54 protein-coding genes and 6 tRNA genes (1 of these 60 running past the window's edge) are annotated in these 57671 nt (G+C 33.5%); 19 read left to right on the forward strand and 41 right to left on the reverse strand.

Annotation, left to right across the window (positions count from 1 at the left end):
- Positions 1–503: 503 nt before the first annotated feature.
- The 8 genes from HM984_RS13035 (at position 504) to HM984_RS13070 (ending at position 5829) form a co-directional block, all read left to right on the forward strand.
- Positions 504–1430, forward strand: coding sequence for an alpha/beta hydrolase family protein (locus tag HM984_RS13035; protein ID WP_179349471.1), 927 nt, complete (start codon positions 504–506; stop codon positions 1428–1430).
- Between the two features lie 363 nt (positions 1431–1793).
- On the forward strand, positions 1794–2654 hold the full coding sequence (locus tag HM984_RS13040; protein WP_115810353.1) for an SPFH domain-containing protein: 861 nt from the start codon (positions 1794–1796) through the stop codon (positions 2652–2654).
- 1 nt (position 2655) lies between these two features.
- Entirely contained in the window at positions 2656–2844 is a 189-nt protein-coding gene (locus HM984_RS13045) for a glycine zipper domain-containing protein (RefSeq protein WP_115809919.1), read from the forward strand.
- Positions 2841–2999, forward strand: a complete 159-nt coding sequence (locus HM984_RS13050; RefSeq protein ID WP_115809917.1) for a DUF4177 domain-containing protein — start codon at positions 2841–2843, stop codon at positions 2997–2999. The genes HM984_RS13045 and HM984_RS13050 overlap by 4 nt, the downstream gene beginning before the upstream one ends.
- Entirely contained in the window at positions 2999–3505 is a 507-nt protein-coding gene (locus HM984_RS13055) for a hypothetical protein (RefSeq protein ID WP_179349472.1), read from the forward strand. The genes HM984_RS13050 and HM984_RS13055 overlap by 1 nt, the downstream gene beginning before the upstream one ends.
- Before the next feature lie 7 nt (positions 3506–3512).
- On the forward strand, positions 3513–3692 hold the full coding sequence (locus tag HM984_RS13060; protein ID WP_092469092.1) for a type II toxin-antitoxin system antitoxin: 180 nt from the start codon (positions 3513–3515) through the stop codon (positions 3690–3692).
- Between the two features lie 64 nt (positions 3693–3756).
- Positions 3757–5067, forward strand: coding sequence for a DUF819 family protein (locus tag HM984_RS13065; protein ID WP_179349473.1), 1311 nt, complete (start codon positions 3757–3759; stop codon positions 5065–5067).
- A gap of 51 nt (positions 5068–5118) precedes the next feature.
- A complete protein-coding gene (locus HM984_RS13070; protein ID WP_179349474.1) occupies positions 5119–5829 on the forward strand; it encodes a DUF4369 domain-containing protein in 711 nt (236 codons plus the stop codon).
- A gap of 202 nt (positions 5830–6031) precedes the next feature.
- On the opposite strand, the gene HM984_RS13075 is transcribed toward HM984_RS13070, so the two are convergent.
- The 5 genes from HM984_RS13075 to idi form a co-directional block, all read right to left on the reverse strand.
- Positions 6032–6105, reverse strand: a tRNA-Thr gene (locus tag HM984_RS13075).
- Positions 6106–6174: 69 nt separating this feature from the next.
- Positions 6175–6444: a hypothetical protein gene (locus HM984_RS13080; RefSeq protein WP_020896681.1), complete on the reverse strand. Its 270-nt coding sequence runs from the start codon at positions 6442–6444 to the stop codon at positions 6175–6177.
- Positions 6445–6526: 82 nt separating this feature from the next.
- Positions 6527–7489, reverse strand: a complete 963-nt coding sequence (locus tag HM984_RS13085; RefSeq protein WP_179349475.1) for a type I phosphomannose isomerase catalytic subunit — start codon at positions 7487–7489, stop codon at positions 6527–6529.
- 9 nt (positions 7490–7498) lie between these two features.
- Positions 7499–7909 (reverse strand): 6-pyruvoyl trahydropterin synthase family protein, encoded by a 411-nt coding sequence (locus HM984_RS13090; protein ID WP_179349476.1) that lies wholly within the window; start codon positions 7907–7909, stop codon positions 7499–7501.
- Positions 7909–8433, reverse strand: coding sequence for an isopentenyl-diphosphate Delta-isomerase (gene idi, locus HM984_RS13095; RefSeq protein ID WP_179349477.1), 525 nt, complete (start codon positions 8431–8433; stop codon positions 7909–7911). The genes HM984_RS13090 and idi overlap by 1 nt, the downstream gene beginning before the upstream one ends.
- Positions 8434–8574: 141 nt before the next feature.
- Here idi and HM984_RS13100 point away from each other — a divergent pair, with 141 nt between their 5' ends.
- Positions 8575–10164 (forward strand): peptide chain release factor 3, encoded by a 1590-nt coding sequence (locus tag HM984_RS13100; protein WP_179349478.1) that lies wholly within the window; start codon positions 8575–8577, stop codon positions 10162–10164.
- Between the two features lie 140 nt (positions 10165–10304).
- A complete protein-coding gene (locus tag HM984_RS13105) occupies positions 10305–10535 on the forward strand; it encodes a (4Fe-4S)-binding protein (RefSeq protein WP_115809895.1) in 231 nt (76 codons plus the stop codon).
- Positions 10536–10725: 190 nt separating this feature from the next.
- Here the strand turns inward: HM984_RS13105 and HM984_RS13110 are convergent, their stop codons facing one another.
- The 29 genes from HM984_RS13110 to HM984_RS13250 all read right to left on the reverse strand — a co-directional run bounded on the left by HM984_RS13110 (position 10726) and on the right by HM984_RS13250 (position 41204).
- Positions 10726–11049: a DUF3467 domain-containing protein gene (locus tag HM984_RS13110; protein WP_020896672.1), complete on the reverse strand. Its 324-nt coding sequence runs from the start codon at positions 11047–11049 to the stop codon at positions 10726–10728.
- A 181-nt stretch (positions 11050–11230) separates the two neighbouring features.
- Positions 11231–15532 carry a DNA-directed RNA polymerase subunit beta' gene (rpoC, locus tag HM984_RS13115; protein ID WP_115809893.1) on the reverse strand — a complete coding sequence of 1434 codons (4302 nt, stop codon included), beginning with the start codon at positions 15530–15532 and terminating at the stop codon, positions 11231–11233.
- A gap of 44 nt (positions 15533–15576) precedes the next feature.
- Positions 15577–19389 (reverse strand): DNA-directed RNA polymerase subunit beta, encoded by a 3813-nt coding sequence (gene rpoB, locus HM984_RS13120; RefSeq protein WP_115809891.1) that lies wholly within the window; start codon positions 19387–19389, stop codon positions 15577–15579.
- Positions 19390–19510: 121 nt separating this feature from the next.
- Entirely contained in the window at positions 19511–19882 is a 372-nt protein-coding gene (gene rplL, locus HM984_RS13125; RefSeq protein WP_115809889.1) for a 50S ribosomal protein L7/L12, read from the reverse strand.
- A 59-nt stretch (positions 19883–19941) separates the two neighbouring features.
- On the reverse strand, positions 19942–20463 hold the full coding sequence (gene rplJ, locus HM984_RS13130) for a 50S ribosomal protein L10 (RefSeq protein WP_179349479.1): 522 nt from the start codon (positions 20461–20463) through the stop codon (positions 19942–19944).
- 19 nt (positions 20464–20482) lie between these two features.
- Positions 20483–21172: a 50S ribosomal protein L1 gene (rplA, locus tag HM984_RS13135; protein WP_115809887.1), complete on the reverse strand. Its 690-nt coding sequence runs from the start codon at positions 21170–21172 to the stop codon at positions 20483–20485.
- Between the two features lie 10 nt (positions 21173–21182).
- The gene (gene rplK, locus HM984_RS13140) at positions 21183–21623 is read right to left on the reverse strand and encodes a 50S ribosomal protein L11 (RefSeq protein ID WP_020896666.1); all 441 of its coding nucleotides are present in this window, start codon (positions 21621–21623) and stop codon (positions 21183–21185) included.
- 65 nt (positions 21624–21688) lie between these two features.
- Positions 21689–22234 (reverse strand): transcription termination/antitermination protein NusG, encoded by a 546-nt coding sequence (gene nusG, locus HM984_RS13145; RefSeq protein WP_092469059.1) that lies wholly within the window; start codon positions 22232–22234, stop codon positions 21689–21691.
- A 20-nt stretch (positions 22235–22254) separates the two neighbouring features.
- The gene (gene secE / locus HM984_RS13150) at positions 22255–22449 is read right to left on the reverse strand and encodes a preprotein translocase subunit SecE (RefSeq protein ID WP_020896663.1); all 195 of its coding nucleotides are present in this window, start codon (positions 22447–22449) and stop codon (positions 22255–22257) included.
- 52 nt (positions 22450–22501) lie between these two features.
- A tRNA-Trp gene (locus HM984_RS13155) sits at positions 22502–22574 on the reverse strand.
- Between the two features lie 63 nt (positions 22575–22637).
- Positions 22638–23825: an elongation factor Tu gene (gene tuf, locus HM984_RS13160; RefSeq protein WP_179349480.1), complete on the reverse strand. Its 1188-nt coding sequence runs from the start codon at positions 23823–23825 to the stop codon at positions 22638–22640.
- A gap of 70 nt (positions 23826–23895) precedes the next feature.
- A tRNA-Thr gene (locus HM984_RS13165) sits at positions 23896–23967 on the reverse strand.
- Positions 23968–24037: 70 nt separating this feature from the next.
- Positions 24038–24110 (reverse strand) — tRNA-Gly (locus HM984_RS13170).
- 148 nt (positions 24111–24258) lie between these two features.
- A tRNA-Tyr gene (locus HM984_RS13175) sits at positions 24259–24340 on the reverse strand.
- A 65-nt stretch (positions 24341–24405) separates the two neighbouring features.
- Positions 24406–24479 (reverse strand) — tRNA-Thr (locus tag HM984_RS13180).
- A 111-nt stretch (positions 24480–24590) separates the two neighbouring features.
- Positions 24591–24893, reverse strand: a complete 303-nt coding sequence (hpf, locus tag HM984_RS13185; RefSeq protein WP_092469053.1) for a ribosome hibernation-promoting factor, HPF/YfiA family — start codon at positions 24891–24893, stop codon at positions 24591–24593.
- A gap of 72 nt (positions 24894–24965) precedes the next feature.
- Entirely contained in the window at positions 24966–25856 is an 891-nt protein-coding gene (locus HM984_RS13190; protein ID WP_179349481.1) for a tyrosine-type recombinase/integrase, read from the reverse strand.
- Positions 25857–25965: 109 nt separating this feature from the next.
- Entirely contained in the window at positions 25966–27345 is a 1380-nt protein-coding gene (locus HM984_RS13195) for an alpha-amylase (protein WP_179349482.1), read from the reverse strand.
- A gap of 204 nt (positions 27346–27549) precedes the next feature.
- A complete protein-coding gene (locus tag HM984_RS13200) occupies positions 27550–28716 on the reverse strand; it encodes an acyl-CoA dehydrogenase family protein (RefSeq protein ID WP_115809879.1) in 1167 nt (388 codons plus the stop codon).
- Between the two features lie 13 nt (positions 28717–28729).
- The gene (locus HM984_RS13205; RefSeq protein ID WP_179349483.1) at positions 28730–29617 is read right to left on the reverse strand and encodes a ComEA family DNA-binding protein; all 888 of its coding nucleotides are present in this window, start codon (positions 29615–29617) and stop codon (positions 28730–28732) included.
- Positions 29618–29634: 17 nt separating this feature from the next.
- Positions 29635–31335 (reverse strand): alanine/glycine:cation symporter family protein, encoded by a 1701-nt coding sequence (locus HM984_RS13210; RefSeq protein WP_115809875.1) that lies wholly within the window; start codon positions 31333–31335, stop codon positions 29635–29637.
- A 110-nt stretch (positions 31336–31445) separates the two neighbouring features.
- Positions 31446–32468: a potassium channel family protein gene (locus HM984_RS13215; protein ID WP_179349484.1), complete on the reverse strand. Its 1023-nt coding sequence runs from the start codon at positions 32466–32468 to the stop codon at positions 31446–31448.
- A 15-nt stretch (positions 32469–32483) separates the two neighbouring features.
- Complete coding sequence (locus HM984_RS13220) at positions 32484–32711, reverse strand: PspC domain-containing protein (RefSeq protein ID WP_020896655.1); 228 nt, start codon at positions 32709–32711, stop codon at positions 32484–32486.
- A gap of 40 nt (positions 32712–32751) precedes the next feature.
- Positions 32752–34029 carry a DUF2851 family protein gene (locus tag HM984_RS13225; protein WP_179349485.1) on the reverse strand — a complete coding sequence of 426 codons (1278 nt, stop codon included), beginning with the start codon at positions 34027–34029 and terminating at the stop codon, positions 32752–32754.
- Between the two features lie 33 nt (positions 34030–34062).
- Complete coding sequence (locus HM984_RS13230; protein ID WP_115809869.1) at positions 34063–35793, reverse strand: PAS domain-containing hybrid sensor histidine kinase/response regulator; 1731 nt, start codon at positions 35791–35793, stop codon at positions 34063–34065.
- Positions 35787–36914, reverse strand: a complete 1128-nt coding sequence (locus tag HM984_RS13235) for an FIST signal transduction protein (RefSeq protein WP_179349486.1) — start codon at positions 36912–36914, stop codon at positions 35787–35789. The genes HM984_RS13230 and HM984_RS13235 overlap by 7 nt, the downstream gene beginning before the upstream one ends.
- A 310-nt stretch (positions 36915–37224) precedes the next feature.
- On the reverse strand, positions 37225–38337 hold the full coding sequence (locus tag HM984_RS13240; protein WP_306455294.1) for a methyltransferase: 1113 nt from the start codon (positions 38335–38337) through the stop codon (positions 37225–37227).
- A gap of 169 nt (positions 38338–38506) precedes the next feature.
- Positions 38507–39487 (reverse strand): PLP-dependent cysteine synthase family protein, encoded by a 981-nt coding sequence (locus tag HM984_RS13245; protein WP_020896488.1) that lies wholly within the window; start codon positions 39485–39487, stop codon positions 38507–38509.
- Positions 39488–39971: 484 nt separating this feature from the next.
- Positions 39972–41204: an ABC transporter permease gene (locus HM984_RS13250; protein ID WP_115809863.1), complete on the reverse strand. Its 1233-nt coding sequence runs from the start codon at positions 41202–41204 to the stop codon at positions 39972–39974.
- 8 nt (positions 41205–41212) lie between these two features.
- On the opposite strand from HM984_RS13250, the gene HM984_RS13255 reads away from it, so the two are divergent.
- Positions 41213–42490, forward strand: a complete 1278-nt coding sequence (locus tag HM984_RS13255) for an exo-beta-N-acetylmuramidase NamZ family protein (protein ID WP_179349487.1) — start codon at positions 41213–41215, stop codon at positions 42488–42490.
- A 2-nt stretch (positions 42491–42492) separates the two neighbouring features.
- Here HM984_RS13255 and HM984_RS13260 read toward each other — a convergent pair whose 3' ends face one another.
- The 4 genes from HM984_RS13260 to HM984_RS13275 are packed head-to-tail and all read right to left on the reverse strand — an operon-like array spanning position 42493 to position 45642.
- The gene (locus tag HM984_RS13260; RefSeq protein WP_257018499.1) at positions 42493–43359 is read right to left on the reverse strand and encodes a glycerophosphodiester phosphodiesterase; all 867 of its coding nucleotides are present in this window, start codon (positions 43357–43359) and stop codon (positions 42493–42495) included.
- On the reverse strand, positions 43349–44188 hold the full coding sequence (locus HM984_RS13265; protein WP_179349488.1) for a sterol desaturase family protein: 840 nt from the start codon (positions 44186–44188) through the stop codon (positions 43349–43351). The genes HM984_RS13260 and HM984_RS13265 overlap by 11 nt, the downstream gene beginning before the upstream one ends.
- 5 nt (positions 44189–44193) lie before the next feature.
- Complete coding sequence (locus HM984_RS13270; protein ID WP_179349489.1) at positions 44194–45093, reverse strand: hypothetical protein; 900 nt, start codon at positions 45091–45093, stop codon at positions 44194–44196.
- 57 nt (positions 45094–45150) lie between these two features.
- Positions 45151–45642 carry a YkgJ family cysteine cluster protein gene (locus tag HM984_RS13275; RefSeq protein ID WP_092469023.1) on the reverse strand — a complete coding sequence of 164 codons (492 nt, stop codon included), beginning with the start codon at positions 45640–45642 and terminating at the stop codon, positions 45151–45153.
- A gap of 71 nt (positions 45643–45713) precedes the next feature.
- Between HM984_RS13275 and HM984_RS13280 the strand changes: the two genes are divergently transcribed.
- Entirely contained in the window at positions 45714–46412 is a 699-nt protein-coding gene (locus HM984_RS13280) for a class I SAM-dependent methyltransferase (RefSeq protein ID WP_179349490.1), read from the forward strand.
- 315 nt (positions 46413–46727) lie between these two features.
- On the forward strand, positions 46728–47099 hold the full coding sequence (locus HM984_RS13285; protein ID WP_179349491.1) for a GxxExxY protein: 372 nt from the start codon (positions 46728–46730) through the stop codon (positions 47097–47099).
- Positions 47100–47174: 75 nt separating this feature from the next.
- On the opposite strand, the gene HM984_RS13290 is transcribed toward HM984_RS13285, so the two are convergent.
- The 3 genes from HM984_RS13290 to HM984_RS13300 form a co-directional block, all read right to left on the reverse strand.
- Positions 47175–48839, reverse strand: coding sequence for an amidohydrolase (locus tag HM984_RS13290; protein WP_179349492.1), 1665 nt, complete (start codon positions 48837–48839; stop codon positions 47175–47177).
- Positions 48840–48956: 117 nt separating this feature from the next.
- Positions 48957–50687: a TonB-dependent receptor gene (locus HM984_RS13295; protein ID WP_179349493.1), complete on the reverse strand. Its 1731-nt coding sequence runs from the start codon at positions 50685–50687 to the stop codon at positions 48957–48959.
- A gap of 57 nt (positions 50688–50744) precedes the next feature.
- Entirely contained in the window at positions 50745–53768 is a 3024-nt protein-coding gene (locus tag HM984_RS13300) for a tetratricopeptide repeat protein (RefSeq protein WP_179349494.1), read from the reverse strand.
- Positions 53769–54102: 334 nt separating this feature from the next.
- On the opposite strand from HM984_RS13300, the gene trpA reads away from it, so the two are divergent.
- The 6 genes from trpA to HM984_RS13330 all read left to right on the forward strand — a co-directional run.
- The gene (trpA, locus tag HM984_RS13305; RefSeq protein ID WP_115809847.1) at positions 54103–54873 is read left to right on the forward strand and encodes a tryptophan synthase subunit alpha; all 771 of its coding nucleotides are present in this window, start codon (positions 54103–54105) and stop codon (positions 54871–54873) included.
- A gap of 97 nt (positions 54874–54970) precedes the next feature.
- Positions 54971–55114 carry a hypothetical protein gene (locus tag HM984_RS13310; RefSeq protein ID WP_179349495.1) on the forward strand — a complete coding sequence of 48 codons (144 nt, stop codon included), beginning with the start codon at positions 54971–54973 and terminating at the stop codon, positions 55112–55114.
- 61 nt (positions 55115–55175) lie between these two features.
- Positions 55176–55400 (forward strand): hypothetical protein, encoded by a 225-nt coding sequence (locus HM984_RS13315; RefSeq protein WP_179349496.1) that lies wholly within the window; start codon positions 55176–55178, stop codon positions 55398–55400.
- Positions 55390–55842, forward strand: a complete 453-nt coding sequence (locus HM984_RS13320; protein ID WP_179349497.1) for a tRNA (cytidine(34)-2'-O)-methyltransferase — start codon at positions 55390–55392, stop codon at positions 55840–55842. Before HM984_RS13315 ends, HM984_RS13320 begins: the two co-directional genes overlap by 11 nt.
- A 196-nt stretch (positions 55843–56038) precedes the next feature.
- Positions 56039–56929 carry a YitT family protein gene (locus HM984_RS13325; protein WP_245940342.1) on the forward strand — a complete coding sequence of 297 codons (891 nt, stop codon included), beginning with the start codon at positions 56039–56041 and terminating at the stop codon, positions 56927–56929.
- A 351-nt stretch (positions 56930–57280) separates the two neighbouring features.
- Positions 57281–57671, forward strand: partial view of a hypothetical protein gene (locus HM984_RS13330; RefSeq protein ID WP_179349498.1) — the 5' portion only. It continues 269 nt past the right edge of the window; only the first 391 of its 660 coding nucleotides appear in the window; its start codon is at positions 57281–57283; its stop codon lies off the right edge, out of view.

Genomic DNA, 57671 nt, shown 5'->3' on the forward strand with positions numbered 1-57671 from the left:
GCACAGTTTAGAGGTGTTAAAAATATAGAATTTTTCCTTTTTAGATTAACAACCATTTTTGCTTAAACACAACTTTTAGTCTTGATCCCTTAAAATTATCTAAAATTGAAGTTGGACACTGACGAACTTGAAGTTATAAAAAACAAAAAACCGAGATCCCTCAATCTCGGTTTTCGTTTATTTGCTTTTTTTTATGCTAGTAGATTTAGGGTTTCTAAGTCAACAAAACACAAGGCAAATATTAATTAATTAATCCATTGAACTAAAAACTAAATTTTAGTACGAGTCAAATATATAATTCATTTTCAATTACAACGCTTAAAAACACATTTAATCGCTTAAATACATATAATTTTAACATTTCAAGACGAAACGATGCGTTTCAACGATGAAATACGTTTTAAAATTCATCCGACTAGAATAAATTGACACTATAAAATTTGAAACAAATGTAGAATTCAATTCAATATGAATTAACTTTATACCTCTTAAAAAACTTAAAAATGAAACACTATTTAATTCTCTTTCTATGTTCAATTAGCATTATTGGATTTAGTCAAGACAAAACGTATAATGAAGAAGAAGTATCAATCTCAAAATGGATAGATGGCACATTACTTACTCCTAAAACCATAGACAAGCCAAATTTGGCAATTATCATAGCTGGTTCTGGTCCTACTAATAGAAATGGTAACCAAAACTTCCTTCAAAATAACTCCTTAAAAAAATTAGCAGAAGGCCTTACAGAAAATGGTATTGCAACATTTAGATACGATAAGCGCATCGTTAAACAAATTCTTCAAAACAAAGTCGCTAAGGACATTATGTTCGATGATTTTGTGAATGATGCTTCAGATGTATTAAATTATTTTAAAGAAAAAGGCACTTATAATAAAATCTATATTGTTGGACATAGCCAAGGAAGTTTGGTTGGCATGTTGTCTGCCAAAGAAAAAGCTGATGGTTTTATCTCATTGGCAGGTGCTGGTAATAATATAGGAGATGTACTAATAGAACAAGTGACTAAAATGGCTCCAAAATTGGGCGAAGAAACACAACGCGTTGTCGCTTTATTAAAAACAGGAAAAACAACAACGGATTATCCTGATGCATTAGGATCTCTATTTGGTCCGGACATACAAGAGTTTATGATGAATTGGATGTCTTACAATCCTACTGACATTATTAAGGAATTAAAAATGCCCATCCTTATTGTTAATGGCACAAAAGACCTTCAAGTTTCTGTTAGTGAAGCTGAAGTCCTAAAAGAAGCGAATAGTGACGCCGAACTATTGATTATAGAAAACATGAACCATGTACTGTTTGAAATCGCAGGTGATGATTTAGAAAATTCAAAGTCGTACAACGAATCTTTTAGAGCTATCTCTCCGCAACTTTTAAATCGTATTACTGCATTTATGAAGTCTTAACAGCTTTCACATATCCTAAATCACAAAAAGCATCTCTACTGATAAATATCAGAAATGAGATGCTTTTTTAACTTAACTAACCTAATAAAATGAAAAGCATCCCAACCACGAGATGCTTTTTCTAACTAACCAACCAATGTAATGTTACAACTTTGTAGTTCTGTTATCAATTGATAACAGCTGTAATAATCATTACAATTAATAGTAAGCAAACCTTGTGCCAAACTTTATTTTCTATTTCTTTTTTTAAAACTGTAACAAAATAAAATATTTGCATACTTATAAATTATAGTCTATCTTTATGATATCATTTTAATATCACTTTAACTTATCAAAATGATTAACCAACTAAATTCTAAACTTATGAAAGAAGAAAAAATCATCGTCCCAGCCAATGGCTACCTAATGCTATTTTTATTTATACTACTCTTTTTTGGAAGCATAGCATTAATACCAATTACAGAAACAGGCTGGTCTGTATTTGGTATCGTGTTCGCATTAGTATTAGCCTTCGGGTTTTTAATGGTACAACCCAACGGTTCTAGAGTTTTACTTTTATTTGGAAAATACGTTGGTACCGTAAAAAAGAATGGTTTCTATTGGGTAAACCCTTTTTATACAAAAAAGAAAATTTCACTTAGGGCTAGCAATTTTGATAGCGAACGTTTAAAAGTGAATGATAAATTAGGTAACCCTATTATGATTAGCACCATCTTAGTCTGGCGCGTTCACAACACGTATAAAGCCGCTTTTGATGTTGATAATTATGAAAATTTTGTTCGTGTACAAACCGATGCCGCCGTTCGTAAACTAGCAAGCATGTATCCTTATGATAATTTTGCAGATGAAGGTGTAGACGAAGATATTACCTTACGCTCTAGTGTTAATGAAGTGAGCAACGCCTTAGAAAAAGAGATAGACGAGCGTTTATCCATTGCAGGCATCGAAGTTTTAGAAGCACGAATTGGTTACTTGGCCTACGCACAAGAAATTGCCAATGCCATGCTTAAGCGTCAACAAGCCACAGCGATTGTTGCGGCCAGACATAAAATTGTTGAAGGTGCGGTTAGTATGGTAGAAATGGCCATAGAGCAACTTAGCAAAAAAAATGTTGTGGATTTAGATGAAGAACGAAAAGCAGCTATGGTGAGTAATCTTATGGTGGTGCTTTGTGGAGACAAAGATGCATCACCAGTATTAAATACAGGAACTTTAAATCATTAAAATGAATCAAAAACAGATTTCTAGTATTGGCATAGGGTCAGCTATAGGAAGTAGCATAGGCACCACAATTGGTGCCATAACTGACAATATCGCAACGTGTTTAATATTTGGTTCAATTATCGGAACACTAATAGGTATTATATTTGCCTTCGCGATTTTTAAGACAGACGGTAAAAATGATACATTATGAAAGAATATAAAGTAGTAACTCCTAAATTAGGCTTTAGAAATCGTATTCAAAATTTTGAAGATCTTCTTAATCAACATGCTCGTGAAGGTTGGGTCGTTAAGGATATTGGTGTGAATTGGTCTTCAGTAGTTTTTGAACGAGATAAAAACAGATAATGAAAATCTTTAAAGAAGAACAACGTTTTAATCAACCATGGTTAATTATACTGATACTAATGAGTTTATTAGTTCCTATTGGCATTATTATAAAAACATACATAGAAGATCCTAACAGCTTTTCTACTTCAGAATTATTATCTATCATTGGCGCCATTATTTTAGCTTCTTCAATACTATTTTTGTTTAAGCTAAGTACCAGAATAGATGAAGAAGGCATTCATTATCAATTCTTTCCGTTCCATTGGAGTTATAAAACCATTAAGTGGAATGCTATAGATAACGCTTATGTAAGAACCTACAGTCCTTTAAGTGAATATGGTGGTTGGGGCATAAGAGGTACAGCCATTTGGAATACATCATCTAAAGGAAAAGCCTTAAATGTTTCTGGCGACGTCGGAATTCAAATCACACTAAAAACTGGTAAAAACCTGTTAATTGGTACACAACACGAAGAAAATGCTAAAAACACTATTGCGACCTATAAATTAAAATTTAAACAGTAACATTACTATGTCTAAAAAGAAAGCCTTTGCACTACGAATGAATGAAGATATGCTGAAAGCCATTGAAAAATGGGCTTCAGACGAATTTCGTAGTACTAATGGCCAGATAGAATGGATGCTAATGCAGTATCTAAAAGAACATAACCGGCAACCCAAGCCAAAAGATAATTCAACAGAAAAAAAGTGATCGGAAACGGTCACTTTTTTAGTTTTAAATTTTTGTATTTTGCAAGTTCTAAATAAACTAAACCATGGATAATACTCCGATTTTTACTGATGATACTATTGTATTTGGGCTCTTAATGTTAGCCTTAGGATTTGTGTTTATAACCGAGTCCATAAAAACAGGTTTTTGGGCTAAGTTTTACAAAATAGTACCTGGGTTATTTATGGCTTACATGGTTCCTGCTGTTTTAACAACTACAGGTTTAATTTCTCCAGAATGGACAACGGTATCAGAAACAGGTGTTATTACCGAGCATAGTTCTAGCCTATATTACGTAGCTAGCCGCTACTTACTGCCTGCAGCCTTAGTATTAATGACTTTGAGTATTGATTTAAAAGCCGTTTTTAATTTAGGTTGGAAAGCTTTAGTTATGTTTTTCACAGGAACAATAGGTATTGTAATTGGTGGACCTATCGCCATTATATTAATTGCAAGTGTATCACCAGAAACTGTTGGTGGTGTTGGACCAGATGCTGTTTGGAGAGGCCTTTCTACTTTAGCAGGAAGCTGGATTGGTGGTGGAGCCAACCAAACGGCAATGTTAGAAATTTATGGCTACAACCAAGCGAAATACGGAGGAATGGTATTTGTAGATATTGTTGTCGCTAATATTTGGATGGCTATTATATTAATTGGTATCGGAAAAAGGAATCGTATAAATAAATGGCTAAAAGCAGACACGTCTTCAATTGAGGAATTAAAAGAAAAAATGTCAACATTTTCTGAAAAAGTAAAACGAAATCCATCACTTACGGATATAATGGTTATCTGTGCTATTGCATTTGGTACTGTAAGTATTGCGCACTTAAGTGCCAATTTTCTAGCTCCTCTTTTTGAGGGTATTGTTGCTGACATAGAATCGCCAACTACGCGTAATATATTTACCTTTTTAGGTTCAAAATTCTTTTGGATGATTAGTGTAGCTACTATAATCGCCATTGTATTATCTAATACAAAAGCTAAAAATTATGAAGGTGCTGGTGCCAGTAAATTCGGTAGTGTATTTATCTACATTCTTGTAGCTAGTATCGGGATGAAAATGGATCTAACAATGATTTTTGATAACCTTGGACTTATTGCAATCGGTGTTGTTTGGATGACCATTCACGCTATACTTTTAGTTGTTGTTGCTAAACTTATCAAAGCTCCCTATTTCTTTCTAGCGGTTGGAAGTCAGGCTAACGTTGGTGGTGCAGCCTCTGCTCCTATTGTCGCTTCTGCTTTTCACCCTTCTTTAGCTACTGTTGGAGTTTTACTAGCCGTATTTGGATATGCCGTTGGAACTATTGCAGCAATTGGTTGTACAATTTTAATGGAATTAGCAGCTGTTAGTTAGTAATATTAAAACTATTATAAGATATTTGCGCACCTAATTATTTAGCAAAACATGACAAAATTAAACAAAGTATTAAGTCTCATTATTTTAATAGCATTAGCTGTTTCTTGTGGCAAAAACAACGACGCTAACTTTACTTTAAAAGGTAGTGTTAAAGGTTTAAAGAAAGGAGTTGTTTATCTTCAAAAAGATGGAGATTCTAGTATTGTAGATTTAGATTCTATGGTTATTTCTGGTCAGTCCGAATTTACGTTACACACGCATATAGACGAGCCTATTCTACTCTATTTAAAACTGTTTAAAAATGATGGAGCAGAACATTATATTCCGTTTTTTGCAGATAAAGGTGTTACTGAAATTACAACGTCATTAAAGGGTTTTAATTATGATTCTGAAATCAAAGGTTCTAAACAGCAAGAACTTTTAAAAGAATACCTCAGCGTTTTATCGCGTTACAATGACAAAAATCTCGATATTATTGAGGAAAGTTTTAAGGCTAGAGAAAAAAACGACAGTATTGCCGTTGATTCATTGAATAGATTAGCAGATCATCTAATAAAGCGTAAGTATGCATACACTATTCAATTCGCCATGAATAATAAAGATAGTGAAATAGCACCGTATTTGGCCTTATATGAGACTCGAAATGCAAATCCGGTGTACATAGATTCAATTTATAATAGTCTTAATCCTGAAATTAAAAATTCGCTATACGGTAAAAAGTTAAGTGAAGTTATAGCGAATAGAAATTCTAATAATTAGTACGCAATAAAAAACTTCGTTGTAGTATTTATACTGTATTTAAAAAATCCAATCATATCAATGATTGGATTTTTTTATTTTATAAAACTTATGCAAGGACAGAAGTACCTATACCTGGTTCTGCCTAGTCTTCTCTTATGCGATGCATCATTAAACAAAAAAAAACTCCAACTACTTTACAGTAATTGAAGTTTTAATGAAGAGCCGATGGAGGGACTCGAACCCACGACCTGCTGATTACAAATCAGCTGCTCTAGCCAGCTGAGCTACATCGGCAAAAATTGCTTACCTTATTTCGGTAAGCGAGCGCAAATTTAAAATAGATTTTCAAATTTGCAAATCAATTTACTTTAATTTATTGATTTTTTCGATAAGAGCTCTTCCTTTAGTTTCAAGGTCTGCGCTAATCGCTTTAAAATGAGCTTTTTTATTTTCTGCACCTCTATCATTAACACGAGCAATTAACTCATCAAATGTTACGATAGCTTCATCTATAACAGCTTCGCTTTCTTTAGTTGGCTTTTCAGCATTCGCTAATTCCCAAACGTAAACTGCTTCAATAATATCTCCTAATACGTAGTTGATATCTTTTTTTAAATCTCTTTTATTCGACATGATAATTATTTTTTATAATAACCGCAAAAGTACTAAATCCTTTTAGTTATTTGATTCTCATTATTATTTTTTATCGTAAGTTTTAAACGTACACTTCTAGAAGTTTACCAAAAACCGATTTTAATGCAAAGTTTTTAATTTCAGCAGGTATCAAAATAGTTTCTCCTTTTGAAATATGTTCTTTAGAATCTTTAGTGGAAACCTCAACATCCCCATCGACACACATATATATTAAAAAGGAATCGTGAGTGTTTTCGATTTTTATCTCGGAGGTTATATCTATAAAATTTGTAGTAAAGAAAGGGCAGCTAACCATTTCATTAGATGCATTTTTCTGTTTTGGATAGTCGATTCTGAAATCATTTTTCATTTCAAAATCAAAAGCATCAATGGCGATATTGTTATGTAAGTCGCGCTCATTACCATTGTCATCAACACGATCCCAGTCGTAAACACGATACGTTACATCACTAGTTTGCTGTATTTCTGCTAATAATACTCCTGCCCCAATGGCATGGAGTCTTCCTGCTTCTATAAAATAAGTATCTCCTTCTTTTACGTTATCGAAATTTAAAATTTCCGTAAGGGTGTTATTTTCAAGATGCTTTAGATAGGTTGCTTTATCGACTTCTCCTTTGAATCCAACAATAAGATTAGCGTCTTTATCTGCTTGCATTACGTACCACATCTCGGTTTTACCAAATGAATTGTGTCTCTTTTTGGCTAATTCATCATTAGGATGTAACTGAATACTTAAATCTTGTTTAGCATCAATGAATTTTATTAATAAAGGAAATTCGTTTCCAAAACGTTTCCAATTTTTAGATCCTAAAAAGTTAGATTTATAATCATTTACTAACTCTTGAAGTGATTTTCCTTTTAATTCACCGTTAGCAACAACAGAAACATCATTTGGCACTGTACTGATCTCCCAGCTCTCTCCTAGATTTTTAGAATCAGAAGCTTTATTAAAGTATTGATTTAACTTTTCTCCTCCCCAAATTTTATCTTTAAGAATCGGTTGAAATTTTAACGGATATAACATGCTTCTTTATTAATTTCCTGAATAGGTTACAAAGTTACGAGGCGTTTCGTACAATGTAATTTCGAGATGAAAATTCGAGTTAAGTTTTGGTTTAATTTTATTGTAAATAACCACAGCAATATTTTCTGCTGTAGGATTTAGGTCTTTAAATTCAGGGACTTCAACATTTAAGTTCTTATGGTCAAAGGCATCTTCGACCTCTGATTTAATAATATCTTTCAATATTTTGATATCAATTACATAACCTGTTTCAGGGTCAATTTCGCCTGTAACGCTCGCAATTAACTCATAATTGTGCCCATGAAAATTAGGGTTATTACACAAACCAAAAACGGCATCATTCTTTTCAAAACTCCACTCTTTTCTATAAAGTCTGTGTGCGGCATTAAAATGTGCTTTTCTATGAACTGTAACTCGCATTATTTATTAACGTTTATAAATTCATAAAACTTTTCAAAAATTATTTTAAACCAAGCCGTGTATAGTTGTGGATTTTCAGCAATATCAGCTTTTACAGCTTCTAATGACATCCATTTCCAACTCGCTACTTCATCCGGATTAATATTTGGGTCATCATTATAATATCCAACCATAATATGGTCGTACTCATGCTCTGTTAATCCGTTATCAAATGGTGCTTTATAAATGAAAGCGGTCTTTTCTTCTAAGCCTGCTACAAAACCCATTTCTTCTTGTAAACGGCGTTTTCCTGCTTGTAAATTAGTTTCCCCATCACGTTGATGACTGCAACACGTATTAGTCCATAAACCTGGAGTATGATATTTATGCATGGCACGTTGCTGAAGCATAAGTTCGTTCTTATCATTAAATATAAATACGGAAAATGCACGATGTAAAAGCGCCTTCTCATGCGCTTCCATCTTTGGCATTAAACCAATTTTATTATCATTTTCATCTACTAAGATGACTTGTTCTTCTATCATAGCGCTAAATTAACACCTTAAAATGATATAAAAGTGAAGGAATTCATAAAAAATTAAAAGTGAAATTTGTAAAAAGCGAATCTAAGATTAATTTTAATTGTCTTTAATAATAGTATCTTCGCAGTCATTTTAAAATTTACTATGAGCTTTCTAAAAGAAATAAACAGACGACGAACCTTTGGAATCATTTCACATCCAGATGCTGGTAAAACGACCTTAACAGAAAAACTTTTGTTATTTGGTGGAGCCATACAAGAGGCTGGTGCTGTAAAAAGTAATAAAATAAAGAAAGGAGCTACAAGTGACTTTATGGAAATTGAGCGTCAGCGTGGAATCTCGGTAGCCACTTCTGTTTTAGCCTTTGAATATAATGGTATAAAAATTAATATTCTAGATACGCCTGGTCACAAAGATTTTGCTGAGGATACCTTTAGAACTTTAACCGCTGTAGATAGTGTTATTGTTGTTATTGATGTCGCCAAAGGTGTTGAAGAGCAGACCGAAAAATTGGTTGAAGTTTGTAGAATGCGTAACATCCCAATGATTGTTTTCATTAATAAAATGGATAGAGAAGGTAAAGATGCCTTTGATTTATTAGATGAAATTGAACAAAAACTTGGATTAAAAGTTGTGCCGCTAAGTTTTCCTATCGGAATGGGTTACGACTTTAAAGGGATTTACAACATCTGGGAAAAAAATATCAATCTATTTTCTGGAGATAATCGAAAAGATATTGAAGAAACTATTGAAATTTCAGATTTATCATCACCAGAATTGGATAAACTTGTAGGTGAAAAAGCAGCCAATACCTTAAGAGAAGAAATAGAGTTAGTGGACGGAATTTATCCTCACTTTAATAAAGAAGACTATTTAAGTGGTAAGCAACAGCCTGTTTTCTTTGGTTCTGCCTTAAATAATTTTGGAGTTAGAGAATTATTAGATTGTTTTGTTGACATTGCACCAAAACCGAGATCAAAAAATAGTGAAGAACGCTTAGTTAAACCTGATGAAGATCGGTTTAGTGGATTTGTTTTTAAGATTCATGCCAACATGGATCCTAATCACAGAAACCGATTAGCATTTATTAAAATTGTTTCAGGTGAGTTTAAACGTAATACACCTTATCTGCATGTACGACTTAATAAGAAAATGAAGTTTTCTAGTCCGAATGCCTTTTTCGCGGAAAAGAAAGAGATTGTTGATATTTCTTATCCTGGTGACATTGTGGGCTTACAAGATACCGGAAGTTTTAAAATAGGAGATACATTAACTGAAGGAGAACTATTAAACTATAAAGGTGTACCAAGCTTCTCTCCAGAACATTTTAGATACATCAATAACGCAGATCCGATGAAAGCCAAACAACTCTATAAAGGTATAGATCAGTTGATGGATGAAGGAGTTGCACAATTATTTACTTTAGATTTAAATGGTAGAAAAGTAATTGGTACTGTTGGAGCCTTACAATATGAAGTTATCCAATACCGACTAGAACATGAATATGGCGCCAAATGTACCTATGAAAACTTGAATGTTCATAAAGCATGTTGGGTTGAAACTAAGGATAAAAAAAGTGCTGAATTTAAAGAGTTCTTGCGTGTAAAACAGCGTTTCTTAGCTAGAGACAAGCAAAATCAATTAGTATTTTTAGCTGACTCTACGTTTTCTTTACAAATGACGCAACAAAAATACCCAAGTATAACATTCCACATGACCTCTGAATTTGAATAAAACCAATGGTAAGGTCTTTTTAAAATGTTAAAATAACACGTATTTTATCGAAGATTTTTGCTTTTAGCTATTGTTTCAATTAGGTTTACTAACTATTTATCGCTTAAAATTGAGATTAACCCCAAACTAATCTACTTAATATGGATACTAACGAAAACGTTTTCAGTAACAATGAGATTACTGTAACCTATGCACCTCGCTGTTGTACAAATGCTGAATTATGTGCAAAACAATTATCTAATGTATTTAGAAGTTCTGTAATTCCTTGGATTGATTTAGAAGGGGCACAAACAGATGTCATTATTAATCAGATCAATAAATGCCCTTCTGGAGCTTTAAAATATCACTTAAATCAAAAGGAAGTAGCCTAAATTTTAAGAATTAATCAAACAACAATAAACCTTTGAATGCGTAATTCAAAGGTTTTTTTATGTCTATATATGACTTAAGACATATATCAGTTTCTATTAAATCTAATCTTTTACTCAAATATAAATGTATTAGAAGTCCTCTGATAAGCGGTTATGAGTTGCCTCATAAAGCAACTAACATAATGAAACATTAAGCTTGACCAGTTGGCCCAAAGTTTAGGGGAATTGGTGGTTGCTCGTAATCCTTAATTTCACCATGTGCTTTTTCAAAACGTGTTACATTTTCACCTAAGGCTTTTAATAAACGTTTCGCGTGCTGTGGCGTTAAGATAATCCGAGACTTTACTTTACTCTTTGGAGTACCAGGCATAATGCTTACAAAATCTACCACAAATTCTGATACTGAGTGATTAATTATTGCCAAGTTAGAATACGTCCCTTCCGCTATTTTCTCGTCTAGCTCTATATTAATCTGTCCTTTTTTGTTATTAGGATTGTTTTTTTCGTCTGCCATTATAAAATTATTTTTTGCTTCCAAGTAATTGAAAACCTTGTTTATATTTATTTAAATTAAAAAGCCTTCATGCAAATAAATGCTTGAAGGCTTTTTGTTATTTAGATTCCTATTTCAATCATTAATTAGTTATTCGAAATTAATGAATTCTTAATCTTAGATCTCATAGGAATGACAACTACTAGTTGAAGTTCATTTCTTCTTTAGCCTTCATCATTTCATTAAACTCTTCTCTAGAACCTACAATGATGTTTTCGTAATCTCTAACACCTGTACCTGCTGGAATTCTATGACCAACAATTACATTTTCTTTAAGTCCTTCAAGCGAATCAACTTTACCATTTACAGCGGCTTCGTTAAGAACCTTAGTAGTTTCTTGGAACGATGCTGCAGATATAAACGACTTAGTTTGTAGTGAAGCTCTTGTAATACCTTGTAAGATTGGAGTTGCAGTTGCAGGACTAACATCTCTCGCTGTTACAAGATTTTTATCTTCTCTACGTAAGCTAGAGTTTTCATCTCTTAAATCTCTTACGGTTACAATCTGACCTGATTTCAAGTTCTCTGAATCACCAGCATCCTCAACCACTTTCATTCCGAAAATTTTATCATTTTCTTCAATGAAATCTGATTTATGAACTAATTGGTTCTCTAAGAAAATAGTATCACCAGAATCAATGATTCTAACTTTACGCATCATTTGTCTTACTACAACTTCGAAGTGCTTATCATTAATCTTCACACCTTGTAAACGATATACTTCTTGTACTTCATTTACTAAGTATTGTTGAACCGCAGATGGGCCTTTAATGTTAAGAATATCATTTGGTGTAATTGAACCATCAGATAAAGGCATACCAGCTTTTACATAATCATTTTCTTGTACAAGAATTTGACTAGACAACTTCACTAAGTATTTCTTAACCTCACCTAATTTCGACTCGATTATGATTTCACGGTTACCACGTTTAATTTTACCGAATGAAACAACACCATCAATCGCACTTACTACAGCAGGATTAGAAGGGTTACGTGCTTCAAACAATTCTGTTACACGAGGAAGACCACCTGTAATATCACCAGCTTTAGATGATTTACGAGGAATCTTAACTAAAATCTTACCGATATCAATTTTCTCACCGTCATCAATCATAATGTGAGCGCCAACTGGTAAGTTGTAAGAACGAATAGTTTCACCTTTAGAATCTTCAATCAATAACGTTGGAATCAACTTCTTGTTTCTAGATTCAGAAATAACTTTCTCTTGGAAACCTGTTTGTTCATCAATTTCAACTTGATATGTAACCCCTTGTTCGATGTTTTCATACTTCACTTTACCAGCAAATTCTGAAATAATAACACCATTATATGGATCCCATTCACAAATTACATCACCTCTCTTAAGTTTGCTTCCACTGTTCACATAAATGAAAGAACCATAAGGGATATTATTTGTACTAAGGACGATTCCCGTCTTAGCATCTACTAATTTCAATTCTGAAGTTCTTGAGATAACAACATCAACCTCTTTACCTTCTTTATCTTTTGATTTAACTGTTTTTAAATCTTCAATCTCAGCAATACCATCAAACTTTACAGTTAATTTATTCTCTTCAGAAATGTTACCTGCAATACCACCTACGTGGAATGTACGTAATGTTAACTGTGTTCCTGGTTCCCCAATAGATTGAGCAGCTACAACACCAACAGCTTCTCCTCTTTGTACTAGTTTACCAGTAGCAAGGTTACGTCCGTAACATTTAACACAGATTCCTTTCTTAGCTTCACAAGTTAATGCAGAACGCACTTCTATAGCATCAATTGGAGAATTTCCAATTTTCTTAGCAATAGCATCATTAATATGACCACCTGCTTCCACTAATAACTCTTCAGTTAATGGATTATATACATCGTTAAGAGAAGTTCTACCAACGATTCTATTTTCTAAGCTTTCAACGATTTCTTCGTTCTTCTTAAGTGCTGAAACTTCAATACCTCTTAATGTGCCACAATCTTCTTCGTAAACAATGACATCTTGAGAAACATCTACCAAACGACGTGTTAAGTAACCCGCATCGGCCGTTTTAAGAGCCGTATCGGCAAGACCTTTACGTGCACCGTGAGTAGAAATAAAGTATTCTAAAATTGAAAGTCCTTCCTTAAAGTTAGAAAGAATTGGATTTTCAATAATTTCTCCACCAGCTGCTGTAGATTTTTTAGGCTTAGCCATTAATCCACGCATACCTGTTAACTGACGAATTTGTTCTTTAGAACCCCTTGCACCAGAATCAAGCATCATAAATACCGAGTTAAATCCTTGTTGATCTTCTCTAATACGTTTCATTGACAATTCAGTCAATTCAGCATTTGTAGACGTCCAAATATCAATAACTTGGTTATAACGTTCGTTGTTAGTAATAAGTCCCATGTTATAGTTACCCATAATACCATCAACCTGCTTGTTAGCAGCATCAATCATACCTTGCTTCTCCTTTGGAATAATAATATCACCTAAACTAAATGATAATCCACCTTGGAATGCAAACTTATAACCTTGAGTTTTAATTGCATCTAAGAAATCAGCCGTTTCAGGTACACTTGTCTTCTTAAGAATACCGTGAATAATTTCTCTTAATGATTTTTTTGTTAATACTTCATTTATATAACCAGCAGCTTCAGGTACATGTTCGTTAAAAAGTACACGACCTACAGTAGTTTCTATAATTTGAGTTGTTAACTCACCTTCTTCATTAAAGTCTTTTGTCCTTACTTTAATTCCAGCATTTAAATCAACTTTTCTCTCATTGTAAGCAATATTTACTTCATCTGGAGAGTAGAATGTTAAACCTTCACCTTTTACAGTATAGGTTTCATCAGTTACACGCAACTTAGTCATATAATATAAACCAAGTACCATATCCTGAGAAGGTACAGTTACTGGAGAACCATTTGCAGGGTTCAATATATTATGTGAAGCCAACATTAAAAGTTGACATTCTAAAATAGCTTCTGGTCCTAATGGTAAATGCACAGCCATCTGATCTCCATCGAAATCGGCGTTAAAAGCAGTACATACTAATGGGTGTAACTGAATAGCTTTACCCTCGATAAGTTTAGGTTGGAATGCTTGTATACCAAGTCTGTGTAACGTAGGAGCACGGTTTAAAAGTACTGGATGTCCTTTTAAAACATTCTCTAAAATATCCCAAACTACAGGTTCTTTTCTATCTATAATTTTCTTTGCAGATTTTACAGTTTTTACAATTCCTCTTTCAATTAGTTTTCTAATAACAAAAGGCTTGTAAAGCTCAGCAGCCATATCTTTTGGTAAACCACATTCGAATAATCTCAATTCTGGTCCAACAACAATTACAGAACGTGCAGAATAATCAACACGCTTACCTAGTAAGTTTTGACGGAAACGTCCTTGCTTACCTTTAAGTGAATCTGATAATGATTTTAATGGTCTGTTAGAATCTGTTTTTACTGCAGATGATTTACGTGTGTTATCAAACAATGAATCTACAGATTCTTGTAACATACGTTTTTCATTACGCAAAATAACCTCTGGTGCTTTTATCTCAACTAATCTCTTAAGACGGTTGTTACGGATAATTACACGACGGTATAAATCATTTAAATCTGAAGTCGCAAAACGACCACCATCTAAAGGCACTAAAGGTCTTAATTCTGGTGGAATTACAGGTACAGCCTTCATGATCATCCACTCTGGTCTGTTTTCTCTGTTTAAGTTTGAATCTCTAAACGCTTCAACTACTTGTAAACGTTTTAAAGCTTCAGTTTTACGTTGCTTAGATGTTTCATTATTAGCTTTATGTCTTAAATCGTAAGATAACTGATCTAAATCAATACGTGCTAATAAATCGATAAGACACTCAGCCCCCATCTTAGCGATGAATTTGTTAGGATCTGTATCGTCTAAGTATTGGTTTTCTTTTTCAAGAGATTCTAAAATATTTAGATATTCTTCTTCAGTTAAGAAATCCATTTTTTGAACTGGCTCACCTTCTGCATTCATGGCAACACCTGGTTGAATAACCACGTAACGCTCATAATAGATAATCATATCTAATTTCTTAGATGGTAATCCAAGAAGGTATCCTATTTTATTTGGTAACGAACGGAAATACCAGATATGTGCAACAGGTACCACTAAATTAATGTGCCCTACTCTATCTCTACGTACTTTCTTTTCTGTTACTTCTACACCACAACGGTCACAAACAATTCCTTTGTAACGAATTCTTTTATATTTACCACAAGCACATTCAAAATCCTTCACAGGACCAAAAATACGCTCACAGAACAAACCATCTCTTTCTGGTTTGTGTGTTCGATAATTAATAGTTTCTGGCTTTAATACCTCACCACGAGACGCTCCTAAAACAGACTCAGGTGACGCTAAACCAATAGAAATTTTGTTAAATTTCTGCACTGTATTTTTATCTTGTCTTCTTGCCATGTTATTTTTTGTTATGTATGGGCAACTCGAAAGTTGCCCTTACATTATTCTTCTAATCTAATATCTAATCCTAAACCTTTCAATTCGTGCATAAGTACGTTGAACGATTCTGGAAGTCCTGGTTCTGGCATTGGCTCTCCCTTAACGATTGCTTCGTAAGTTTTAGCTCTACCAATAACATCATCTGATTTTACAGTAAGGATCTCACGTAGTGTGCTTGATGCTCCATATGCCTCAAGTGCCCAAACTTCCATCTCACCAAAACGCTGACCACCAAATTGTGCTTTACCACCTAATGGTTGTTGTGTAATTAATGAGTACGGTCCGATAGAACGTGCATGCATTTTATCATCAATCATGTGACCAAGCTTAATCATATAAATCACACCAACTGTTGCTGGTTGATCAAAACGATCACCTGTTCCACCATCATAAAGATAGGTGTGTCCAAATCTTGGAATACCAGCTTCATCTGTATAAGCATTAATTTGATCTAGAGTTGCACCATCAAAAATTGGAGTTGCATACTTCTTTCCTAAATCTTTACCTGCCCAACCTAAAACGGTTTCATAAATCTGACCAATGTTCATACGAGAAGGTACACCTAGTGGATTTAATACAATATCAACTGGAGTTCCATCTTCTAAGAAAGGCATATCTTCTTGACGAACGATACGAGCAACAATACCTTTGTTACCGTGACGACCTGCCATTTTATCACCAACTTTTAGTTTACGCTTTTTAGCAATATAAACTTTAGCTAACTTAATGATACCTGCAGGCAATTCATCACCAACAGAGATTGTAAATTTCTCACGTCTTAAAGATCCTTGAAGATCATTTTCCTTAATCTTGTAATTATGGATTAAATCTGCAACAAGTTCGTTTGTATGGTCATCAGTAGTCCATTTTCCAGATGTTAAGTGCGTATAGTCATCTACAGCATTTAACATTTTTAATGTATACTTCTTACCTTTAGGAATAATTTCTTCTCCTAAATCATTATAGATACCTTGAGCTGTCTTACCATTAACGATGTTGAATAATTTATCAACAAGAACATTTTTAAGATCATCGAATCTGTTATCGTAAACATCTTCTAGCTTTTCGATATCTTCTTTATCTTGAGCTCTCTTACGTTTATCTTTAACGGCTCTGGCAAATAATTTTTTATCAATAACTACACCATGAAGCGATGGAGATGCTTTTAAAGATGCATCTTTAACATCACCTGCTTTATCACCGAAGATCGCTCTTAAAAGTTTTTCTTCTGGTGTAGGATCTGACTCCCCTTTAGGTGTAATTTTACCAATTAAGATATCACCTGGCTTGATTTCCGCACCAATGCGAATCATACCATTTTCATCTAAATCTTTAGTTGCTTCTTCAGAAACATTAGGAATATCATTAGTTAACTCTTCGTTTCCTAATTTTGTATCTCTAACTTCTAAAGAATATTCATCAATATGGATAGATGTAAATACATCTTCTCTAACAACTTTTTCAGAAATTACAATTGCATCCTCAAAGTTATACCCTTTCCAAGGCATAAAGGCTACTTTCATATTTCTACCAAGTGCTAATTCTCCATTTTCAGTTGCATAACCTTCACAAAGTACTTGTCCTTTTTCAACTTTATCTCCTTTCTCAACGATTGGCTTTAAGTTGATTGATGTACCTTGATTGGTTTTTCTGAATTTTACTAATGGATACGTTTTAGTATCACTCTCAAAGCTAACCATTGCAGCTTCTTCAGTACGTTCGTATCTAATAGTAACTTTCTGAGCATCTACATACTCTACAGTACCAGCTCCTTCTGCATTAATTAATACTCTTGAATCTGATGCTACTTGACGCTCTAAACCAGTACCTACAATTGGTGCTTCAGGACGTAATAATGGTACAGCCTGACGCATCATGTTAGATCCCATCAATGCACGGTTGGCATCATCATGTTCCAAGAATGGAATTAAAGATGCTGAAATCGATGCAATTTGGTTAGGTGCAACATCAGTATAGTTAACGCTTGTTGGCTCAATAACAGGGAAATCACCTTCTTGACGAGAGATAATTTTATCTGCTAATATTTTACCATTATCATCAACCTTAATAGTTGCTTGTGCAATTAGCATATCTTCTTCCTCTTCAGCACTAAGATATACCGGCGTATTTTTAATATCAACAACACCGTCTTCAACTTTACGATATGGAGTTTCAATGAATCCCATAGCGTTCACTTTCGCGAAACAAGATAAAGAAGAAATTAAACCAATGTTTGGTCCTTCTGGTGTTTCAATAGGACATAAACGTCCGTAGTGTGTATAATGAACATCACGTACTTCGAAACCTGCTCTTTCTCTAGATAAACCACCTGGTCCTAATGCTGAAAGACGACGCTTATGCGTAATCTCTGCAAGAGGATTTGTTTGATCCATAAATTGAGATAACTGATTTGTACCAAAGAAAGAATTAATTACAGACGATAAAGTCTTAGCATTAATTAAATCTATTGGAGTAAACACTTCATTATCACGAACGTTCATACGTTCACGAATAGTACGTGCCATACGTGCTAAACCAACACCAAACTGAGAAGATAACTGCTCACCTACTGTACGTACACGACGGTTAGATAAGTGGTCAATATCATCAATCTCTGCTTTAGAATTGATAAGCTCAATTAAGTATTTTATAATAGTTATAATATCTAATTTGGTCAAAACTTGCTTGTCCATTCCGATATCTAACTGTAACTTTTTATTCATTCTATAACGACCTACTTCACCTAAAGAGTAACGTTGGTCAGAGAAGAATAATTTGTCAATAATACCACGTGCTGTTTCCTCATCAGGCGGCTCAGCATTACGTAGTTGACGGTAAATATGTTCAACAGCTTCTTTTTCAGAGTTTGTTGGATCTTTCTGTAATGTATTATGAATAATTGCGTAATCTCCTTGTTGCGCACTTTCTTTATGTAAAAGAATCGTTTTTACGTCTGCTTCAAGAATTTCTTCAATATTATCTTTGTCTATAATTGTATCACGATCAAGTACAATTTCGTTACGCTCAATAGATACAACTTCACCTGTATCTTCATCAACGAAATCCTCATGCCATGTATTCAATACACGAGCAGCTAATTTACGACCGATAACTTTCTTTAAACCAGATTTAGAAACTTTTACTTCTTCTGCAAGATCAAAAATTTCTAAAATATCTTTATCACGCTCAAATCCGATAGCACGGAAAAGCGTTGTAACTGGTAATTTTTTCTTTCTATCAATATAAGCATACATTACTTGATTGATATCTGTGGCAAATTCTATCCAAGATCCTTTAAAAGGAATAACTCTAGCAGAATATAATTTTGTTCCATTAGCATGGAAAGACTGGCTAAAGAATACACCAGGTGATCTATGCAATTGAGAAACTACAACACGCTCTGCACCGTTAATACAAAATGTACCACTCGGAGTCATGTAAGGAATAGTACCTAAATACACATCTTGAACTATTGTTTCGAAATCCTCATGTTCTGGATCTGTACAATATAATTTCAATCTTGCTTTTAAAGGCACACTGTATGTTAATCCTCTTTCAATACATTCTTCTATAGAATATCTAGGTGGATCGATAAAGTAATCTAAAAATTCTAGTACGAATTGATTACGCGTGTCTGTGATTGGGAAGTTCTCCATGAAGGTGTTGTATAAACCTTCTGTACCTCTTTCTTCTGACTTTGTTTCTAATTGGAAAAAATCCTGGAAGGATTTAATTTGGATATCCAAAAAGTCTGGGTAATCTGTCCTATTTACAATAGAAGAGAAATTAATTCTTTCAGCCTTTTTTGCTAACATTGATGAACGAGATTTTATTAAAATAAAAACTAAAAATGTATATAACGTTTATATACACAAAAGGGTTTAGGTCTTAGAGTACGACTCCAGACCTAAACCTTGTATTGTTGAATGAGTAAGCTTATTTAAGCTCAACTTCAGCTCCTGCCTCTTCTAATTGAGTTTTTAAAGCTTCTGCTTCGTCTTTTGTTACACCTTCCTTGATTGGACTTGGCGCATCATCAACTAATCCTTTAGCTTCTTTTAAACCTAAACCAGTTAATTCTTTAACTAATTTTACTACAGCTAACTTAGAAGCACCTGCTGCTTTTAAGATAACATCAAATTCAGTTTGCTCTTCAGCAGCTTCTGCACCTGCAGCTGGACCAGCCATAGCTACTGCAGCAGCAGCAGGCTCGATACCGTACTCATCTTTTAATATTGTTGCTAATTCATTAACTTCTTTTACTGTTAAGTTAACTAATTGTTCTGCGAAATCTTTTAAATCTGCCATTTTTCTATTGTTTAATAATGTGTGTTATAATATAATTTTCTATGTGTGTAATACTAAAATTATCCTTCTCTTTCGGATAATGTTTTAACGATACCTGCAATAGCTCCTCCACTTGATTTAAGTGCTGAGATAACGTTCTTAGCAGGAGACTGTAATAAGCCAACTATTTCGCCAATAAGTTCTTCTCTAGACTTAATATCAACTAAAGTATCTAATAAATCATCGCCAATGTAAACCGTCTCCTCTATAAAAGCTCCTTTTAATAAAGGCTTTTCAGATTTTTTACGGAATTCTTTAATTACTTTAGCTGGACCGTTACCTGTTTCAGAATACATTACTGATGTATTTCCTTTCAAAGTTGTAGGTAAGTCACCGAATTCTCTATCCGATGCTTCCATTGCTTTCTCTAAAAGTGTATTCTTTACAACTGCTAATTTGATGTTAGCTTTGAAACATGCTCTTCTTAAGTTTGAAGTTGCTACAGCATTTAATCCCGAAATATCTGTTAAATAGATATTTGAATTATCTGCTAATTGAGCAGTCAACTCTTCAATTACTTGGGATTTTTCTTCTCTTGTCATAATATTCTAAGTTTAACTACTATCCTATTTTTGTATCAACTGCAATACTTGGGCTCATTGTACTAGACATATAAATGCTCTTTACATAAACACCCTTTGAGGCAGTTGGTTTTAACTTCATAATTGTAGATAATAATTCTTGAGCATTCCCAATAATTTTATCAGTATCAAACGATGCTTTACCAATTGGTGCATGTACAATACCTGTTTTATCTACTTTAAAATCTATCTTACCAGCTTTTACTTCTGCAACTGCTTTAGCTACATCCATAGTTACTGTTCCTGTCTTAGGGTTAGGCATAAGACCTCTTGGTCCTAATACTCTACCTAATGGTCCTAACTTACCCATAATGCTTGGCATAGTAACGATAACGTCAACATCTGTCCAACCATCTTTAATTTTCTGTAAGTATTCATCTAACCCAACATAATCCGCGCCAGCTGCTTTAGCCTCTTCTTCTTTATCTGGAGTTACAAGTGCAAGAACCTTCATGTCTTTACCTGTACCGTGTGGTAATGAAACTACCCCACGCACCATTTGATTGGCTTTACGTGGATCTACACCTAATCTGATTGCTAAATCGATAGAAGCATCAAACTTTGTGTATGTAATTTCTTTTAGTAAAGCTGAAGCTTCTTCTAAAGAGTAAATCTTGTTATTATCAACCTTTCCTCTTGCTTCTTTTTGCTTCTTTGTTAATCTTGCCATTTCTAAAAATTTAGTTTGGAGCTTCTCCTCCTTTAACAGTGATACCCATCGATCTTGCTGTACCGGCAACCATTTTCATAGCTGATCCGATTTCAAAGGCATTTAAATCTACCATTTTGTCTTCAGCAATCGCTTTTACTTGATCCCAAGTTACTTTTGCTACTTTACGTCGGTTTGGTTCTCCTGATCCTTTCTTTACTTTGGCCGCTTCTAATAATTGTACTGCTGCTGGTGGAGTCTTGATTACGAAGTCAAATGATTTGTCTTTGTAAACAGAGATTGCCACAGGTAAAACTTTACCTTGTTTATCTTGTGTTCTAGCATTAAACTGCTTACAGAACTCCATGATATTAACTCCAGCGGCACCTAAAGCGGGTCCTACCGGTGGCGATGGATTCGCAGCACCTCCCCGAACTTGTAGCTTAACTACTTTGTCTATTTCTTTTGCCATTTTTTAATTTTTATACGCCTATCTATATTGGAAGCATAGATAACACGCTCTTTATGTAACAATTATTAAACTTTTTCTACTTGCATATAACTTAACTCTAATGGTGTTTTTCTTCCAAAAATCTTAACCATTACCTCAAGCTTACGCTTTTCTTCATTAATCTTCTCGATTGTACCATCAAAACCATTGAATGGACCATCGATAACTTTTACAGTTTCACCTTTTGTAAATGGAATTGCGACATTAGCATCTGCTTCTACAGACAACTCATCTACTTTACCTAACATTCTATTTACTTCAGATTGTCTTAATGGCACAGGGTCACCACCTTTTGTTTCACCTAGAAAACCGATAACGTTGGTAATCGATTTAATAATATGAGGAATCTCACCACTTAAATTGGCTTGAACCATAATGTAACCTGGAAAATAAACCTTCTCTTTGTTAATTTTTTTTCCGTTACGTATTTGAATTACTTTTTCGGTTGGGACTAAAACTTGATCTACAAAATCTTCTAAACCTAATCTTGAAATTTCATTTTCAATATAAGTTTTGATTTTGTTTTCTTGACCGCTTACCGCTCTAACAACATACCATTTTTTATCAGACATACTCTCTTCTTGTATAATTGTTAGTGAATCATTTCAAAATAAGCTTTTACTGCTCTACTAAAAACAGTATCAACTCCCCAAATGGCTAATGAAAAAATAATTGAAAACACAGCAACAATCACTGTTAATTTTTGAGCTTCAGGCCAAGGTGTCCAAGACACATTGTTCTTTAACTCTCCAAACGATTCTTTTACGTACGTTATTAATCCTGCCATTTGATTATTACTTTTATTAAGGATTAAAAAAATAATCCATTTATACTTTTTGCACGGGTTGAGAGACTCGAACTCACGACACCTGGTTTTGGAGACCAGTGCTCTACCAACTGAGCTAAACCCGTAAACAATAATCAAGGCGTCCCGAAATATCGAGACACCTTAATTAATTATTTTAACTGTAATGTTTACTCTAAAATTTCAGTAACCTGACCAGCACCAACTGTTCTACCACCTTCACGGATAGCGAAACGTAAACCTACGTTCATTGCAATTGGTTGAATTAAATCAACTGTAATAGTTAAGTTATCACCTGGCATTACCATTTCAACTCCATCAGGAAGCATAATGTTTCCAGTTACATCCGTTGTACGAACGTAAAACTGTGGACGGTAGTTATTATGGAATGGTGTGTGACGACCACCTTCTTCTTTTTTAAGAACGTAAACCTCAGCTTTAAATTTAGCGTGTGGTGTTACAGAACCTGGCTTACAAATAACCATACCTCTAGAGATTTGAGACTTCTCAATACCTCTTAATAAGATACCAGCATTATCACCAGCTTCACCTCTATCTAATATTTGACGGAACATTTCAATACCTGTAATTGTAGATGTTAATTTCTCAGCACCCATACCGATAATCTCAACTGGATCACCTGTATTACCAACACCAGTTTCGATACGACCTGTAGCAACAGTTCCACGACCTGTAATTGAGAATACATCTTCAATAGGCATTAAGAACGGCTTATCCATGTCACGAGTAGGCTCTTCAATCCAAGCATCAACTTGATTCATCAACTCTAATACACTATCTACCCATTTTTGCTCACCGTTAAGTGCACCTAAAGCAGAACCAGCAACTACAGGTCCATTATCACCATCATACTGATAGAATGATAATAAATCTCTAATTTCCATTTCTACTAATTCTAATAATTCTTCATCATCAACCATATCCACTTTATTCATGAATACAACCATACGAGGAATACCTACCTGACGACCAAGTAAGATATGCTCACGTGTTTGTGGCATAGGTCCATCTGTTGCAGCAACAACTAAAATAGCACCATCCATTTGAGCAGCACCAGTAACCATGTTCTTTACGTAATCCGCGTGACCTGGACAGTCAACGTGAGCGTAATGACGATTTGCTGTTGCATATTCTACGTGTGAAGTATTAATTGTAATACCTCTTTCTTTTTCTTCTGGTGCATTATCAATTTGATCAAATGATCTTGCTTCAGAATAACCTGCATCAGCTAATACTTTAGTAATAGCAGCAGTTAAAGTTGTTTTACCGTGATCTACGTGTCCAATAGTACCTATGTTTAAGTGCGGTTTTGAACGATCGAAAGTTGCCTTTGCCATGTTTAATTTATTTTAATCTTATTATATTATTAGTGTTCAATTGTTATTCTAAATGTGTCTTAGAAAAAAGAGCCAATGACGAGAATTGAACTCGTGACCTCTTCCTTACCAAGGAAACGCTCTACCCCTGAGCTACACCGGCATTTCATTTACGATTACCGATTGGTTAGATTTACGAAGTGAAAATCACGCGTCTTAATTCGCAAATTTTGAGCGAGAGACCGGGTTCGAACCGGCGACATTCAGCTTGGAAGGCTGACGCTCTACCAACTGAGCTACTCTCGCATTTCTTAATTAATCTTACTTAATTAATGGTTTCAATATTTCAAAATCAATCACTTCGCTAGGCGCTTTGATTAATTAATCTAAATAATTTTCGGCATTTAGTTTTGCAAAGGTATAACTTTTATTAACTAATTGCGAAAAATATTTGTGGGGAGAGCAGGATTCGAACCTGCGAAGACGTAGTCAGCAGATTTACAGTCTGCCCTCGTTGGCCGCTTGAGTATCTCCCCAAAACTTAATTTCAATATTTCAAAAACGTTAAGTGTTTGTTTTATTAAAAACGAAACTCTTAAAGAGCCGATGGAGGGACTCGAACCCACGACCTGCTGATTACAAATCAGCTGCTCTAGCCAGCTGAGCTACATCGGCTTTTTGTTACTTATTTACCATCTAAATTAGAGTGTAAAAAAGTCCGCTATTTCTAACGGACTGCAAATGTAAGACTTTATTTTACTATTCAAAACATTTTTTAAAAAAAATTCAACTATGTGCTCTTAATTTTTCTTTTCGCTTTTTGATTTGCCTTCCTAATGAGGCAATTGCGGCATCTGCACCTTCCTCAAAAGATTTACATTGTTTCTTTACTACGAAGCTATCACCAGGTACACTAAGCTTAACCTCAAAGATCTTATTCTCTTTATCGCTTGTATTTTCAACTTTAAGATATACATCGGATTGAATTATTTTATCATAGAACATATCTAGCTTATCCATTCGTTTTTGAATGAACTCTATTAACTTGCTATCTGCTGTAAAATTTACGGATTGAGTGTTTACTTTCATTTAGTTTATTTTAAATTAAACATAAGCGTTAGATGATTTGATCTAACACGGATTTGTAAAAGTTAGTTGAACCTAACTTTGATTTCGTGGATGTGCCTTGGCGTGTACTTTTTTTAATTCGGCAATACTATTGTGTGTATACACTTGAGTTGCTGCCAAACTTGTATGTCCAAGAAGTTCCTTTATTGCATTTAAATCTGCACCTTGGTTTAGTAAGTGCGTTGCAAACGAATGTCTTAATACGTGAGGGCTGCATTTTGCTTTCGTAGATGCCATACTAAAATACTTATTTATTATTCTGTAAACAAGCTTTTCGTAAATTTTAAGACCTTTTTTTGTTAAAAACAAAACCTCCCCATCTTCTATACTAATCAATTCGCTTCTATATTTTAAATAGCACTTTAATGATTTAGTTATGGAATCAATTAAAGGAATGTAACGTTCTTTATTGCGTTTACCAATTACCTTAATTTGATGATTGCCACTATCGATATCTGATAACTTTAAATTTACGAGTTCGATACGTCTGATTCCTGTTGCATAAAATAACTCTATGATTAATTGATTTCTTGCACTTTCAAAATCATCGATATTAATAGCATCTTCTAACACCAATTTTAATTCTTGTTCAGAAAACGGCAATTGAACCTTCTTCCCTACTTTTAAAGCTTTATGCTTTTTTAAAGGGTTGACATCAATATCTTCTGTCTTTAGTAAGAATTTATAATACGTATTTAGTGATGATACTTTTCTGTTAATCGTTCGGTTAGTAATTTTACGATCTACCAAAGCAACAATCCATTGTCGTAATTCAGAATAACCTACTTGAGCTACATTTTGTGAATCGTGATACTTGTTTAAAAAATCTTGAAAATTTTCAACATCTCGTGTATAAGCCAATACTGTGTGCTTAGAATATGCCTTTTCTAATAATAAATAATCTGAAAACGATTTTAGACTCATTAAATTTGTTTGATGAATTTTAAATATAACTATTAACTTCAACTAATATTGAGTACGAACAAAAAAAATCCTACACATAGGTAGGATTTAAATTTTTATTCAGCCAAATCTATTTTACAGACCAAACCGAGTAACTCTTTGGGGGTGCTTGAATTTTAACCCACTTACCTGATTGTGTTGTTGGTTCCCAACCCGAATGCCCTGTATAATCTTTAATCACAGTGCTAGACCAATTAGTTTCCACCCATCGTTCTTGCCATGAGTTCGAATTATTAATATAAACTACCAGACCAGAATTACTATATCCATTTCGTCTTGCTATATATTCGTCCGTATCTACATGTAGAATATCTGTAGAACCACCAGCCAAATTGTTATGGATCCATATCAAATTATTTAAACGCTCTTTATTCAACCATTCTTCATAATCATTATAGAAAATAGTAGGATAACCTTCATGTGTTAATATGTATGCATAGGCCAAAATTTTATTATCGATTATTTCATCTGTATCATGATTCGCTACAAAAGTAACTGCTTTTGATGCATTTTGTTTCCATAACATATTATCATTAAGAGCCGTTAAATCATTTCCCATAAATGCATCTTTCATTTTATAATAACAGGCAAAATCAAATGCACTAGCTTCGGCACTACTTGTCCATGTATCTAAAGTTGACACATTACTATCCCAATACTCACCTATTGTAAAACCACCAACTTCATTTTTCCAATCCTTAACAACCCATGGCTCAAATCCTTTTACATAATCAAATCTCCAACCATCAAAACCTATAACATCTCTATAGTACTTTGCTACACTATTTGAGTTTTTCCACAACCAATCTTGTACATACGTTTGGTGATGACATAAATCTGGATAACCACCAAATGCACCACTATCATTAGAGTGAACATTATTAGCATGAAAATCGGTAGCCGAACGAAGAAAACTCCCAGACATAGGATTAAAGTCCGTCCATGTATTTCCACCTGTATATGGATTAGCCTCACTAGCTCCACCACTGTTATGGTTAATAACAATATCTGCGATGACACTAAGTCCGTTATTATGTGCCGTAGTAATCATATTAATTAACTCAGCTCTAGAACCAAAACGTGTTTCTGTACTACCCATCTGGTTATATTCTCCAAAATCAAAATAGTCAAAAGGATCATACCCCATTGAAAAGGGGCCATTATGTGCTTTTGAAGCTGGCGGAAGCCAAATAGCATCGATACCAGCATTACTCCAATCGGCAACTTTAGAATTAATTGTATTCCACCACGTACCACCTGCAGGAACGTCCCAATAAAAAGCTTGCATCATTACGCCCGAACCTATTGGTTTTAGTCCTGCTCGTTTAGAATATTCAATGTCTGTTTTTGTAGGCTTAATTACTTGTTGCTCTTCAACAATTTCATCTTGACTGCAATTAAAAAGGCATAAGGCTAAAAATGCCATACCTAAAAGTTTAAAATTTCTCATAATATCTAGAGTTGTTTACAATTCTAAAACTACAGGATTATAGACAGCAGGCAAAACTCTGAAAATTACGAAAACGTTATCGTGTTGATAAATCATTAGATATTCATACAAAAACACGACAAATCATAAAAAAACTCGTGAATAAATTCACGAGTTTGCAATTACACAGGATTAAACCTACAAATAAATATTATGATTTTACTATTAAGTCGCTGGCTTATAATCTTTATTATCGATTACCATCTTAGCAATGATTTCTTTTAGTATCTCCGATGTTCCCCCTCCAATTGGTCCTAATCGACTATCTCTAGACATACGGGCTAAAGGATAATCTTCCATATAACCGTAACCTCCTAAAAATTGAAGACATTGGTAAATAACATCATCTGCCATTTTTGTGGATTGTAACTTAGACATTGTCGCTTCTTTTACAACATAGTCTCCCATGTCTAAACGTTTAGCAACGTAATAATTGAATTGCTTACAAATTTCCATTTGTGTTTCACAATCGGCATAAGTATGTCTTAGAGCTTGAAATTTATCAATGGTTCTTCCAAAAGCCGTTCTTTCGGACATGTATTGTTTTGCGTATTCTAAAGCATATTGTGCTCTAGCATGAGAATTTACACCCATAATTAAACGCTCTAATGAAAAGTGTTGCATTATATACGGAAATCCTTGTCCTTCTTCACCCATTATACTAGACGCAGGAATCACCACATTATCAAAGGCTATTTCACCTGTATCGGAAGCTCTCCACCCCAACTTATCTAATTTCGTCGCAGAAATACCTGGTGTATCTCTATCCATTACAAAAATACTAATCCCTTTATTTCCCAAGTCAGGACTCGTTTTAGCAGCAACAACTAAATAATCGCTATAAACACCATTTGTGATAAAGGTTTTAGAACCGTTAATTACATAAGTATCTCCTTTTTTAACAGCCGTTGTGCGCATACCTGCAACATCACTTCCTCCAAAAGGCTCTGTGATACAAAGACAACCAATAGCATCACCTAATGCACTTGGCGTAAGATATTTTTCTTTTTGCTCGTGATTTCCTTCTTTATTTAAGTGAGTCATCGCTAAATAAGCATGTGCCCACATTGCAGCTGCAAATCCACCAGAGTTGATGCGTTGCATTTCTTCAAGAAAAATTACGGTGTAAAATAAATCTAAATCTAATCCACCATAAGCTTCTGGTGTTGCAAGACCAAAATATCCCATATCACCAAACTTCTTCCAGATGAAACGTTCTATGTGACCTGTTTCTTCCCATTTGTCAATATGTGGAACTACTTCTTTTTGTAAGAAACTCCTGAGACTTTCTCGGAATAAATTGTGCTCTTCAGTGAAATATAAATTAGACATAAATTATTGTTTGTTATAGGTACAAATATAACTTAATTATCTCGATTTTTTGGATAGGAAAATCCTCTACTTTTGTTAAATCCTCTAAAGAATTAAAGCCATCTCTTAGCGTTCGTTCTTCAATAATATTATTTGCAACTTCATAATCTACATACTGAATGGTCACTAATTCATCTCTAGTTGCCGTATTTATATTAAAGGTTTTAATGGCTCTTGGTGTTTTAACTGTGAAGTCATTTTGAATGCGCTCTACAACTTCTGGAGACAAGCCATAAACTTCACTCAACTGCACATCTGCAATAAAACCACCGTTAAATTTATTGCGATAGGTAATAATCCGTTCAGAGAGTTTCTCTCCGACCCCATACACTTTCTTTAATTGAGCTGCCGTGGCAGTATTTAAATCTATTTTTTGATCAAATGCTTTTGGTTTTGTATTACTTGAATAGGAATTTGAAAACGCTTGAGATTTTGGTTTAGGATTCGTAACCCATTCTGGAAACTTAAAATACGGGGAAATAGTTCCTAAAAAAGAATCTGAAACTTTAGTGACGTGTTGAAACTGTTTAGCAGAATTTACCCATTGATTTCTGTCTCTAAACTTATGAAGTCTATCAATTTCTTCATTGGTCATTCCTAGAGAATAACCTTTATAATCTGTAATGTAATTGGGATTGAAAGGGTATATTTTTGGTTTACTATTCTCTAATTCAACCAAACGAAGTGAATCTAATTCGTTTTTAAAAGCGTCTATTTGATTTTTATTTTCTGTTAGGTTTTTATTCGACGTTGCAAAGGCATTGGGAGCAAACCAATATAACCATTGACCAATAAGTACAATTGCTAACAATAAAAAAATCCCATTCCGTTGTTTATTAGAAAACTGGAAATGGGATTTCATATGAGATTATTTTTTAGTTATAATATTTCATTTAAATCTTCTGCACCTTCTTCAATAGCATCATTCTTAACATTGATCGCTTTATAGTATTTCTTTAATTCCATTTTAATAATAGGTGATAATATAATTACACCAATTATATTCGGTACTACCATTGCAAAAATCATAGCATCAGAGAAATTAATAACAGCACCTAAACTTATTGATGCTCCTACAACAACAAAGAATAAAAATAAGATTTTATAAGCTAAGTCTGATATTTTACCTTTTCCGAATAAAAACACCCAACCTTGCATACCGTAATAAGACCAAGAAATCATCGTTGAAAATGCGAATAATATTACTGCAATCGTAAGTACAATTGAGAAATGCGGAATTACAGAATCAAAAGCTGTAGCTGTAATTTCTACACCTTCTGTTATTTCAACTCCATATTCCATAAAACCACCATCAAAATTAGTGATTACAATTACTAATGCAGTCATTGTACAAATTACAACCGTATCTACAAACGGTTCTAAAAGAGCAACAATACCTTCAGATGCCGGATATTTTGTACGAACAGCTGAATGCGCAATTGCAGCAGAACCAACACCTGCTTCGTTAGAAAAAGCACCTCTTCTAATACCCTGAATCATTACACCTACAAGTCCACCTGCTATTCCTAGTCCTGAAAACGCTCCGTGATAAATCAATGCAAAAGCATCATCAATTAAGCTAAAGTTAGCTCCTAATATGATTAAGGACGCTAATACATATATTCCTGCCATAAACGGCACTACTTTTTCAGTCACCTTAGCAATACGCTTAATTCCACCAATAATTACTATAGCAACAAGTACAGCCATAACCATACCAAAATACATACCTGCGTTAGACGCTGGATCTAGATCGAATACTTTAACAAATTGTGCAGCAGCTTGATTGGCTTGGAACATATTTCCACCCCCAAAAGATCCACCTATAACAAATATGGCAAATAATACAGCTAACACTTTACCAAAACCGCCCATACCTTTGGCTTTTAAACCTTTGGTTAAGTAATACATTGGACCACCATAAACGGTACCATCTTCACCAACATCTCTATATTTTACACCAAGTGTACACTCTGCAAATTTTGAAGCCATACCTAATAGACCAGCAACAATCATCCAAAATGTTGCACCAGGACCACCAATAGATAAGGCTACGGCAACACCTGCGATATTACCCAAGCCAACAGTGGCAGACAATGCTGCTGTTAAAGCTTGAAAGTGCGAAACTTCACCGTCTGCACTTTCATCTCTTATCGTTTCAATAACATCTTCACCTTCATTACTTGTACTATCTCCATAAAGGGTATCTGCATTTGATTTTTCAGTTTCTATTTGTTGAATATCAGCTAAATTATCCGATGCATTTTCTCCATATAAATTATCGGCACCATGCTTTTCAATATCTTCATACTGACCTCTAACAACTCTAATAGCCATTCTGAAGCCTGTAATATTGATAAATTTAAAGTAAATCGTAAAAAACAATGCACCTCCAATTAAGACAATAAGTACCCATGGAATTTTATAAGTTTCTGAAAATGGAATTTCGTAAAAAATAGCTTCAACAAACCAGCCTGTGTAATCCTTAAAAATAGCATCAATTTTTTCGGAAGTTGTTTCCTGTGCAAAAGTCAAAAAGGGTAATAAAAATGTAAAAATTGATAGAAGATATTTCTTCATGAGTTGTAGTTATTAGTTAGTTTTATGGTTAGTTATTGCATTTTAAAGATGACAAGATGCAAAAAAAAATTGAGCTTGTAAAGTATCGACTCATAAAATGAATGTATTTATCATTCAATATTGTACTGAGAATTCAATTTTATAATCTGTTCTGGTCGTCCTAAAACAATGATTTTTGAGCCAGGAATCAATTCTGTATCTGCTTCAGGATTCACAATATATTCGCCTTTATCATTCTTAAATCCAATGACTGTACAGCCTGTATTTTTACGTAAATCTAAGTCTCTTATTGTTTTAACATCACTCATATTATAAAGTTGTTCTACTTTAACTTCTTCAATATTAATGTTACGTTCTCCAATAATACCTAAGTTATCGATAAACTCTACTAAATCTGGAATCACCACTAAAGAAGCCATGTGATCTCCTCCAATTTTATCTGGTAAAATAACATTGTTGGCACCTGCTAATTTTAGCTTATTGTACGACGTTTCCTCAGAAGCTCTACTTATGATAGATAGTTTTGCATTAATCTGACGCGCTGATAATACCACAAATAAATTATCTGCATCATTTGGCAAGGCGCAAATTAGCGTACTTGCTTTTTCGATACCAGCGGCAAAAAGGGTTTCATCTTCGTTAGCATTTCCTTCAATAAACGTAATTGCATCGTCTTGAAATTTTTCAATAATATCCTTATTACGTTCGATAATGACGAAGGATTTTCCGTAATCACTTAACTTTTTTGCTGCTTGTTTGCCGTTACGACCATAACCACAAATAATGATATGATTAGTCATTGCATCAATTTTCTTTTGCATCCTACGTTGTTTTATGTCTTCCATATTATTTCTACTAAGAATATAATCGGTTATGATAGAAATGGCATAACCTACAATTACCACACTGGTTAAAATTAAAAAAATTGTAAAAATCTTAGAAGCAGGATCGAGAGGAATAACTTCTGCAAAACCAACAGTTGTTACAGTAATCACTGTCATATAAACAGCATCGAGCCATAAATACCCCGAAATAAATCTATAGCCTAATATACCGATACAAAGCAACAAAACCAACATCATTATGGCTGTGTAGATCTTAGACCTATAAAGTTTTAATAACGGATTATCCATATTACATCAACAAAATTATAAATCGAAAACAGAAGACCGTTTTGTATAAACGATATCTTTAATACGCATCCAAAAGGCTAGGAATAAATAGAGCGCGAATCCGAAACCTACAGTCACAAACGTAAGATATATAAAAGAAGTTCTTACGATTTTTGCTCTAATCCCTAAACGATCTGCTATACGTTGACAAACGTAATAGCCGCGTTTTTGAAAATATAATAAGAGGTTGTAGAACCAATTCATAAGTTTATATCTATTGCTTAATTAGGGCATATGCTGCAAGTTACTTAATTTTCACGATAAAGCTATTACCAATGGCACATTGTAAACACTTATTTTTATCACAATATTGATGTTTTAACTGCAATAAAGCTTGAGAATTTAAGGCGTTTTTCTCAAAAGTTTTTAAATCTAAAAATTTAGAAATAATACTATTGTTTTCCATTTTAATCTCTTTTAAAAGCTTAAAAACATCTTCTTCAATTGACTTTCCTTGTGCTTTAGCATAGCTGAATTTCAACGGAATGAGTGTATTAATTATTAATAAATCTATAAAAGACTTGGTTATTCCTTTTTTATAAGCTTTTGAAGATTTGGCAAATGTATAGTGCGTCATCCAAAACTGAGTAACTCCTTTATCAAAGAATTTATAAAACGCATCTAGCGTATTTAAGTCCATCACTTTTGAAAACAAATTTGGTTCTGAATTATACAAATTAGTAAACTGAGATAAACGTATGGTTGGAAAATTTGGTGGTCTTAATCTAAAAAACTGTAACGGTAGTACTCCTTTATTATCTAGATTGAATTTTCGTTTTATAAATCTATAACGCTTTTTTAAATCTAAAATATAAATATCTTCAATGTTGTTTTCTTCTAATAAGCCCGACTGTCCAAAAAATAAGGCTTCTAGATTTAATACTTCATTTTGCAATTTTCTAATTATTGAAAAATCAAAGGAATTTGCTAAACTTAAGAAAGGCTCACCATTTACTTTTAACCCGAAGTTTTTCAATAGCATTTTGAACAAAACTGCTTCCCAATCGTTATTAGAAGATTCTAATAAGTGTTGAATTGTTTCTGATTTTTGTTCCAAGCGTTCTATATAAAGACGCTCTAACCAATTATTAAGTAGAAAATCATCAACCTCGTTAAAATCAGACTCACAATTAATCCACGATTTTGATTGCATCAGTTTTTGATACTTATGAAGTAACGTTTTATCAACGTAATGTTTTAATTCTAAAGTAGGAATTTCAGAATTGTCTTGTCTAAAAATTTCGGTATCGTGCTCCCAAACTACATGAAGAATAACATTATCATAGGCTTTATCGGTTTCATGATTATGTACATACCAATCTGAAGACTTAATATGAATCTCAACATTACCAGCCCAAAGCTGATTGGCAATACTTAATTGCGCATTAAAGAAATCTGGACCAGCATTATGATTGTGTTGCCCTAAATTAGCGATAGTAATAGACTCATCTTTTGTTGTTTTTAACAAAGATGTATCGAAGGCTTTATGTTTCCATATGTAATGAAGGAAGTCTTCTTGCATGTCCTAAAATACTAAAATCTTAGATTAAAACCCCTATACGGCTTCTTGTTTTCTAACACTATAAAAACTTAGAAGCTCATGCAGTTCATTAACATTAAATGGTTTACTGAGATAACCATTCATTTTATAACGTTTTGTTTTCTCTTTAACTTCAGATTGAGAAAAAGCTGTAAGCGCAATAATAGGAATTGTAGCTTTACTTTTATCATTCATTTTTCTAATAAATCTAGTGGTGTCATATCCGTTTAATATGGGCATTTGCAAATCCATTAAAATTAAGTCAAAATCTTTGTGATTATAAATATCTAAAAGCTCTTGCCCGTTTTTCGCTATTTCATAAGTGACTTCCCACTTATTAAATAACTTTTTAAGTACCAAAGCATTAATTTGGTTATCTTCTGCTACAAGCACTTTTAAAGCAATTGGATTTGTTTTTGATATTTGATTTTGTTTTAAAGCGCTTTCATTATCTGAATTTTTGAGTGAAATATCAAACCAAAATTTTGAACCTTCTCCCTCAACACTTTCTAATTGAAGATTTGTAGATTGAATACTTAATAACTCTTTGCATATGTATAACCCAAGCCCAGAACCACCATATAATTGAGACGTGTTATCACTGGCTTGCACAAAACTTTTAAAAATATCTTTTTGTTTATCATAAGAGACTCCAATACCAGTGTCTTTTACGCTAAACCTAATTATTGTAACATCTAAGTCTAAATTTAATAATTCTACATTAAAAACAATACCGCCTTTATGAGTGAATTTAAAAGCATTACTCAGTAGGTTTTTTAATACTTGAGATAGTTTTAAACTATCTCCTTTTAAAACAGCCGGAATGCTACTATCTAATATGGTTTCGAAACTTAAACTATTATTAGCTGCTGTATGTTTAAAATGTAGTTGAATATTTTGAATTAGTTCTGAAAGGTTAAAATCATCTTCAACTAATTTTACTTCATTAGATTTAAATTTATTGAGATTTAGTAAGTCATTAATTAAAGCTAATAAATGCTCACTAGAATATTTTAATACTTGAAGATTTTCTAATTGCTCTGGTAAAAAATTTTCCATTAATAAAATATCAGACATACCAATAACGGCATTTAATGGTGTTCTGATTTCATGCGACATTGTAGATAAAAATTCGTCCTTAGTTTTATTGGCTAGATTTAGTTTAATTTCTGTTTCCTTTAATTGAGTAACATCGGTCATTGTACCAATAGTGCCGTTAGCAATTCCGTCATCATCGTATGTAAGCACCAAGCGCAGTTGAATCCATACTTTTTCGCCTGTAGGCTTAAAAAACTTAAATAGGGTAACAAAATCTTCATGGTAATCCGAAAAAAACGTTTGAAGTTTTTCGTTTTCGCTATTATTCTTACCAATTAAAAAATCTAGATAATTTTTGCCTAATCCTTCTTCTGCAGAAATACCCGTTAACTCAAGACATCCTTTATTTAAATACTTAAAATTGCCATCCATATCGGTTTTAAAGATGACACCTTCAATTGTATCAACCATAATATTGATCTCAGATTCTGCTCTAACAACTTCAGATTTTAAAGATTGATTTGTTTTATAAAGTTCTTTAGAACTCTCTTCTAAAATAATTTCGACATGTTTAAGGTCTTCATCAAAACCATGATAGGCATCATTTACAGCATTAAAAAAATCTTTAAATTTCTCTAAATCTGCAGCTTCAAATCCAGCTTTAGCGATTTGTCTATCTAAAAGCCGATGTTGTTTTCCTTTTAACATTCGGATAATATTGTAATTGTCATAGTTTGGTTATGAAACTGGCAAGGTGCAAACTCCCTAAACGGACCTATTTCACCATAAGAGTAAAGGCCTGTAATTTCAGGTTTTTCACCAATAATATCTCGGACTACCTCAACCTCTTCTTCGACCAACTGTTTAAGCATTAATCGTCTTCCTGCACAACTGATTAAAATGGCTAGTTCTGCATTTTTATTGATTGCATTAGTCGCCTCTTTGGCAGAGTCCTTTGCTCCATCAATTAATCGATTAACATTAGAATTCATTAAGCGCACTAACGCACCTTCTGGAATTCTGTCCGTAAACGTTAAACTTTGTTGTTCTTCATCTAAATCTAAAACAGTTCTAACAACCGGTTCTTCCGTTTTATTGATACGTATACTAAGTGGAAAACGTAAAGCTAAGCTTGACAGACTTGTTACATTATCTCCTAAAAATGATTTATAAACTTGTAAAGCAGGCAAACCATCTAGTTCATACAAAACGTTATTTTCAGACTTGGTTACCAATCGTTCAATACCAAAACCATCCCATCCGCTTTTAGAACTATAGCTTATTTTTAAATCGTCTCCATACAAACCTAAACCGACAACAATTCCGTCTGAAATTAGACTATTTGAGATCACAAATGTTTCCTTAAAATTGAGACCATCACCAGCTAAACCACCCGTAATACCTGTATCTGGTAAAACACTTCTTAAACCAGACACTAAATCTGCTCCATTAACATTAAGTCCATCACTAAATAAGAGAATATGTCTTAAATCTTGAGATTTTAATTTTTGAGCCAAACCAACACCGGCATCGAAACTTTGATCTCTATTTTCTACTTCAACTGTTTCTAGTTTATGCTGCACCTTTTCAAATTGAATTGCAGTTAATGATACAGTTTCGTCAGTTACCGTAATTCCAGATATTTCGCCTGCCGTAGAACAGCCTAAAAGTTTTACCTCAGGATACATTTTTAATAATTGATAAACCAGATCTGTTTTTGCATTAAACAAAGGCGACACAAATAATAAGACGATATTAGGAACAAAATCTATATTTTGAATACTATTATGCCAGGTCGTTTCTTTGAGAGATAACTGCTTTACTATCATTACCTATTAGGTTAAGCGTGATTTATCGTTAAAATATGTATTTCAGCGAATATATGTAAAATTTCGGTATTTTAATGCCAATAAGCAGCCAAAAAAGTTCAACCTCTATAATCGGTAAATTACAAAGTAGTACTAAGTGATTTTAATTCAGAACTTATTCTGTGTCAATTACAATAGAAAACAAATTGCTTATTTACAGTCTCAATAAGATTAAACAAAAATAAGCCTGAGTAACTCCCAGGCTTATGCTTTTAAATGATAAAATTTACGTTCTCACTTCTACTTTTATCAGTGATCTAAAACAGCATTTTTAAACATGAGTCAAAACCCAAAGTTCTACTTCTTCATTCTTACGATGATCTAAATCTCGTTTTGTTTTATCAGATCCTTTTTTAACGCTTTTCTTATAACACTTTTCTAATTGAAACCGCCCACCTTCAGCGATTTCCTGTTCAATAGGATTAGATTTGGCTACACCTGTTATTTGCGCGAAATTTGAGAAGATGAGTACCAGTTTGCCATCTGGTAATAACATTTGCTTTGCGGCCTCAAAAAATTCAGAAAACAACGTGTCATTATAATAAATAGCCTCATCTAGATTATTTAAATCTCGTGTTTCGGCTAACCAAGGTGGGTTAAAAACAATGAGTTCTGTTTTATTTGTCCACTTGCCAAAAAGCGATCCAAAATCGAGTTCTATTTTCCGAGAGAGTTTAGTATCTCCCATCATTTCTGTTAAACCAATTATAGCATTAGGATTTGTATCTGTTGCAAAAACCTTTTGAAATCCATGCTTTACCATTTGTAATGCTAAGACACCACTGCCAACACCAACATCTATGGCAGACTTTTTAGGTCCTGAATATCGTTTTAACCAATTATCAAACAATTCTAAATGCTCAAAGCGTGTTGGAAAATACGTTCCATAATACGGATAAATTTTATTTCGCAATCCAGGAATTGTAATGCCGTTTGTATACCATTGCCATGCACTATTTAGACCTTGTACTTGCGGAAGGGTTAATAAAAAATCGCTCGTTTCTGGATATAATTTTTTTAGCCATCCTATAATTGGTGCTTTCTTTACTAGTATTTGATGGTTTTCAATTTCTACAATAATAAGGTTTGAAAGCTTGTGATAAACCGCACGAAACGCCCGCTGCTCTTTAAATGATGTATTAGGTAATGTTCTATTAAGATGTTCTTGTAAACCGTTAAGCAGTACGGAGCCGTTATTATAGAATTCAGTAATTAAAACAGGGTTACCAGCTTCTAATACTTTTATAATACTTTTAATATCTTCCCCTCTATTATATATAGTGACATCTTTTAGCGGTAAAAATGGTTCTGGTTTATTTACTTTAAGATCTGTCATTATAGTTGGTTTCCCTTTTGGGTGAAGGTAGGCAAATGCTTCCGCCAACTATGATGAATTAGGAAATGAATTAAAATAGAATTATTTACTACTACATTGAAATAAAAGCAAATGGAGACTATTAGCGCTGTCAAAATGGTTGAAACAAAAAAATCCTGATAATTAGATCAGGATTTTTGTTTTTATATAATGAGATTCCTGTCTTCGCAGGAATTTGTTAATCGATGTAACCCATCTTACGCATCCAATCGTCGTTAAACATTTTACCGACATAACGACTTCCGTGGTCATGAAATAAAACGACAACCACATCGTCTGGTTTAAAATGTTCTTTTAATTGCAATACTCCTTTTATGGCTGAACCTGCAGAGTTTCCTAAAAACATACCTTCTTCTTTAGCTAAACGTTGTGTGTATACACATGCATCTTTATCGGTAACTTTAGTAAAACCATCAATAATATCAAAATCTACATTCTTTGGTAAGATGTCTTCACCGATACCTTCTGTAACGTACGGATAGATTTCATCTTCATCAAATATCCCGGTTTCGTGATATTTTTTAAATACAGAACCATAAGTATCCACACCCCAAACTTTAATATTAGGGTTTTGCTCTTTCAGGTATTTTCCAACTCCTGAAATCGTTCCACCTGTACCAACACCAACTACAAAATGTGTAATCTTACCATCGGTTTGTTTCCAGATTTCTGGACCTGTACTTTCGTAGTGTGCTTTTGTATTACTTGGGTTGTCGTATTGATTAACGTACCAAGAATTCGGAGTTTCTTCACCTAAACGTTTCGATACCGAATAATAACTACGAGGATCTGTTGGTTCTACATCTGTTGGACAAACAATAACTTCTGCACCTACAGCACGCATAATATCTACTTTTTCTTTAGATTGTTTATCTGCCATTACAAAGATACATTTGTAACCTTTTACTATAGCAGCTAAGGCTAATCCCATTCCGGTGTTTCCAGATGTTCCTTCAATGATTGTTCCGCCAGGCTTCAATCGTCCATCGGCTTCAGCATCTTCTATCATCTGCAAAGCCATACGGTCTTTAACAGAGTTTCCTGGGTTAAAAGTTTCGTATTTAGCAAGTACTAAACAAGGTAAATCTTCGACTAGTTTATTCATTTTAACTAGTGGTGTATTTCCTATTGTACCTAATATATTTTCTGCGTATTCCATAGTTGTTTTTTCGAGGGAGCAAAGTTACGTTAAATGTTGTGTTATAAAAATCCAAAAAAAGTTAAATTCTAATGACTAAAAACTGTTACACAAAGTTGCACGAAGAATTCACGGAGGTGCACGGAGAGATTCTTTTAAACTATAAACTGAATATTTTAAATTTAATATTCTCGCGAAGGCACAAAGACTCACAGTTAAAATTCGAAAAGTAATGATTAATCTTAAATGCTGTTACACGAAGTTGCACGGAGACATCACAGAGATGCACGGAAAGATTGTTTTAGATTATAGACTGAATATTTTAAATTTAATATTCTCGCGAAGACGCTAAGGCGAGAAGTTGAAATGTAAAAAGTAATGATTAATCTTAAATGCTGTTACACGAAGTTGTACGGAGACGTCACAGAGATGCATGGAGAGCTTCTTTTAAACTATAGACTGAATATTTTAAATTTAATATAGATACTGCGGAAGTTTTTCTTGATTAATCGAATCGAATAGCTTTGACTGGAGAAATTTTAGAAATAATTACCGAAGGAATTAAGAGCATTAACAAACAGGCCACAAACGTGCCTATATTTAATAGAATTATATAATCCCAACTGATATAAACCGGAGCATTATTCACATAATAAATATCTGGATTTAATGGAAATAGTTTGAAATATTTCTGCGCAAACAACAAGCCTAAACCTATCATATTTCCCCATAGTAAACCTAAACCTATTAAGTAAGAAGCGTTATAGAGAAACACTTTTCTGATGGTCCAATTAGAACTTCCTAAAGCTTTTAGGATGCCTATCATTTGAGTGCGTTCTAAAATTAAAACCAATAATGCAGTAATCATGTTAATTCCAGCGACAATAATCATAATAGCGATAATGCCGTATGTATTGTTATCAAAAATCTTAATCCATTCAAAAATCGTGTAATATTTTCGGGTGATAGATGTAGCGTTCATTAAAGACGGCACTTCCTTAAAGATTTCAACCGTTTTTTCTTCAATCTGCGAGAAGTCATCTATAAAGACTTCAAAACTCCCTATTTGATCGGGTTCCCATTTATTGATGCGTTGAATATGCCTTAAGTCAGCAATACAAAACTTTTCATCTAGCTCCTGAAAACCAGAATTGTAAACCCCTACAATTTCATAATTAAGGATGCGTGGCCTATCATTTAAAGGATTACCAAATAAGGTTTGAAATTTATCTCCGACTTTAAATCCTAAGCGATTGGCTAAATAATTAGAGATTAAAATTTCTTGGTTTATCTCTTTTGTAAAATCTGGAAGTCGGCCTTCAACTAAAAATTCTTTAAAATAGTCCCAATTATAATCGGCTCCTACTCCTTTTACAACCACTCCTTCAAAATCCGTTTCTGTTCTAATAACAGCAAACTTTTGAGCCACACCTTGAATGTGATTAATACCATCTACAGATGTAAAATTCGGATAAAAATCCTGATTGATAGAAATTGGCACTTGCGATTCGTCTGAAGCGTTAGAATCGTAATTTTTAATTTCTACATGACCATTAAACGCTACAACTTTATCTCTAATCTTTTGTTGTAAACCGATACCTGTAGCAATTGCAATAAGCATTACAATAATTCCAATAGCAATTGCTGCGATACCAATTTTAATTATTGGTGCCGAAACACTACTTTTATACGTTTTATTGCCAATTATACGTTTAGCTATAAATAACTCGAAATTCACTCTTAGATATGCTTTTAAAGGTTTTCAAAAATACAGTTTTATTCTCTATAATTATTGGGATTTCCCTTGTAACATTTTCATGTGGAAATAGTGTAAAGCGAGACGTTGAAAGCTCTGCTCTAAAAGACTTAGCGGATAACGGTATTTCTACTCCTTATATGGTAAACAACGAAGTTGATAAACCAATTATTGTTGGAGCCAACAGAACATCAACATATTTACCTCTATTAAAAGGAAAGCGTGTGGCTGTAGTTGCTAATCAGACGAGTGTCATTTTTAAAAACCAAGGCTATACTCATATTGTAGATTCCTTGTTGAGTTTAGATGTTGATATCAAAAAAGTATTTTCTCCAGAACATGGGTTTAGAGGGACTGCAGATGCTGGTGAATTAGTAAAAGATGGCAAGGACACCAAAACGGGTTTATCCATTTATTCACTTCATGGTAAACATAAAAAACCTACCAAAACACAGCTTGAAGATGTAGATCTCATGGTTTTTGATATTCAAGATGTTGGTGTTCGGTTTTACACTTACATTTCTACATTACATTATATTATGGAAGCTTGTGCCGAACAAAATATTCCCGTTTTAATTTTAGATCGTCCAAACCCGAATGGTAATTATATTGATGGTCCTGTTTTAGAAAAAAAGCACAGTAGTTTTTTAGGTATGCATCCTATTCCTTTGGTACATGGTATGACCATTGGCGAATACGCAAAAATGGTTAATGGAGAAGCGTGGTTAACGAATGGAGTGACTTGTGACATTACGATTATTGAAATGCAAAACTATGATCATAATCGCACCTATAGCTTAGCTTTAAGACCGTCTCCAAATTTACCGAACGACCAATCTATTGAGCTATATCCGAGTTTAGGTTTGTTTGAAGGTACCAATATCAATGCTGGTAGAGGAACAGAATTTCAGTTTCAACGCTATGGTGCCCCGTTTTTAGATAAGAATCATTATACCTTTAAGTATACTCCTATTCCTAATTTTGGATCTAAACACCCAAAACATGAAAACGAAGTTTGTTATGGTGTTGATTTATCTAAAGTGAAAGCAGAACGTCATTTTACTTTAAAATATATTATGGATGCGTATCACAATGCTACTGATAAATCCAAAGTGTTTAATACGGCTAATTTCACCACTCATGCTGGGACTGCAACATTGCAAAAACAAATTGAAGCCGGTTTAACTGAAGCTGAAATTAAAGCGACGTGGCAAAACGATTTAGACGCATACAAGAACGTACGTCGTCAGTATTTACTCTATAAATAAATCTACTGTTTTAGTATTTCAATAAGCTGATCGGGATAATCTGTAATAATACCATCTACAGCCCAAGACTGCATGAGCTTCATATCTTCTGTGGCGTTAATAGTCCAAGGAATTACTTTAAAGCCCTGATCTTGATATGCTTTTACCGATTCTGCAGTCAATAGTTTAAAATATGGACTGATAATTTCTGGTTTAAAGGATAACTCTTCAAGTTTTACGTCGATCGTTTCATTATCCTCAACTAACAAGGCAACCTCCATTTTTGGTGATTGCTTTTTAATTTCTTCAAGAATGACAACATCAAAAGATTGAAGATTTACACGATTGAGCATGTCATTTTTTTCAATTTCGTTTAAAACTAATTTCACATAAGCTTTAGGCTGTGGCGTAAAAACACCATAATATGACGTTTCAGATTTAATTTCAATATTAAACTTAACATCTGAATCTTTAGCTTTAACCAAATCAAAAACTTCAGATAATAACGGTTTGTAGGTCTTTAACTTTTCTTGCTGAGGATATGTTGGATGAAATTTTGAACCACAATCAAATTGTTTAATCTCATCATAATTCATGTGATATAAATTATAATCTTTTTCTGAGTTATCAGGCAGAACGTCTCCATCAGGATTTAGACATATAATTGGATTCATATAAGGTTCATGAGACACCACAACCTTATGATCTTTAGAAATTACAATGTCTAATTCTAAAGTATGCACTCCTAAATCAATAGCCTTTTCAAAAGCAGGCAACGAATTTTCTGGCAATAAACCTCTACAACCTCTGTGGCCTTGAATATCAATTTGCTTTTTAGAATTACAACTCATACATAAAATTATTAAGACGATAATGGTATTAGTTTTCATCTGCAGAAAGCGTTGATTTTTCATAATTCTGAAAAGGCTGTTTTAATAGCTCTTTAATATTTCCATTTTTAACTTCATCTGGAAACACATCCACTCCATAAATCAACTTTTCGCGATCCATATATCGATAAGTTCCTAACATGCGATCCCAAATACTGAAGATATTTCCAAAGTTTGAATCTGTATAAGGTAATCTATAATGGTGATGGATTTTATGCATATCTGGTGAGACAATCACATAGCTTAATGCTTTATCTAAACCTTTTGGCATTTTAATATTGGCATGCGTAAGCTGAGTAAATATAAGTGATAGCGCTTGGTAAATCATTACCAAAGCAATTGGAGTCCCAACGATAAAAATACCAAGCAGTGTAAACGAAAACCGAATGACACTTTCTATTGGGTGATGTCTATTTCCGGTAGTTGTATCTACACTATGATCGGTATGATGTACTAAATGCACCATCCAAAGTGGTTTTATTCTGTGCTCTACATAATGTGCTAAATAGGCGCCGAAAAAATCGAGTAACACAACTCCTAGCAACGCATGTAACCATAACGGCATTTGCGGTAACCAATTTATAATGCCGAAATTATTAGCCGTAACCCAATCTGAAGACCATAACAACAAAAAAGCCAAAGCAAAATTAATTATGATGGTGGTCAATGTAAAAAAGAGATTTGGAAGTGCGTGCCTCCACTTTTTGTATTTGAACTTAAATAATGGTATACCACCTTCTAACAACCAGAAAAAGGTTAAACCTCCTACTAAAATAAGACTTCGATGAGTCGAAGGAATAGTTTCAAAATAGGAGATCAAATTTTCCAAAACTGTTATGAATTAAGATTAATAAGCAATTGCGCTTTCTTCAAATTTACTGAAGAAATTTTAGATTCCCATAATGCTGCATTAGTTTCATCATTTACAGCCTTATAAGCTGTATAATATAAAAATGCCACTAAGGACTGATTATTAGACTCCATGTTTTCAGCATCCATTCGGTTTAATTGTCTAATTACTTTTTTAGGGCGTTTTGTTATTAAATATTGCTGAACATCTAAAAGCGATACACGTTCTGTTAAGGCTTTCTGATCTTCGGATGGGTTAGCTGTAATAAATTCAGAAGCTTCATTTAAATAAATAAGTCCTAAATCTATTAAAGTTCGTCTAGCTTTTTCTTTCAAGTACATTGAATAATCAAAATACTTAGACGCTAAATAATAGGCCGAATAGAAATCCCTTTCCGTCTTATAACCAATGAGTTCAGGCGAGATATATTCTGTATTTAAGGCATAATTATTAATTATTGTTGTGATGTTTTGAAAATTATCAGGATCATTAGAAAGGTTTAAAATATTCCCATTAACATCCATTATCTTTATAGAATCGTCATTAAACTTGTTAATATATTGTTGCGATCGGTTGTCCTTAATTTTCGCATATAACTCTGCATAATTATGCTCAGCTACAATTACAGGAACAAAATACTCCCAAATTAAAGGACTAATAACTTCACTTTCAAATAAATTTTCAATCAAGATTGTTTTACCAATCTCATCATTTGCTAAAACAGCATAGGGATATAGAGTACTTTCTTCCCAAACCATCAGCACCATTTTATTTTGGGTTAGCGCTAAATTTTGTGCAATATCTAAATTGGTCATCCATGGCTGTGAATAGGACACATTAAACGCAAACAATAGAAACAGTAATTTTAAAATTAAATTATTCATAGTCTTTTTTTTTTATCTGTTAAGCATCAAAAATTATTCCGAATACAACTTCAATTATTACTGAATACGCTTTTTCATTTCTTCAACAATATTATATGCTGCCGGACAAATAGCAACATTCTTCATCGTTAAATTAGAGATCTGTTGAAACTTTTTTCGATCCGTGTGTGGAAACTCACTACAGGCCTTAGGTCTCACATCATAAATTGAACAATAATTATCTGCCCCTAAAAATGTACACGGCACAGATTGCAACACATAATCATTTTCATCATCTAAGCGTAAATAGGTTTCAATGAATTGCTGTTCTTTCATTTTGAAAAACTTTGCAATCCGCTGGATATCTTTTGGCGTAAATAAAGGCCCTGTGGTTTTACAGCAATTAGCACACTTTAAACAATCAGTGCGCTCAAATTCTTCTTCATGCAACTCTTGCATTAAATAGTCTAACTGTTTTGGTGGTTTCTTTTTTAGCTTGGTAAAAAAGGTTTTATTCTCCTTATGCTTATCTTTGGCGAGCTTAGGAAGATTATTAATTTGGTCTTGCATAAAACAAATTTAATTAAAGTTCTCGATACAATTTATATAAAAATAGAAATCACACGAACTAACCAATGACTATGAGTAAAGACCTCTTTGGAAAAGCCTTATTAGATTATCAGAATGGAAACTATTCTGAGGACATCATTACATATACAAACATTTCAGATGAAGATGAATTACCGCTTCCTTATTTATTTAGGAATTATTCTGAAATGCCAAAACTTGAGCAAGCAGCTTTAAAATTAGCAAAAGGCAATGTGTTAGATGTGGGTTGTGGTTCTGGAAGTCATGCGTTGTGGTTACAAGAACAAGATATCAAAGTAAAAGCTATTGATAGTTCTGAAGGTGCAGTTGAAGTCGCTATGAAACGTGGTGTTTTAAATGTTGAATTAAAACCACTTTTAGAGGAAACCGAAAGTTTTGATACGATTTTACTATTGATGAATGGTACGGGAATTTTCCAAGAATTATCTGAAGTAGCGAACTATTTAAAGCATTTAAAGTCACTTTTGAATCTTGATGGTCAAATTTTAATTGACTCCTCCGATATTTCATATATGTATGAAGATGACGATGGCGGCATGTGGCTAGACCTCAACCAAGGTTATCCTGGTGAATTAGATTATTTCTTATCTTATAAAGGCGAAAAAGAAGTGCCTATGAAATGGTTATATCTCGATTTTGAAACCTTGAAAACAGCTTGTTTAACAGTTGGTTTAAAGTGTGAGAAGGTTATGGATGGTGAGCATTTTGATTATTTGGCTAGGATCTTTTAAGGACTATTTCACAAAAAGAAGGCACAAAAGACACCAAAATGTATTTAAAATTAATTAGATACATTTATACCTATGGATGCGAATAAATTATCAAATATCATTTTAGGCTGTGCAATAGAAGTGCACAAACAAACTCGATTTTGAAACCTTGAAAACAGCTTGTTTAACGATTGGTTTGAAGTGTGAAAAGGTTATGGATGGTGAGCATTTTGATTATTTGGCTAGGATCTTTTAAGGACTATTTCACAAAGTTCCACAAAGAAGGCACAAAAGACACCAAAATGTATTTAAAATTAATTAGATACATTTATACCTATGGATGAGAATAAATTATCAAATATCATTTTAGGCTGTGCAATAGAAGTGCACAAACAACTTGGCCCAGGATTATTAGAATCGGCTTATCAAGAGTGTTTATTCTATGAATTAAAGAAAGCTGGTCTTGCTGTTCAAAAAGAAAAAGCATTACCTATTGTTTATAAAGACATAATGTTAGATCATGGCTATAGAATTGATTTGCTTGTCGAAAACAAAGTCGTCATAGAAATTAAAACTGTTGAAGCATTCTCTGATGTTCATTTAGCACAAGTATTAACCTATTTAAAACTTGGAAATTATAAATTAGGATTGCTTTTGAACTTTCATGTTACAACACTAAAAAATGGAATCCGACGCGTGATTCTATAATCATTTTTACTTGACATGAATTTTCTTTGTGAAACTTTGTGCCTTCTTTGAGGAACTTTGCGCTACAACTTATAATTACTGTACCTCACCTCCAACCACAGTCTTCAGAACTTTAATTTTTGGAATTTCATTAGCTTCAACCGTCATAATATCATTATCTAAGATGATAAAATCGGCAAACTTCCCAACTTCAATACTTCCTTTTTCATTTTCTTCAAAATTAGAATAGGCCGCCCAAATCGTCATGCCTTTTAAGGCTTCTTCTCTGCTTAGAACATTTTCCATTTGAAAACCTCCTTCTGGAAATCCTTCTAAATCTTGTCGTGCGACAGCGGCATAAAAGGTTAAAAACGGACTAACACGCTCCACAGGAAAATCAGTTCCTAAAGCCACTTTACCATAAGCTTCTAATAATTGTTTATAAGCATAAGCCCCTTTTATACGTTCAGATCCTACTCTATCTTCTGCCCAATACATATCACTAGTGGCATGCGTTGGTTGTATCGATGGCATAATGTTTTTATACAATTCAAAATCCTCAGGAGATACAATTTGAGCATGCTCTACACGCCAACGTCTGTCTTCTTTTCCTTCTAACACTTTAGTATAGGTTTGTAACACCGCATGATTAGCAGAATCTCCAATAGCATGTGTATTCATTTGAAATTCTGAATTTGCAATACGCTCTGCTGATGTTTTTAAAGTTTCTAAATCTGTAACCAGTAATCCTAAATGGCCAGGTTTATCTGAATATGGTTCTCTTAACATCGCACCTCGAGACCCTAAAGCTCCATCTGCGTAAAACTTAAACGAACGCACATTTAGGTAATCTGTTTTAGTAACTCCTTTATCTAAAAAGTAATCCAGATTATCTTTAGACGCAGAAACCATAGCATAAATACGCATTTTTAATTCTCCTGATTTGTGAAGACTATCAATAATTTCAATAGCTTCTTTATGTAATCCGGCATCATCAACCGTAGTTAACCCCAAATCGAAACATAATTTTTGTGCTTCTAATAAGGCATTAGCCATATCATTTCGGGAGGGTTGTGGCCAATGTTCCATCACAAACATTTCCGCATTATCTACTAAAATACCGGTAAGTTCGCCATTTTCTACAACGACTTCTCCTCCTTCAATTTTAGAATTCACGGTTACATTTCCTAAATCTAAGGCTGCTTGATTGGCTAATATAGCATGGCCATCAATACGTACTAATGCAATAGGTGTATTTGGATAGAGTTTATCTAATAAGCGTTTGTTGGGAAATTCCTTCTCTTTCCAATCATTTTGATCCCAACCTCTACCAAAAATAAATTCGTTATTTCTTTCATTCTGAAAATCTAAAACACGTTTTACAACGTCCTCAAAACTTTTAGTACCGACTAAATCTACCGATTGCTGATTGAACCCTAACCCCAAAAAGTGACAATGTGCATCTATTAATCCTGGTACAATAGTTTTGCCTTCAGCATTAAGTGTATCGTTAGCTTTATATGTATTATCTATTTCAGAGGTCGTACCAACAGCAATTATTTTTCCATCTTTTACAGCAAATGCTTCAGCTTTACTAAAGCTATTATCAACTGTATAAATGTTAGCGTTTGTGACAATTAAATCAGCTTGTTGTTTATCTTTTTCACAAGAAAACATAGCACAAATAGCGACTAACACCACTACCTTTTTACTTCGTTTAATACAATTTGTAACTGCGTGATTGTAATACTGAAATTTCATTTGCTGTTGGTTTTGTGATATGTAAAAATAAGAAAAGCGCTCCAAATTGGAACGCTTTTAAATATCTTCTATGTTGTTTAATGAAATTCTGAGTCAAATTCAGAAGATCACGTCCTTCTAAAAATCAAATTGGTATGTAGCACCTCCAAGAAGCTGTATGCCTTGCACAGGGAAATTTGACCAACGGTTATAATTTTGACTCGCTATATTATTCGCTTTAACGAAAAATGATAATTGATCATTTGCTTTATAACCGACATGCGCGTTAGCATCAAAATAACTATCTAAAGTAACTGTTGTAGTGGTTGTATTCAAAGGATTCAAAATATCAAAATAAGTACTTTGATCTTCACGTTCGCCAACAAAGAACATACTTGCGCCTGCAAACCATTGTTCTGAAATTTGATAGTCTAAAAACACAGAGGCTGTAAGATCTGGTAAATTCCAAGCTTCAGATTCGTTATCTGTGCTGTAACCAAAGTATTCCCCTTTTACCCCTAAAGTAAAGTTTCTATTTAAATCTACATTCAACTCACCTGCCACAGAAAACGTAGTCACATCATCGTAAGCGACAAAAAATGAATTACCATATTGATATTCTGTTAAAGCATCACTCGGCACATCATTAGACTTGTATAAGGCTTTATTCTTTTCAGAACTATAACTTCCTTTTAAGCTATAACCAATATTACTAGAAAGCTTCCCCTTAGCACCTACAAACATTTTGTACTGCTGATCTGTTGGAGTTACCAAAAGTGTTGGTGATACAAATGGATTTTCGTTTACAAAATCGTAATACGAATTCTGAATTAGATCGCCTTTAAGTCCACCAAATGCAATTAAAATTTCATCAACCACTCGGTAAGATGCTTCTATGTTTGGATAGATATAAAATTTATTCTCACTAAATTCTGTGTCGTTAAGATAGGCTAATTTCACACCTAAATCAATCGTTAAATCATCTTGTACCAATTGATACGATGGTGCAAATCCGAACGTGACATTCCCGTAATTAATTTCACCAATATTAGAATAATCGCGATCGAAAGTCCCGCTAATATAATCTATAGAAAACTCTGATTTAATAACAGCATCTTGTACCACAAAATCAAAGCTAGTCTTGGCCACTAATCTGTTTTCAGCAGAATCGTGGTTATCCCCAAAACGTCTAAAACGAAGACTTGCATCTTTAACAATAGCGTCTTCAAAATCAATTTTACCACCAACATATAAATCATTATAAGTCTGGCCAGCATCAATACCATCTAAATCGCTTTCATTGAAATACTCTTGAGACACACCATACCAATTATAGGTTTGTAAATTAAAACCTCCATCAACTTGCCATGTAAAATCTCTATCGCTCTTTTTATAATAGGCGTTTAACTTGGTTTTCGAAAAATTATCATCCAAAAGCACATCATCAATACCTCCTTGAGACGAATGGTGACTAAAATAACCACCGACATTTTCATCTCTACTCAACTCATGGTTCAAATAAACTTCACCCAAAATAGTGGTATAACTTCCAAATCCTAATGAGGCATAATTATCATATAATTTTATCGCTTTGGCTTTGTCAACCGTTGCTGCTTTTCCTTTAGCTGGTGTAAACGTTGAAGCCACAGGAATTGAGAAAATATTGTACTTAATTTCCTTTTTCTTCACGGCATTAGAATCGTTCAACTTTGGGTTATCTTTAATTTTAAAGGCATCCGAAATTGTTGGAGTATATGGTTTTATAACGTTAACCGTTTGGTCTCCAATAGTGTCTTTGGTACGTTCTTGAGCATAACTAAATGTCAGACTCAAAGTAAACATTGCTAATCCTATATATTTAATTTTCATGTGTATTAATTTGATTGAAAATAAGTTTAACGCTAATTAAATTGTCTTGTTGCTTTATTAATTATCGTCTGTTTCGATTGATGAATTCGTTTTCGCTTCCTCTGCTTTTATTTTGTTTAATTCTACTTTAGCTTCACTTACAACCTCTGTAAAATCTGGGAAGTTACTAATCACGCTTTCTAAGATATAAGTCGCCTGAAACGCATCTCCTAAAGCATAGAAGTTCTTCGCCATAACCACCAATCCTTTTGCACTAAACAATTTATAGCTCCCATAATCCTTAGCTAATTTTTGAATGGTTGTGTTTGATGCTTCGTAATCACCAGCTTTATTTTTAAAATAACCTTTGTAGAATAAGGCTTCTGCAGCAACGCTTCCTGTAGCTATTTTTTCAACTTCAGCATAAGCTATTTTGGCTTTGGCTTCATTACCTGTTTCAATCGCAGATCGTGCAATTGTTAATTTAGCATCACTCTTAACTTTGTTATCTAATTTTGAATTGCTCAATACTTTTTCAGCATAGCTTTCGGCTTTAACGTAATCTTCGGTTTGGTAATAGGCATTCATTAAATTGGACTGTGCATAAACCACATTCTGAGGATAATCAGCTTCTTGCTCTAAACGTTTTAATACCGGAATAGCTTTTTCCCAATTAGAAGTGCTTAAGTAAATCTCGGTAAGTTTCACGATAGCTTGTTCTGTGTACTCACTTTTTGAAGCCTCAACAACCGCCTTATAATGTGGCTGTGCATTATCTAATAATTCTTTTTTATAGTACAATTGCGCTAAATAGAAATGCGCTTTTAGATTATGAATCCCTTTTGGAAACTGCGTCAAATAGTTATTAAACTGACGAATGGCTTTATCGGTTTCATTATCTAAATACGGCTTTTCTGCTGCTAAATATGTGGTATTATCTAAGTCTACATCAGAAATCTCAACATAATCTAACGTTCTTACCCAAGTTGCATATTCATCTACTTTACCTAAATCGATATAAATTAAACGGACTGTAGACACTGCCTGAACAGCTTCACCAGAACCTGGAAAATCAGTCGCTACTTTTTTGAATTTCGTCAATGCACGCGTGTTATCATTGCCGTTATAATACACTAAACCTTGACGCAATAAGGCTTTTGAAGTGAAGGCACTTGTTTTGTATTCAGAATTTAAGCGATCATACGTTTGCATGGCTTTATCTGTATCGTTAGATTTCACATACGAATTGGCTAACTCATACATCGCGTCATCTCGTAATGCCGATTTAGGATACGTATTTATAAAAGACTGTAATGCTGAAATCTTATCAGAACCTTTTCCTAAATACCCTTCGCTCATAGCGACTTGAAACGCTGCGTAATCCGTTTCAATTTCATTAATCTGAATCGCTTTTTTATAAGCATCAATAGCATCATTATATTTACTAGATACAAAATAACCATCTGCCAATCTTAAATAAGCATCATTTTGACGCAGTTTATCATTTGATTTATTCTTAATGAATTTCTCAAAATAGTTTGAAGAATTCGTATAGTCTTTCAATTTAAAATACGTGTATGCCAAATTGTAATTCAGGTTTTCATTTTCTGCTAAACTTGAAGACTCACTAAAACCATCAAACTGCTTAAATCCAATTAAGGCGTCATTATAATTGCTTAAATTATACTCTGTTTCGGCTTTCCAAAAGGTCGCTTTAGCCACAAAAATAGGATCTCTTGGTTCTTTTAGCGATCCATTAAAAAGGGCTAAGGCTTCGTTATATTTATTCTCATTATATAATTCTACAGCTCTAAAGAAGGCTACTTTTTGATAAGCCGCTTTGTTTTCAAAACTGTTCTTCCCTTTTAAAAGTTCTAAGGCTTCCTTATAATTCTTTGATGTGATGTATGAATCTATTAATAAAGTTTCAACCTCATCTTTATAACTCGTGTTTGGATATTGCTTTAAATAACCCGTTAAAACCTGAGGAACGGATTGGTATGGATTACCAATATCGTAACTAATCTTAGCGTAATTTAACCACGCATCTTCTTGAATTTTTAAATCAAAATCCATTTGTGATGCATTTCTAAACGCATTTAAAGCTTCTTGCTTTTTCTCTAAATTAATATAACTCTCACCTAAATGGTAATAGGCATTCTGAGCGACCGGATTATCTCCACCAATAATTTTATTGAATTCTGAAATCGCACTTTCAAAATCATTTTGCTTGTAATACGCATACCCTAATTGGTAATAATCGGTATTATTCCATTTTCTATCTTTCCCTTTATATTCTTTTAAATACGGAATCGCTTCGGCATACTTGCCAAGGTTAAAATAGCTTTCACCTATAATTTTAGATAATTCAGATTTTTCAGCCGCATTACTTTTGGCTAATTGTGCTTCGGCAAGCTCTATGGCTTTTTCAAACTTTCCTAATTTGAAATTTAAATCAGCCTGATAGTAAGACAACTTCTCTTTATACTTTTCGTTATCGCTAACTTGATCAAAATACTCATTTGCTTTATCATAGTCATCACCTTGATACGCCATAAAACCAATGTAGTACTTCGCTTGCGAGCCGTATTCTTTAGAATTTACAACACGGTTAAAATACTTAGTGGCTTTCTTCTCGTCTTTAGTTGAATACAAGCTATAGCCATAATTAAAATTGAAGCGTTCCTTTTCGGCTTGTGCCATATTGCGTTCGTCAACTTTATCGTACCATTTACGTGCGTAGGCATATTTTCCGTTGTTGAAATAATAATCGGCAACATCTAAAAATGCTGTATTTCGTTTGGTACTTGTCGGATACTCTTCTACGAATTCTGTAATAAGATTATCGGCATTATTTTGATTTAAACGCACCGCACAATTCGCTATATAATAAGCGCAATCGGATTCTATGGTAGCATCGTTTGTATTCAACTTTACATCGTCAAATAAAGTTTGGGCTGCTTTAAATTGATTGTTATTATATAAAGTCAATGCCTTTTGATAATCTTGAAACTCGTTGGTATAAATCGCAGATTTTTGCGCTATAGCAAGTGAAGAAAATACAAGAAAAACGATGATTAATTGTTTTTTAAAGAACATCATTTGTTGAGTGTTTTATTGATGATTTTATGTTGTGGCAAATATAATTCAATACCAAATCTATAACGATAGAAAACGCTTATAATTATACACGGAGTTATTAAATATTTATTTTCAATTGTGATCTATAGGTATTCGCAAGTAAAACGGTCAGCAAGCCATTATAGAAGTTTATAACGACATTGGGAGATTCGATTTTTAAGTTCTATTTTTACATCTCGTAAAATCAGTGCTTTTATCAATGATAACTACTGATTTTTCTTATAATTGATTTCATACATCCTAACCATTTCTGAACATCAGAAAACTACAGAATTGGTTGATAAATACTTATATTTTGAATAGAATAAACCAAAAATTAAACGAAAGCCATAAGCTATTATCCATCTATTTTACAGCTGGCTATCCAAATACAAACGATACGGTTACCATCATAGAACGCTTAGAAAAAAGTGGTGTCGATATGCTAGAAATAGGCTTACCGTTTAGTGATCCTTTAGCAGATGGCCCAACCATACAAGCCAGTTCTACAGAAGCTTTAAAAAATGGCATGACAAGCGAATTGCTGTTTGAACAACTCAAAGACATTCGGAAAACGGTTTCTATTCCATTGATCATTATGGGCTATTTTAATCCGATGTTACAATACGGTGTTGAAGCCTTCTGTAAAAAATGTCAAGAAGTTGGCATTGATGGACTCATTATCCCTGATTTACCCGTAGATGTTTACCATTCGGAATACAAATCAACATTTGAAAAATATGGTTTAATTAATGTCCTTTTAATTACGCCTCAAACGTCTGAAGAACGTATTCGTTATATCGATTCTGTTTCTAACGGTTTTATCTATATGGTAAGTTCTGCAAGTGTAACAGGAAGTAATTCTGGCTTTGGTAATACACAAACGGACTACTTTAAACGTATCGCAGACATGAAATTAAAAAACCCTCAAATTGTAGGTTTTGGTATTTCAGATAATGAAACCTTTACCCAAGCCACGGCATATGGAAAAGGAGCTATAATTGGCAGTGCTTTTATTAAATATATAACAACTAATGGTATTGAGACTATTGATAAATTCGTTACGTCAATTCATCCTAAGTCTTAAACGATTTTAACATTTGTCATAGATATTTTGTGAAAGCATTGTGAGAGAAAGGGTTTTTAGTTTTTTATATTATGATGAATCTAAAAAATGATAAATCATGGGAATTATAAAAGACAGTAAAAAATTTAAAACAACGAAAACTCAAACGAACCCAACAAATCCGACGGGCAATGTGAACCAAAAAACAAATGAGTTTGACATTGACAAAAAAACGATAAAAGGTCAGCAGACCAAAAAGTAATTATTAAAAACAAGAAATTGTAAAGTCTATTCATATCTTTGAATAGACTTTTTTTTATACAATGAAAATACTTAACGATTGGCGAATTATAATCCTGTTATGTCTCACTTTAGGCTTAGCGCCATTTTTTCCGGAGCCACATCTATTAGGCAAAATAAAATGGATTGCAGGAGGAGCAAACGGAATGACTTTAAAAGATTGGTTTGATGTGGTTTTTCATGGCTTTCCTTTTGTATTATTAATACGATTAATTTTTATCAAACTAACACGAAAAAATGCCGCTTAACATCGTACTTATAGAACCCGAAATCCCTAATAACACTGGTAATATTGGTCGTTTAGCTTTAGCTTCAGGTTCAAAATTACATTTAGTAAAACCATTTGGATTTGAAATTGACGATAAACGTTTAAAACGTGCAGGACTCGATTACTGGCAACACCTAGAAGTTATCTATTACGATAATATCGACGATTTCTTCTCAAAAAACAAAGACGCTAAGATGGTGTTTTTATCTAGTCATGGTACCAAATCGCATTGGGACATAACCTTTGAAGAGGATATGTTTTTAGTTTTTGGCAAAGAATCCGTGGGCTTACCAAAACCCTTGTTAGAAAAGTATTCATCACAATTATTCAAAATTCCGTTATACAGCGAATCTATACGAAGTCTCAATTTAGCCAATGCTGTTGGTATTATTGTATATGAAGGTTTGAGGCAAATCAAATAGGATCTTTAACCTTACAAAAGATACTTTCCTTTTATTTCATGACTAAATAGTACGTATTTAAATCTTGAGGTCTGATTCAAGAATAATCAAGATTAGTTCGTGTTAAAAAAAAATTCAATTCTGATAAATAAAAAAAACGTAAAACACATCCGTTTTAAATGGTTTTTGTAACTTTTCCTGAATTAAAACCTATAAATTGAAACACTCTAAAACCTATAATTTTTTCTCTGAATTTTTTCAAATCACCCTTGGTATTATCTTAGCCAGTATTGGTTTAAAAGCCTTTTTGTTACCCAATGGTTTTATGGATGGAGGCGTTACAGGTATAGCCCTATTGGTTAACAATCTTATTGGAGTAGACATTTCATTACTCTTAGTCATCTTCAGTTTACCCTTTTTAATTTTGGGCTATTATACGGTTTCCATACGGATTGTTATAAAATCTATACTTAGTATCCTCGCCTTTGCTTTATTAATTCATTTTGGAAATTATGATACTATTACGGACGATAAACTACTTATCTCCATTTTTGGCGGTTTATGTTTGGGTGGTGGTATTGGCATCGCCATTAGAAATGGATCCGTTTTAGATGGCTCGGAAATTCTAGGAATCTACCTTAATGATAAATTTGGACTAAGTATTGGTAGAGTGATTCTTATGTTTAATATTATATTATTCAGTATTACCGCAATGGTGGTGTCAATGGAAGTCGCGCTTTACTCCATTCTTACATACATCGTTACAGCAAAAGTGACCGATATGACCATTGAAGGTTTTGAGGATTTTATTGGTGTCACTATAGTTTCTAATGAATACGCAGACATTAAGCATGCTATTATGATTGAATTAGGCGTAGGTTTAACCACCTACAAAGGTTCTAAAGGATTCGGAAGTAATGGACCTCAGCAAGATTTTGATATTATTCACACGATAATTAACCGTATAGACATAAAAAAAATGCATCGCATCATTGAAGAGATAGACGAAAACGCTTTTATTGTTGAGTTTGATGTAAATAATGTTAAAGGTGGTGTATTACGACACTATCTCGATAAGAAAAAAGGTAAAACCTTAGGGAAATTATGAAACATCCATAACCAACTTTACTTCATTATGGCAATATTAACATGGATAAACCATGTGACCGTTGAAAAAACAGTAAAAATAAACACATGAAACGAGCGCGTTCTAAATTTTATCACTCAAGAAAATGATAAATAGCGAACAACATGTGTCCGAAATAAAGAATAAATCATAACACATGAAACGAGCATGTTCAAAATTTTGTCACTCAAGAAAAGGATAAATAGCGAACAACATGTGTCCGAAATAAAGAATAAAGAAAACACATGAAACGAGCATGTTCCAAATTTTATCACTCAAGAAAATGATAAATAGCGAACAACATGTGTCCGAAATAAAGAATAAAGAAAACACATGAAATACCACATTATTATCAATAGCGTAAAAACAGTTGACGCGCTAAAAGACGCGTGGACAAATGAAGACTATATTGTTTTATTAGAAAAATTTGGATTAAAAGAATCAAGCGAATCTTCAACTTCAGAATTATTAGAATTATTGTTTATGGCTATTTCAGATTTTGAACCTGAAGAAGCCGCAGCTATAATCTTAGATTACAAATTAGCTGATCAACTTAATGAAAATCAGATTGAGCAAATTTCGCACGAAATGTTACTCGATAAGATATCTGAAGAATATGCTGATATTAGTTTACACCATCAACTATTCAATATCAACCAATTGCTACATAAAGCTTATAATGGAACATTCCCAAATGCAAAAGCGACTGTAGTTGAATTTGAAA

Origin of the sequence: Winogradskyella pacifica, assembly GCF_013403915.1 — a bacterium.
Lineage (GTDB): Bacteria > Bacteroidota > Bacteroidia > Flavobacteriales > Flavobacteriaceae > Winogradskyella > Winogradskyella pacifica.

Coding starts and splice junctions, on each gene's coding strand:
- HM984_RS13035 (WP_179349471.1), top strand. CDS start 504: ATGAAACACTATTTAATTCTCTTTCTATGTTCAATTAGCATTATTGGA.
- HM984_RS13050 (WP_115809917.1), top strand. CDS start 2,841: ATGAAAGAATATAAAGTAGTAACTCCTAAATTAGGCTTTAGAAATCGT.
- idi (WP_179349477.1), bottom strand. CDS start 8,433: ATGATAGAAGAACAAGTCATCTTAGTAGATGAAAATGATAATAAAATT.
- HM984_RS13210 (WP_115809875.1), bottom strand. CDS start 31,335: ATGAAGAAATATCTTCTATCAATTTTTACATTTTTATTACCCTTTTTG.
- HM984_RS13285 (WP_179349491.1), top strand. CDS start 46,728: ATGGATGAGAATAAATTATCAAATATCATTTTAGGCTGTGCAATAGAA.
- HM984_RS13290 (WP_179349492.1), bottom strand. CDS start 48,839: ATGAAATTTCAGTATTACAATCACGCAGTTACAAATTGTATTAAACGA.
- HM984_RS13105 (WP_115809895.1), top strand. CDS start 10,305: ATGGATACTAACGAAAACGTTTTCAGTAACAATGAGATTACTGTAACC.
- HM984_RS13200 (WP_115809879.1), bottom strand. CDS start 28,716: ATGTCTAATTTATATTTCACTGAAGAGCACAATTTATTCCGAGAAAGT.
- HM984_RS13230 (WP_115809869.1), bottom strand. CDS start 35,793: ATGTTAAAAGGAAAACAACATCGGCTTTTAGATAGACAAATCGCTAAA.
- rplK (WP_020896666.1), bottom strand. CDS start 21,623: ATGGCAAAAGAAATAGACAAAGTAGTTAAGCTACAAGTTCGGGGAGGT.
- HM984_RS13205 (WP_179349483.1), bottom strand. CDS start 29,617: ATGAAATCCCATTTCCAGTTTTCTAATAAACAACGGAATGGGATTTTT.
- HM984_RS13280 (WP_179349490.1), top strand. CDS start 45,714: ATGAGTAAAGACCTCTTTGGAAAAGCCTTATTAGATTATCAGAATGGA.
- tuf (WP_179349480.1), bottom strand. CDS start 23,825: ATGGCAAAGGCAACTTTCGATCGTTCAAAACCGCACTTAAACATAGGT.
- nusG (WP_092469059.1), bottom strand. CDS start 22,234: ATGTCTGATAAAAAATGGTATGTTGTTAGAGCGGTAAGCGGTCAAGAA.
- rpoB (WP_115809891.1), bottom strand. CDS start 19,389: ATGTTAGCAAAAAAGGCTGAAAGAATTAATTTCTCTTCTATTGTAAAT.
- HM984_RS13060 (WP_092469092.1), top strand. CDS start 3,513: ATGTCTAAAAAGAAAGCCTTTGCACTACGAATGAATGAAGATATGCTG.
- HM984_RS13270 (WP_179349489.1), bottom strand. CDS start 45,093: ATGAATAATTTAATTTTAAAATTACTGTTTCTATTGTTTGCGTTTAAT.
- HM984_RS13045 (WP_115809919.1), top strand. CDS start 2,656: ATGAATCAAAAACAGATTTCTAGTATTGGCATAGGGTCAGCTATAGGA.
- HM984_RS13260 (WP_257018499.1), bottom strand. CDS start 43,359: ATGAAAACTAATACCATTATCGTCTTAATAATTTTATGTATGAGTTGT.
- HM984_RS13110 (WP_020896672.1), bottom strand. CDS start 11,049: ATGGCAGACGAAAAAAACAATCCTAATAACAAAAAAGGACAGATTAAT.
- secE (WP_020896663.1), bottom strand. CDS start 22,449: ATGGCAGGATTAATAACGTACGTAAAAGAATCGTTTGGAGAGTTAAAG.
- HM984_RS13090 (WP_179349476.1), bottom strand. CDS start 7,909: ATGCGAGTTACAGTTCATAGAAAAGCACATTTTAATGCCGCACACAGA.
- HM984_RS13085 (WP_179349475.1), bottom strand. CDS start 7,489: ATGTTATATCCGTTAAAATTTCAACCGATTCTTAAAGATAAAATTTGG.
- HM984_RS13220 (WP_020896655.1), bottom strand. CDS start 32,711: ATGAATTGGTTCTACAACCTCTTATTATATTTTCAAAAACGCGGCTAT.
- HM984_RS13315 (WP_179349496.1), top strand. CDS start 55,176: ATGAAAATACTTAACGATTGGCGAATTATAATCCTGTTATGTCTCACT.
- HM984_RS13255 (WP_179349487.1), top strand. CDS start 41,213: ATGCTTTTAAAGGTTTTCAAAAATACAGTTTTATTCTCTATAATTATT.
- HM984_RS13065 (WP_179349473.1), top strand. CDS start 3,757: ATGGATAATACTCCGATTTTTACTGATGATACTATTGTATTTGGGCTC.
- rplL (WP_115809889.1), bottom strand. CDS start 19,882: ATGGCAGATTTAAAAGATTTCGCAGAACAATTAGTTAACTTAACAGTA.
- HM984_RS13300 (WP_179349494.1), bottom strand. CDS start 53,768: ATGATGTTCTTTAAAAAACAATTAATCATCGTTTTTCTTGTATTTTCT.
- HM984_RS13225 (WP_179349485.1), bottom strand. CDS start 34,029: ATGCAAGAAGACTTCCTTCATTACATATGGAAACATAAAGCCTTCGAT.
- HM984_RS13310 (WP_179349495.1), top strand. CDS start 54,971: ATGGGAATTATAAAAGACAGTAAAAAATTTAAAACAACGAAAACTCAA.
- rpoC (WP_115809893.1), bottom strand. CDS start 15,532: ATGGCAAGAAGACAAGATAAAAATACAGTGCAGAAATTTAACAAAATT.
- HM984_RS13275 (WP_092469023.1), bottom strand. CDS start 45,642: ATGCAAGACCAAATTAATAATCTTCCTAAGCTCGCCAAAGATAAGCAT.
- HM984_RS13195 (WP_179349482.1), bottom strand. CDS start 27,345: ATGAGAAATTTTAAACTTTTAGGTATGGCATTTTTAGCCTTATGCCTT.
- HM984_RS13245 (WP_020896488.1), bottom strand. CDS start 39,487: ATGGAATACGCAGAAAATATATTAGGTACAATAGGAAATACACCACTA.
- rplA (WP_115809887.1), bottom strand. CDS start 21,172: ATGGCAAGATTAACAAAGAAGCAAAAAGAAGCAAGAGGAAAGGTTGAT.
- HM984_RS13040 (WP_115810353.1), top strand. CDS start 1,794: ATGAAAGAAGAAAAAATCATCGTCCCAGCCAATGGCTACCTAATGCTA.
- HM984_RS13235 (WP_179349486.1), bottom strand. CDS start 36,914: ATGATAGTAAAGCAGTTATCTCTCAAAGAAACGACCTGGCATAATAGT.
- HM984_RS13215 (WP_179349484.1), bottom strand. CDS start 32,468: ATGGATAATCCGTTATTAAAACTTTATAGGTCTAAGATCTACACAGCC.
- HM984_RS13320 (WP_179349497.1), top strand. CDS start 55,390: ATGCCGCTTAACATCGTACTTATAGAACCCGAAATCCCTAATAACACT.
- HM984_RS13295 (WP_179349493.1), bottom strand. CDS start 50,687: ATGAAAATTAAATATATAGGATTAGCAATGTTTACTTTGAGTCTGACA.
- hpf (WP_092469053.1), bottom strand. CDS start 24,893: ATGAAAGTAAACACTCAATCCGTAAATTTTACAGCAGATAGCAAGTTA.
- HM984_RS13100 (WP_179349478.1), top strand. CDS start 8,575: ATGAGCTTTCTAAAAGAAATAAACAGACGACGAACCTTTGGAATCATT.
- HM984_RS13190 (WP_179349481.1), bottom strand. CDS start 25,856: ATGAGTCTAAAATCGTTTTCAGATTATTTATTATTAGAAAAGGCATAT.
- HM984_RS13055 (WP_179349472.1), top strand. CDS start 2,999: ATGAAAATCTTTAAAGAAGAACAACGTTTTAATCAACCATGGTTAATT.
- rplJ (WP_179349479.1), bottom strand. CDS start 20,463: ATGACAAGAGAAGAAAAATCCCAAGTAATTGAAGAGTTGACTGCTCAA.
- HM984_RS13080 (WP_020896681.1), bottom strand. CDS start 6,444: ATGTCGAATAAAAGAGATTTAAAAAAAGATATCAACTACGTATTAGGA.
- HM984_RS13070 (WP_179349474.1), top strand. CDS start 5,119: ATGACAAAATTAAACAAAGTATTAAGTCTCATTATTTTAATAGCATTA.